Raw genomic sequence first — 56,689 nt, 5'->3', positions numbered from 1 at the left:
GCGTGACAGGGCTGCTCAGCCAGGCCGCGAACGCCGCCGCGGACAATGATCCGACGACCGTGCACCGCGTGGCCTGCGAGGCGCTCGATCTCGCCCGCGCCTACCGGATGCCGGAGGCGATCGGCGCCGCGGAAATCGCGCTGGCCACGCTGGTGCTCATCGAGGGACGGTTCGCCGAGGCCGAGCGCCGCTACGCCGAGGCCACCGAACGCATGGGACACGCGGGATCGGTGCACGCCGCGGGCTTTCTCCGCCTCGCGCTGGCGGCGACCTGGGTCAACGCCGGTACGCTCGGCGACCACCTGGACGACGTGCGCGCCCTCCACGCGACCCTCGGCCCTATGGTCGCCGACCTGCTCGCGCTCGCCCTCCACGCCGCCGGACGCAGCGACGAGGCCCGCCGGGCCCGCACCGCACCGAGCCCGATCCGGCCCGACTTCTTCTTCACCTTCCTGACGAGCCTGCGCGCGATGGTGGTCGTCGCCTCGAGCGACCGCGAGGCGGCCGAGGAGATCTACACCGACCTGCTCCCGCACCGCGACGGCCCCCCGGCGGGCGCGGAGAGCCTGTCGCTGGCCCTGCGCCCGGTCGCGCACACGCTCGGCGAACTCTCCCACCTCCTGGGCCGCACCGAGGCGGCGGCCGCGCACTTCGCCCGGGCCGCCGACATTGCCGATCGGTGGAACGCCCCCGTCTGGTCCGCGGAGGCCCGAGAACGCGCCGATCGTGTTCTGGGCGGCCGTATTTCGCCACCACGGCAACTGTGAATGCCGGATCGGGTCATCGCGCATCGCACGTGCTCCAAGTCGGCTCCAAGCGCCTTCCAAACACCGGGGAACAGTCTCGAGCTCATCAGAACCGACCTGATACAGGAGCCGAACATGAGCACCCCCACGTTCCGGGCGGCCGTCGTCCGCACACCGGGCGGACCCGACTCGATCGAGATCGTCGACATCCCCCACACCGAGCCCGGCCCCGGCGAGGTCTGCGTCGCGGTCGCGGCCGCGCCGGTCAACCCCACCGATCTCGGTGTGGTGAGCGGCTTCTTCCATGAGCTGGGCATGATCAACCAGCCCTCGCACACGGGTCTGGGCTGGGACTTCGCCGGCACCGTGCGCGCCACCGGTCCGGGCGTGGACCTGGTCGTCGGAACGCGGGTTGCCGGTGTCGTCCTCGGCTTCGACCGCGACTTCGGCACCTACGCCGAACAACTCGTCGTGCCCGCGGCCGATATCGCCGTGGTGCCCGACGGGCTCGATCTGGTCGCGGCCTCGACCGTGCCGCTCGCCGGCTGCAGTGCGGCGCAGATCGTCGATCTGCTCGGCGACGCGCCCGCCGACGGCAACCGATTGCTGGTGACCGGTGCTGCCGGTGCGATCGGGGCCAACGTGGTCTCGCTCGCACCCGACCGCGGCTGGCGGGTGACCGGTCTGGCCCGGCCCGCGGACGAGGAGTTCGTCCGCGGTCTCGGCGCCGACTTCGTCACGGCGGCCGAGCCGAGCTGGGACGCGCTCGTCGACACCACGCCACGACAGGTGTGGGGCTTGTCCCTCGTCCGTGACGGCGGAGTCTTCGTCGGCGTCCGGCCGAATATGGTGCCCGCGGCCGAGCGCGGGATCACCGTGAACGTGTTGATGGTCCAGTCGGACGGTCCTCGATTGGGGCAGTTGCTGATCCGCGCCGCATCCGGCCGGTTGCCGACTCGAGTGCATGCCGTCATGCCGTTGGCCCAGGCCGCGGTCGCCCATCGGGCCATGTCCGAGGGTGGAACGCGCGGTCGCTACGTGCTCCAGCCTTGACCGACTCGGTCACCTCCGGCGTCAGCTGCCGCCGGAGGTGGCTACGGTGGTGGTGATTACGGCGACGGTGACGGCCTGCACCTCCTGGACCGCTTTGCGGACGGCCGCGCCGCCCCAGTTGCCTTCGCTGATCGTCTTGCCGCGGCGCTTCACGGCGCGCTTGTCGGTGTCCGGGAACAGTTTCGGGAGCAGGTCGACGGCGTGCAGGATCGACACCAATGCCGCCGTGCGGTCGTCGGGTTCGGCGCCCTCGACGACGGCCGACCGGACCCGTTCGCGGATACGCCCCTGCGCGCCCGCGGGATTCGGCTTCCACAGCGTCAGCGGGAACAGGCCCAGCACCTTCGTCGGCGACTCGCCGACCTGTCCGGCGTCGACGAGGTCGCGCAGCAGCGCCTCGCGCAGGTCCCGGGACCGGCTGCGCCAGGCGCTGAATCCGGCGACCTTGCCGACGGCGTCCTTGGGCTTGCGGCCGTCGGCCACCGCGACGAGTTCGGCCAGCCGCGGGTCCGCCGGTGTCACGCCGGTGGCGACCAGACGGCCCTTCTTCTGGTTCGGCTCGCCCGCTTCGGCCAGGCGCAGCGCCCCGTCGAGGGTCAGCTCCAGGATGGCCGCCCCCGCCAGCGCCGCCTTCAGCTTGGTGCCGTCCACGCGCGACCTGCCGGTGTCGTTGTAGGCGAGCAGGAGAAAGTCCTCGGCAACCGTCATCCCGCCGAGCCTACCGCTCAGCCGTCCTCGTACCTCCCGATGGCGGCGACCTTCGCGGCCGAGGCCGATTCGGGGTCGAAGCGGTAGCCGAGCCATTCCTTGGCGAGGCGGCGGGCCAGTTCCAGGCCGACGACACGCTGGCCGAAACACAGCACCTGGGCGTTGTTGCTGAGCACCGATCGCTCCACCGAGAAGCTGTCGTGGGCGGTGACGGCGCGAATGCCCGGGACCTTGTTCGCGCTGATGGCGACGCCGAGCCCGGTGCCGCAGACCAGCAGCGCGCGGTCGGCCCGGCCCTCGGCGACCATCCGGGCCGCGGTCACCGCCACGTGCGGATACGCGGTGTGCTCACCGTCGTCGACGCCGACGTCCAACACTTCCGCAACCCGCCCGTCGGCCTCCAGATCGGCCTTGATCGCCGTCTTGTAATCGAGACCGGCGTCGTCGCAACCGACAACGATTCGCAATCCTCCGCTCATCGGCGCACCCCTTCCGCGGCACGGGATTCGACAGCGGTTCCGGTCACGTCAACCGCCGCGGCACGAGATTCCGCGGCGGCTTCGGCTACCGCCGTTGCGGTTTCGTCCGCGCCCGCCTCGGCAGCACCCGCCCGGGCCGTACGGGGCTCGGCGTTATCGGCGTGCGTCGCACCGGGTTCGGTGGCAGACGGCCGCGCCGCGCCGCTTTCGGATGGATCGGATTCGAAGGCGTCGAGGGCCCTCCGTATGCACAGGGACAGGGAGACCGCGCCCGCGTCGGGGCTTCCGAGGCTGCGTTCGGCCAAGGGGCGGGCGCGGCCGATTCGGGGCCGCAGGGAGGCGGTGGCGTGCGCCGCCTCTTGCGCGACATTCGCTGCGGCGTGCCAGCTTTCGCCGCGTTCCAGGGCCTCGAGGAACGGCAGCAGGGCGTCGAGCATGGTCTTGTCGCCGGGTTGCGCCTTGCCGAGGCGAACGAGGGCGTCGCACGCCGCGCGCAGTGCCGCAACGATGTCCGCGGCGGTGGGGGTCCCGGTATCGCCGAGCCGGTCACCCAGCGCCACCAGGGCCGCGCCCCAGAGCACTCCGGAGGTGCCACCGGCCTGCGCGGCCCAGGCTTCCCCGGCGGCCCGCAGCACGCCCTGCGGTCCCGCGCCCCGCGCCACCGCCGCATCGGCCGCGGCACTCGCGGCCGACGTGCCACGGACCATCCCGCGCCCATGGTCACCATCGCCCGCCACCGCGTCGATGCGGCCCAGCTCCTCCTCTGCCACAACCATTTCCGCCGCGACGACACGCAGCGCCCGGGCGATGGCGGCACCACATTCCCGCGCATCCTCGGCCACGATCACCGCGCCCGCGGATCCCTCGGTACCGACGCCCCGCGTACCATGCTGTGCCGCAACCGAATTACCGGCTGCGGTCGCCTGTCGTGCACCTGCCGCGACCGCACCGCGCTCCCGCCCGGTGCCGACGATCGCTCCGGCACTCGCCCCGTCGACGCGCACCGCGTTGGTCGTTTCGGCGCCTGTATGACCGCCGGTCGACCCGGACGGCCCCGACAATTCGGCATCCGTTCGGCCGGAACCCCGTTGCCTGTCCCCCAGGCTCCCCCGCCGGAAGGCCGGGGTGTCGGCGGGGGCGGTCCACAGCCGCTCCAGCTCGTCGTCGAGCCACATGACGGTGAGCGAGCATCCGGCCATGTCGAGGCTGGTCACCAGCTCCCCCACCTCGGGGCGGACGACGGTGTAGCCCGCGGCGCGCAGCAGCGGCGCGACCGTGCCCCACACGACGAACAGCTCCTCGTACTTCGTGCGACCGAGTCCGTTGAGTATCACCGCGATTCGCGTTCCGGCGTTGGTCGGCCGTTCCCGCAGCACCCCCGATACGAGCAGTTCACCCAGCTCTGCGGCGGTCGGCAGCTCGTGCGAGGCCACCCCCGGCTCCCCGTGGATACCGAGCCCGAGGCCCATGGTGCCCGCCTCGACGGTGAACAGCGGCGCCCCCGCTCCGGGCAGCGTGCACCCGTCGAAGGCGACGCCGAGGGTGCGGGTGTGGTCGTTGGCCAGCGCCGCCACCCGTGCCACGCCGTCGAGGTCGTAGCCCTCCTCGGCCGCCGCGCTCGCGCATTTGAAAACCGTGAAATCACCGGCGATTCCGCGCCTGCGGCTCTCCTCACCGGCGGGCGCGCTGGCGATGTCGTCGGTGACCGCGAAGTATCGCGCCGCGATGCCCTCGGCCGCCAGTTGTTCGACCGCGAGGCCGAAGTTCATCACATCCCCCGCGTAGTTCCCGGTGGTGAGCAGAACGCCCGCGCCAGCGTGTGCGGCGCGGGCGACCGAGGCCGCGTCCGCCGCCGAGGGTGAGGTGAAGATGTTCCCGACCACGGCTCCGTCGGCGAATCCGGGACCCACCACCCCGCAGAACGCCGGGTAGTGCCCCGAGCCACCGCCCACGATCACCGCGACCTTCCCGGCCCGCGGCGGCGCCGAGCGCACGACACCACCGGGCACGCCCGTGACGTATCCGGCGTTGGCGTCGAGGAATCCGGTCAGCATGTCCTCGGTGAACGCCGCCGGATCGTTGTACAGCCACGTCATGAGATGTCCTCTATCGCAGTCGGTTTCCGGATTCCGGATCGAACAGGTAGACGCGCTCGGGCGGCGCGGACAACGCCACCGGCCGCGACGGCTCGTAGCGCTCGTGGGCCGGTGTCTCCACCAGCACCGGCTCCTCCACGCCGGGCACCTCCACGGCGGTCCGGCCGAACTCCATCAGATGCTCGAAATAGCGTACGGTGCAGGACAATTCGCCACTCCCGGCCGATCCGGCCCCGAGCCGCGCGTCCTGTGGCCGGATCCCGGCCCGCACCCGCTGCCCGCCGGAGACCGAAGTCGCCGCCACAGGCAGTGCGGCACTGCCGATCCGGACCGCCGCCCCGGCAGCACCCTGCTCGATCACACCGTCGACGATGTTGATCTGCGGCTCCCCGACGAATCCGGCGACGAAGAGATTGGCCGGATCGTCGAATACCTCGTCGGGCGTGCCGAACTGCTGGATGATCCCGCCGTCCATCACCGCGAGCCGGTCGGCCAGGCTCAGCGCCTCCACCTGATCGTGGGTGACGACGATGGTGGTGTAGCCGAATTCGCGCTGTAGCACCTTCAATTCGCGCCGTACTCGCTGGCGCGCCGACGCGTCCAGGTGTGACAGCGGTTCGTCCAGCAGCAGCACCGGTGGGTTGCGGACCAGCGCCCGGGCCAGCGCCACGCGCTGCTTCTGCCCGCTGGACAACCCCGCCGGGCGCAGGTCGAGCAGGCCCTCCAGTTCCAGCCGCCGCGCGATCTCGGCGACCAGGCGATCGGCCCCGGCGACCTTGCGAGCCTTCAGCCCGTAGGCGAGATTCTCCCGGATCGACAGCGGCGGATACAGCGCATAACTCTCGAATCCCACACCGACACCGCGTTTTCCGGCGGGCAGATGGGTGATGGTGCGATCGCCGATGCGGATCTCGCCGCCGGTCACCGTCTCGAGCCCGGCGATCATCCGCAGCGTGGTCGTCTTCCCGCACCCGGAGGGCCCGAGCAGGGCGACCAGTTCCCCGGGTTCGATATCGAGGTCGATGCCCTTGACGGCTCGGAAGCTCTCGCGCCCACGCGCGGAATAGGTCTTGGTGAGCCGCTGCAGTGTCAACCGCTGCGCCACCGATCGGCCTGCGCCAGAGTCGCTTTCGGGAACCGCTACCGCACTGGATGTCACTGTTCCTCCTCCGATTTCGCCGCGGACGCACCGTGCGGGCGGCCGTTGCTCGCCCCAGGTCCGCCATGGCCTGCCGAGGGTTCGGCGACCCCACCGGCAGTCGTCGCGAGCCCACCCGCGGCACCGAGCCGCAGGCTGTCCCCACCGCGCTCACCGGCCGCGAAGATATGCACATCGGCGGGCGGAATCGTCAGCGTGACCTCGGCGCCTTCGCGGATGTGCGGGCCACCCGGGGACAGCGCGATCAGCGAGACCCCACCCACGTCCACCGACACCTCGACATTGCGACCCAGCCGCTCCGCCAAGGTGATTCGTCCCTGCACCGCGACGACACCGGGGCGGCCGCCGCCCGCCGCCACGGTCACATCGCACGGCCGCACACCCACTCGCGCACGGCCGCCCGCGATCTCGACCCCGGACGGCACCGCAACGCCGAATCCGGTGCCGGGCACCACGAGTCGCCCGTTGTCCACGACCGCGTCCACGAGATTCATCTCCGGCTGCCCCAGGGCCCGCGCGACGAATGTGTCGACGGGCCGCCGCCAGATCGCCTCCGGCGTATCGACCTGCACCACCCGGCCCTCCCGCAGGATGGCGATCCGGTCACCCAGCGCCAGCGCCTCCTGATAGTCGTGCGTGACATACACCGTCGTCGTATTCGACATCCGTCCGAGCTCGCGCAGCTCCGCCCGCATCGCGGCGCGCAGCTTGGCGTCCAGGTGCGACAGCGGTTCGTCGAGCAGATAGACATCCGCGGGCCGGATCAGCACCCGGCCCAGCGCCACCCGCTGCCGCTGTCCGTTGGAGAGCTCACGCGGAAAACGCTTGTGCAGGTGGTCGATTCCGAGTGTCCGTGTCACCGTGTCGACCCGCTCGCGCCGCTCCGCCTCGGAGTACCTGCCCGTGCGGCCCGACCGCAGCGGCGACGCCAGATTCTGCGCCACCGTCTGCTGCGGATACAGCGCGTAGCTCTCGAACGCCATCGCCACATTCCGGTGATACGGCTCGACATTCGTCATATCGGTACCGCCGATGCGCACCGAACCGCCGTCGACATCGATCAGTCCGGCGATCGACTTCAGCGTGGTGGTCTTGCCCGCTCCGGACGGGCCGAGGATCACGAAGAACTCGCCGTCGGCGATATCGAGCGAAATGCCGTCGATCCCTACGGTTTTGCCATAGCGCTTGGTCAGTCCGTCGAGCGTGAGGTGTGCCATCAGGATTTCACCGCCCCGAACGACAGGCCGCGCACCAGGTAGCGCTGAATCGTCAGCGCCACGATCAGCGGCGGCAGCGCCGCGATCACCGCCGCCGCGGCGGTGAGGTTGTAGTACGCCTGGCCCCCGCCGCCGAGGAATTTCGTGATCGCCACGGTGACCGTGCTGGCGTTGCTGTCGGCCAGTATGAGCGGGAACACGTAGTTGTTCCACGCGAAGATGAACGCCAGCAGCGCCGCGGCCGCTATCCCCGGCCGCACCAGCGGCAGCGCCACCATCACGAAGGCCCGCCGCCGGGTATAGCCGTCCAGCAGGGCCGCCTGCTCCAGATCCTCGGGCAGGTCCTGGAAGTAGGACCGCAGGATCCACACCACCAGCGGCATGGTCACCAGTTGCAGCACCCAGATCATGCCGACCTTGGTGTCGAACAGCCCGATCTGGTTGTAGATGACGAACAGCGGCACGATCACCATCAGCTCCGGCGCGAACCGGAACGACAGCATGGTGAACATGAGGTCGTTGGATCCGCGATACTGCCACCGCCCGGCCGCATAGGCCGCAGGTATGCCGATGGCCAGCGAAACCAGCACGGCGCCACCGCAATTGAGCAGGCTAGTCAGCAGCGCCGCCTTGAAGTCGACACTGGTCAGGTCGGTGCCGCGCTGACTGAGCACCGTCCCGAAGTTCTCCAGCGTGGGACTGAACCGGAAGTAGGTGGTCGTCTGCTGCGCGGGAGTCTTCAACGCCAGCAACACCATCCACACGATGGGGAACAGCGAGAAGACGAACCAGCCGAGCAACACCAGATCGGCACCCACCGATGCTGGGGTGAACCGCCGTTGTCCGGGAAGAAGTTCCGATGCCATGAGCTACGACTCCGCTCCAGCGGCGCGACGCTGCGCCTTGCCGAGCACGCCCACCAGGATGCGTGCGGTGATGAATACGATCGCCCACAGCAGGAACATGTAGGTGCTGCCGCGGGAGTAGTCGAGGTTGATGATCGAGTCCTCGAAGGCGCCGATCTGCAGCGTGCGGGTGGCCACGCCCGGACCGCCCGCGGTGAGCACGTACACCGCGTCGAACACCTTGAGGTTGTCCATGAAACGGAAGATGACCGCCACCAGGATGTAGGGCCACAGCATCGGCAGCATGAGCCTGCGGAACATGTAGAACCAGCTCGCCCCGTCCACCGCCGACGCCTCGAACGGCTCCTTGGGCAGCGACCGGATCCCGGCCAGCACCAGGATCGCCACGAACGGGGTGAAGATCCACAGATCCACCAGGATCACCGACCACAGGGCGTTGCTGCCCGACAGCCAGTCGAAGGTGGAGCCGAGCCCGAAAACATGGTTGAGGACGCCGAATTGGGGATTGAACATCAGTTTCCAGATCACCCCGGCGATCACCGGCGCGATCATCAGCGGCAGGATCAGCACCTTCTCGAAGATTCGCCCGATCAGGCTGGACCGGTTGAGCAGCAACGCGAGTCCGACCCCGATGACCGTCTCGATCGCCGTGGCCACGATCGCGAAGATCCCCGTGACCCGCACGCTGGTCCAGAACTCCATGTCCCCGAGCACGCTGGCATAGTTGCGCAGCCCGACGAACACCGGATTCGGGTTCACCGCAGCGTAATTCAGCACCGAGTAGTAGGCGCCGATCACGAACGGATAGAGGATGCCGACCACGATCAGCACCGCGGGCACCGACAGCAGATACGGTCGCATCGAGCGCCGCCAGCGCGGAACCTCCGCGGCGCCGGGTGGTTTCGGCGGTATCTCGGGGGCCGCGGCCGACGGCGGACGAACCGATTGAGTGGTCATCTCGACTCCCTTTCCTCGACCCGCGGCGGGTCAGAGATTGACCTTCGACGAACAGGTCTTGGCCAGGCTGGCCAGCCGCGATCGGGCGTCCGCGCCGCCGTAGATGTCCTGCAGTGCCACGGCCCAGTCCTCGGTGGTGTCGAAGAACTTCTTCTGCGGGGTGAACTGGATCTTCGAGCTGGCGATCACGGTCTCGAAGGCCTCCAGATAGCCGGGCATCTCGCCCAGCTGCTGCTTGAACACCCCGTCGAAGACCGACTTGCGCACCGGATCGGCGAAGATACCGCCCCGCACGGCCTTGGCCAGCGCCTCCTTGCCGGTGACCCACTGGATGAACAGCCACGACGCCAGCTTGTGCTTCGACATCGAGTTCATCGCCAGCGACCACGTCCACAGGTTCGTGTCGTAGTTGCCGCCCGGTCCGGCCGGTCCCGGATACCAGGCGATATTCCCGGCCTGCGCGCTGGCGCCGCGCTTGTTCTTCGGATAGGTCGCGCTGTCGGCGTCGTAGACCATCATCGCCTTGCCGTCGCCGAGATCGCCTGTGGCATTGGGATAGTCGTAGGTGGTCCACGAGGTCGGCCCGGCGAGGCGCTGCATCTCGATCCACTTCTCGGTGAAGGCGACCGCCGCGTCGGAATCCATGGCTGCCCGTAGTTCTCCGCCGGAGAACTCGTAGTCCGCGGCGCCCTCCCGCACGAACTGCGTCATGAATCCCGGATGGATGGTCGCCCACGACTTGGACCCGCGGGTGGCGATGCCGTAGCGGTTCTGGGAGCGATCGGTGAGGTCGACGGCGAGCTGGATGAAGTTGTCGAAGGTGTCCGGCAGCGTGATCTTCCGCTGGTCGAAGTACGCCTTGTTGTAGGCGACCACGTTGTTCTCGAAGCCCCACGGAATGGCCCACTGACCGCCGGTCCCCAGCGGCGAGCCGAGGGAGAAGTCCCAGCGGGTGGAGGTGCGCAGGCCCTCGTAGATGTCCTCGAAGTCGTAGTCGTCGTGGGTGGCCGACGAATTCGCCAGCCACGGCGCCAGATCCTCCACCCAGCCCGGCGGGCCGTACTGCCAGACGAAGTACGCGCCGAGCATGAACACATCGTGTTTGCCTGTGCCCCCGGCCAATTCGGTGTTCAGTTTGGTGAAGTAGTCGGCCTCGGGCACCAGGTCGGTATTGACGGTGATGCCGGTCAGCTGCGTGAACTCGGCCAGCAGCGGCTGTAGCGACTGCTGGTAGGGGTGCGGGGTCTGCAGCACGTTCAGCGTCGTGCCCTGTGCCGCGCGCCAGTCGAAGGGCCCGCTGACCTCCGCCGCGCCGTTGGTGGCCTGGACGCCGCCGCCGACCCCGCAAGCCGAGACGACCGGCAGGGCGGCGGCCGCGGCACCGGCAATGCCCATGGCGCGCAGCATGTTCCGGCGCGACATCTGCGGGCCGCAAATCTTTCTGTCCCTCATCGAACTTCCTCGGATCGCCTATCCCCTGGTTCTCGGCGGATGTCCCCTCATCAGACCTCCGCCGTCCCTCGTCATGTCCGGAGGGACCTACGGAATCAGCGACACCTTGACCGACTCCGTCCCGCTCGCCACCAGATCCAATCCCTTCTGAAAGTCGCTGAGCGGCAACTGATGCGTGCAGATCCTGTCCATCGGCAGCACGCCGGATTCGAGCATCCGGATGGCCGCGGGCCAGCAGTGCGGACCGAGATGCGCACCGCGCACGTCGAGTTCCTTGTCGTCGCTGATGATGCTCCAGTCGACGGTCACATCGCTGCCGAAGACGCCGTACTCGACGTAGGTTCCCAACTTGCGCAACAGATTCAGGCCCTGCGGCACCGCCGAGGGATGTCCGGTGCCCTCCAGGTACACATCGGCGCCGTAGCCGCCGGTGAGATCCTTGACGATCGCCTCCGCGTCCTCGGTGCGGATGTCGATCACGATGTCGGCGCCGCATTCCCGCGCCAGCTCGAGCTTCTCCGGGGCCATGTCCAGCGCGACCACGTGGGCCGGATTCTTCGCCCGCGCCCCGGCGACCATGCCCAGACCGATCGGGCCGCAGCCCGCCACCACCACGACATCGTCGAAGGTGATCCCCGCGCGCTCCACCGCGTGCAGCGAGCACGACAGCGGCTCGGTGAACGCGGCGTGCGCGGGCGGCAGACTCTTCGACACCTTGTGCACCAGCGCCTCGACCGGATACACCATGTACTTCGCCATCGCCCCGGGGGTGCGGCGCTTGAAGCCGTAGATCGCGTGCGGCGCGCACATGTGGTACTGGCCGCGCAGGCAGTAGCGGCATTCCCAGCACGGCACGATCTGCTCGGACACCACCCGGTCGCCGACCTCGAGGCCCCGCCGCGCGGCCGCCTCCTCGTCGAGTTGCACTATCTCGCCGACGAATTCGTGCCCGGGGATGACCCCCGTCTCGGCGTAGGCGGGGCGGCTCTCGTCGCCCCAGAACTTGGTCGCGCCGTGGTAGCACTTCAGATCGCTCGCGCAGATGCCGACCGCCTCGACGCGAACCAGCGCCTCGCCCGGACCGGGAACCGGGACGGGCACCTCCTCCAGCCGGTAGTCGCCGGGTCCGTGGCAGATCACCGCCTGCATCTTCTCCGTCATCGCACTGCCCTTCATCGTGTGTCGGCAATCACACTAACTCACCTCGTTTACATTTGTCCAGAACGAATGTTCACCGCACCTATGGCGTGAACATTTGTTCAATGGAATACTGCAGGCTATGCAGAGCCCCGACACTCCGGCGCAAACGCCCGCCGAGAGCGGCACTTTCGCGCCGTCGCAGCTCTACGCGGCCGCGAAGATGTACTACGAGGAGGACGCCACCCAGGCCCAGGTCGCCGCGAAGCTGCGGGTCAGCCGGGCGACCGTGAGCCGGCTGCTGTCGCAGGCACGCCGCCAGGGCATCGTGCGCATCGAGGTCCGCGCACCGCACGAGGGCGACGAGGCCGATCTGGCGGGCACCGTCGCCGAAGCCGTTGGGCTGCAACGGGTCTACCTGTCGGCACCGCTGCCCGCACCCACCCCGGCCAAGCCGACGGTCGAGGTCATGGGCAGTTACCTGGCGCCGGCGGTGTCGCGCGCGCTGACCGAGGTCGGCCTGGTGCCGGGCGATGTGCTGCTGGTGTCGTCGGGCCGCACCGTGTACGAGGTGGCGCAGTTCGATCTCGAACGCATTCCGGGCGTGCTCGTGGTCCCCACCGTCGGTGGCAACGATCAGCCGGAGGGCTGGTATCAGACCAACGAGATCACGCGGCTGATCTCCACCAAGCTCGGCGGCCGCCCCAATTACCTGTTCGCCCCGGCGCTTCCGGGCCCCGACCTCTACGACACCCTGCACGCCGATCCGTCCATCCAGCGGGTGCTGGATCTGTGGCCCCGGGCCCGCTGCGCCCTGATGGGTGTCGGCGCTCCCCCGCTGCTGCGCGACGATATCCCGCAGTTCGTGCCCACCACCGCCGCCTCGCTGCGGGCCGCCGTGGGCGATGTCTGCTCGCGGTTCTACGACCGCGCGGGCGAGCCCGTGGATTTTCCGGGCGGCGAGCGCCTGATCGCGGTGGATCTGCCGGTGCTGCAACAGATCCCGGTGGGTATCGCGGTGGCCGTCGGCAGCGAGAAGGTCGCGCCGATCCTGGCCGGGGCCCGGGCCGGATACTTCAACCGGCTCGTCACCGATCCCGCGACCGCACGAGAACTTCTGGAGAGCAAGTGAATTCCATCCGACTCGACGGCAAGCGGGTCCTGATCACCGGCGCCTCCCGGGGAATCGGGGCCGACCTCGCGGAGACGTTCGCCGGTGCGGGCGCCAGTCTGGTGCTGTCCGGACGGGACGCGGGTGCGCTGACGCAACAGGCCCGAAAATTGGAGCGGCAGTACGGTATTCGCGCGGCCGCCGTGGCCGCGGATCTGTCCGAGCCGGAGGCGCCCGCGCGTTTGGCGGCCGACGCCGCCGCGGCCTTCGGCGGGCTGGACGCGCTGATCAACAATGCCGGGATCTCCCACCCGGAGCCGGTCTCCGGCCTGACCGCGCCCGCCTTCGACGAAGTGCTCGCGGTCAACCTGCGCGCCCCCGCGCTGCTGGCCGCCGAGGTCGGCTCCGCCATGGCCGAGGCCGGGGGCGGGTCGATCGTCACCGTCGCCTCGGCCGCCGCCCTGCGCGCCCTGCCCGAGCACTACGCCTACTGCACCTCGAAGGCGGGGCTCGTGATGGCCACGAAGGTCCTCGCGCTGGAACTGGGCCCGCGCGGCGTCCGCGCCAACTCGATCTGCCCGACCGTCGTCCTGACCGACATGGGCCGCAAGGTCTGGGGCGAGGAAGCCAAGTCGGCCCCCATGCTCGCCCGAATCCCCCTGGGCCGCTTCGCCGTCCCCGCCGAGGTCTCCGCCACCGCCCTCTTCCTCGCCTCCGACCTCTCCTCCATGATCACCGGCACCGAGATCCCGATAGACGGCGGCTACGGAGTAAGCTGACCGCGCGGAACTAGCCGAGTTCCACCAGGCGGTGGACTTGGTCGCGGGTTGCCGGGTACAGCTCGAGCCAGGTCTTGTACAGGTTGTCGTACAGTTCGCGGTTGCCGGGGTCGGGCGGGACCTCGCGGGCGATGCGGGCCCAATCCGTTTCGGGGGCAACGAGTTCCACACCGATCGCGGCCAGGAGGGCGTCGCCGTAGCTGGCGCCGATGGCCTGCTCGGGCACCAGCTGGGTCAGGCCGGTGATATCGCTGAGGGCCTGCGTCCACACGGGACTGCGGAGACCGCCGCCGACGCCGACCGCGCGGGTCACCGGCGAGTCGGCGTCGTCGAACATCTCCAGGATCTGGCGGATGCCGAACGAAATCCCCTCGTACGACGCCCGGAACAGATGTCCGCGACCGTGCCGCAGGGTCAGCCCGGCGACCACGCCGCGCGCGTCGGGATCGAAGACCGGCGTGCGCTCGCCCGCGAGGTACGGCAGCACCACCAGCCCCTCGGATCCGGGCGGCACCGCCGCGGCCTCGGCCATCAGCTCGCCGAAAGGCGCTCCGCCGGTGACCTTCTGGAGCCACTGGGTCAGGCTGCCCGCGGTCGAGGTGCCCGCCGCCAGCGCGAAGGTGCCCGCCTCGACGCCCGTCGTCGTCCACAGCGCCGGGTTGGTGTGGAACTTCTCCAGCACCTGCACCAGGAACATCGTCGAGCCGTACATGAGCATGAGATCGCCGGGCTGCCGCACGCCCACGCTGAATGCCTCGGAGTAGGCGTCGACGGTACCCGCGGCGACCGGCGTACCGGCCGGAATCCCGGTCTGCGCCGCCGCTTCCGCGTGCATTGTGCCGACCACCTCCGACGGCCACGCCAGCCGCGGCAGCGGCAGCCCGCCCAGGATGCGCTCGGCCCAGTCCGCATTCCAGTCGAACTCGCGGATCGCGTACAGCGGATCGCACTGGCTCGCCGTGTGATGGTCCTGTACGTATTCGCCGGTCAGCTTGGCCACGACGAAGGAGTTCGAGCCGTACCAGCGCCGCGCCCGCGCGAACACCTCGGGTTCGTGGTTGCGGACCCATTCGACCTTGGGCCCCACCGCCTGGCTGGACAGCGACTTGCCCGCCCGCCGCAGAATCTCGTCGGGCCCGAACAGCTCGGTGAGCGCGGCGATCTCGGCCGTGGCGCGCGAGTCGATGCCGTACAGGATGGCCGGGCGCACCGGGTCGAGGTTGTCGTCGCACAGCACCAGGCACGGGCCCACACCGCTGACGCACATGCCCGCGATCCGCGCTCCCGGCGGCGCGGCCGCGACCAGCGCCCGGCTGATCTCGCACACCTCGCTCCACCACATCCCGACCGGATCGACCTCGGCCCAGCCCGGCCGCGGCAGCGATATCTCGTGCGAGACCTGATGTTCGGCGACCACGACGCCGTCCGGCCGAACCAGAACCCCCTTGCTACTCCCCGTCCCGAGATCAATTCCAACCAGCACATCCACGTGCGTCAGCGTATGCCGTCGGCCCCGTCCCGCGGGCCGGTCCGCGACAATCCGGCCGCGACCGCCGGTCAGCCGATGGCCTCGGGCATCGGCACCGTGCGGTAGGCGCAGGCGAGGGTGTCGCCGGTGGCCGGATCGGTCATCTCGACCCGCCACGAGTCGCCGAACTGGTCGACTCCGGGCAGCATCGAGATCGTCCCCGAGATCAGGACCGTGCCCGGCTTGTCCTCGCCGCGCCGGGCCAGCACGTCCAGCCAATAGGCCGGGGCGAGCAGGTCGCCGAGGGTGCCCTCCTGGATGAGCCGGACCGAATCACCGTGTCCCACCCAGGCTTTCAGCGTGATGTCGTCGAGGCGGTCGGCGATCTCGGACAGCCGCCAGGCGCGGGTCCCGAGCACGTCGGGCGCGGCGTTCTTGCTCCAGGCGACCCCGTGCACCTCCAGCGCGCGGTCGGTGTGGTCGCACGCGACGGTGAGCAGCACCTCGTGGGCCGTGATGACCAGCGCCCACTCGGCCTCGCCCGAGGTGCGGCCGTGCTGCACGAACACCTCGTCGGTCTGCTGCGCCAGGTACGGCGAGACCGGATAGAGGGCGGGCGTGGCGCTCGGGGCGGGCACACCCAGCTCCGCCAGTTCCGCGATGTGCGCGGCGACCTCGGCCTGATCGCGACCGGCATACCCCGCGTTGAGGACGGCGGTGACGTCCACGGTCTCGGTCGTGCCGTCCGGCAGGGCGAAACTGAGCTGGGGCATCCGGAGTCCTCCTGTCGCTGGTGCGGCCCCGGAAATCAACTGTTTACGGCCGGGGGCTTGCGCATATGTCTTGTATACAGCAAGTATATGTGTCGTACAACAGTCGGCGTGATCGGGAGCACACCCCGCCCCGCGTCGGTGCTGTTCGATTTCGCAAGGAGCACCATGTCGGTTCATACTTCGGTCATCACCGAGCCGAACACCTCGCCCGTCCGCCGCAAGGCGCTGCTCAGGGCCTTCTCCGCGAGCCTCACCGGCACCGCGCTGGAGTGGTACGACTTCGCCGTCTACTCCACGGCGGCGGCGCTGGTGTTCCCGCAGGTCTTCTTCCCCGGCGAGGATCCGCTGACCGGGACGATCCTGGCGTTCTCCACCTACGCCGTCGGCTACGTCTCCCGGCCGGTGGGCGGCTTCGTCTTCGGCCGCCTCGGCGACATCCTCGGGCGCAAGCAGTTGCTGATCATGACGCTGCTGCTGATCGGCGCGACGACCTTCGCGATCGGCCTGATTCCCAGCCACGCGACGATCGGGATCGCGGCGCCGATCATCCTGGTCACGCTGCGCTTCGCCCAGGGCGTCGCGGTCGGCGGCGAATGGGGCGGGGCCGTCCTGCTGTCGAGCGAATACGGCGATCCGCGCCGCCGCGGATTCTGGGCCTCCGCCGCGCAGATCGGCCCACCGGCGGGCAACCTGCTCGCCAACGGCGCGCTCGCGCTGCTGACCGTGGCGATGAGCGAGGCGGCGTTCGAGGCCTGGGGGTGGCGGATCGCGTTCCTGGCCTCCGCGGTGCTGGTGGCATTCGGCCTCTGGATCCGGCTGCGGCTGGAGGACACGCCGATCTTCCAGGCCCTGCAGCAGTCCGGCGACCGGCCGGAGGCCCCGATCAGCGAGGTCGTGCGCACGCAGACGCGGCAGTTGGTCGCGGCCGTGCTCGCGCGGCTGGCACCCGACGTCGTGTACGCGCTGTTCACCGTCTTCACCATCACCTACGGCACCAACCGGCTCGATTTCGAGCGCAGCGATGTGCTGATCGCGGTCCTGATCGCCTCGGCGTTCCAGCTGGTCACGATCCCGCTGGCGGGAGCGATCTCCGACCGTGTCAATCGCCGCCTGGTCTACGCCGTCGCGGCGGCCGGGGCGCTGGCGTGGACGCTCGTGTTCTTCCCGATGATCGGCGCGAGCTCGCACCTGATGCTCATTCTCGGCATCACCGTCGGGCTGAGTTTCCATTCGTTCATGTACGGCCCGCAGGCCGCGTTCATCACCGAGCAGTTCCCGGTCCGGCTGCGCTCCACCGGCTGCTCACTGGCCTACACCATCGGCGGGGTGTTCGGCGGAGCGCTGGCGCCGCTGATCTTCACCACGCTGCTCAGCCGATTCGACAGCTGGGTGCCGCTGACCGGATATCTGCTCGTCGTCACCGCGCTGACGCTGGGCGGGCTGGCGCTGGGCTCCGATCCGGACAACGCAGAGGACGAGCACTACGCCGAGCTGTCCCAGAACCTCACGCGCGCAACAGAATCTGCAGTGTGATCTCGAGATGCTCGTCGATCTTCGCGTGCGCCAGGGGTTCGTCGCCGGCGGCCAGGGCGTCGACGATCTCCTGATGCTCGCAGCACACCCGCTGCTGCCGGTTCGCGGTGGCGAACAGCGCCGCCAGACCGACCCGCAGCTGCCGCGCGCGCAGGCCCGCGTAGGTGCTCGACAGCAGTTCGCTGCCCGCGGAGTCGACGAGGATCTGGTGGAATCTCGAGTCCCACGCGATGAATTCGCGCGCCGAGCCCTCGTCGTCGGCGTCGGCGAGGGACTCCTGTTCGGTCAGCGCCGCGCGCATCGCGGCGATCGGCGCGTGGCCCCCGGCCAGCGCGCGGCTGGCGGCGTGGCGCTCCAGCACACCGCGCAGGTCCATCAGCTCGGCGATCTGGCGGCCGGACATGGCCGGAACATGCGCGCCGCGCTTGGGCACCATCTCGACCAGGCCCTCGGCCTGCAGCATCAGCAGCGCCTCGCGCACCGGCGTGCGCGAGACACCGATGCTGGTGGCGAGCTCCTGCTCGTTCAGGAAGGTGCCGGTGGCGGGCAGCGACGTCAGCACCTGGTCCTTGACGTAGTTGTACGCCTTCTCCCGCCCCGACAGCACCGGCACGGAGTCGTTTTTCCGCATACAGAATGTATACACCAGGAGGGAGCGAAATCATGCTCACCAGAATCGGTCTCGCCCAGGTCACCAGCGCGGTGGACCCGGAGCACAATCTCGCCGCCATCGAATCGCAGACGGTCCGGGCCGCGGAGGCCGGGGCGCGGCTGGTCGTCTTCCCCGAGGCCATGATGCGCTGCTTCGGCGGCGGGCCGCTGACCGAGGTGGCCCAGCCCGTCGACGGGCCGTGGGCCGAGGCGGTGCGGCTGATCGCGAAGCGGGCGGGCATCACCGTGGCGGCGGGGATGTTCACCCCCAACGGCGACCGGGTGCGCAATACGCTGCTGGTCACCGGCGGCGGGGTGGATGCCCACTACGACAAGATCCATCTCTACGACGCCTTCGGTTTCACCGAATCCGACACCGTCGCACCGGGCGACCGGCGGCTGCTGCTCGACATCGACGGCACCCGAGTGGGATTCACGACCTGCTACGACCTCCGCTTCCCGGGCCTGTTCCAGGCCCTCGCCGACGACGGCGCCGAGTTGATCGTCGTGGCCGCCTCGTGGGGCGACGGTCCGGGCAAGGCCGACCAGTGGCAACTGCTCGCCCGCGCCCGCGCCCTCGACTCGACGACCTTCGTCGCCGCCTGCGACCAGGCCCGCCCCACCACCGGCGGCGACTCCCCCGCCCCCCGCGGCGTCGGCCACAGCCTCGTGGTCGCCCCGGACGGCCAGATCATCGCCGCCCTGGGCGCCGAGCCCGACCTGCTGATCACCGACATCGATCCCGGCCGAGTTCCCGAGGTCCGGCGAACTCTCCCGGTCCTCGCCAACCGGAAATTCTGAGCCGCGGTGACTACCGGCGGTAGGCGGCGCCCGGGTGGTCCGGGGCCAGGAAAGGTCCACTGCCACCGAGTCTTTCGCGGAGGGTGGACGGCTCGACACGCTCCGGGACGCGGCCGCGGCGGCGGAGTTCGGGGATCACGAGGCGGCCGAAGTCGGCGAAGGTGCCGGGCGTGGTGACGTAGGCCAGGTTGAAGCCGTCGACGTCGGCCTCGTCGACCCAGCGTTCGAGTTCGTCGGCGACCTCGGCGGGCGAGCCCGTGACCACCGGGCCCCGGCCGCCGATGCCGATCATCCGCGCGAGTTCCCGGGGCGTCCAGGTGCGCGAGGGGTCGGCGGTGGTAAAGGAGGCCAGCGCCGAACGGTTGGCGTCGGTTTCGACGTAGCGCAGCGGCGCGTCGGGATCCAGTTCCGCCAGGTCGACCCCCGTCCAGCCGCCGAACAGCGCGAACGCGCCCTCGGGACTCACCAGGCGCTCGTAGGATCGGAGCTTGCCCACGGCCTGCTCGCGGGTCTCGGCAACGATCGGCGTGAGCATCGTGAACACCTTGATGGACCGGGGATCCCGGCCGAGTTCGGCCGCCACCGCGCGCAAGGTACGAACCGGGCCGCGCACCACCTCGGGGGTCGGTCCGGAGACGAAGACGGCCTCGGCGTGCGCGGCCGCGAACCGGACCCCGCGCGGTGAGGCGCCCGCCTGGAACAGCACCGGGGTCCGCTGCGGCGAGGGCTCGCTGAGATGCGGTCCGGGCACCGTGAAATGCCGCCCCTTGTGCTCGATGTCGTGCACCTTGGCCGGATCGGTGTAGACGCCGCGCGCCGAATCCCGCACCACCGCATCGGATTCCCACGACGATTCCCACAGCTTGTAGCAGACCTCGAGGTACTCGTCGGCGATCTCGTACCGCTCGTCGTGTGGAATCTGTTGCGTCAGACCGAGATTGCGGGCCGCGCTGTCCAGGTAGGAGGTCACGATGTTCCACGCCACCCGGCCTCCGGTGAGATGGTCCAGCGTCGAGATCCGCCGGGCCAGCGCATAGGGCTGCTCGTAGGTCAGCGACAGGGTGAGGCCGAATCCGAGCGTCTCGGTCACCGCGGCCATCGCCGAGATCGCCATCGCCGGATCGTTCACGGGGAACTGGGCGGCGTCGGCGACCGCCGCATCCCGCGAGCCCCCGTACACGTCGTAGACCCCGAGCACGTCGGCCAGGAACAGCGCGTCGAAGCCGCCCGCCTCCAGGGTGCGGGCGAGTTCGGTCCAGTACCCCAGTTCCCGGTAGCGGTGCCCCTGGTCGTCGGGGTGGCGCCACAGGCCCGCGGACTGATGCCCGACACAGGCCATGTCGAAGGCGTTCACATAGATCCGGCTCATGGTGTGTCTCCGATTCGGTCTCGATAGGTGTCGCGCGCCGAGGCGGCGGCCGCGACGGTGAGCGCGGTCAGCACCGCGAAGTAGGCGACGATCAGCCAGGGGTTCCCGCCGCCCGCCGTCAGCAGCGCGGCCGCGATCAGCGGGGCGAACCCGCCGGACAGCACGGCGCCGATGTGATAGCCGAGGGAGGCGCCGCTGTAGCGCACGCGGGTGTCGAACAGTTCCGCGAACCACGCCGCCTGCGGCCCGTACATCGCGTCGTGGGCCACGTTCACCCCGAGCACGATCACGACGACCACCGCGAGGCGCGACCCGGATTCCGCGGCGAGGAAGAACAGCGCCAGCGCCACCGGCCCGCCGACGGCACCGAACAGGTACGGGCGCCGGCGACCCACCCGATCCGAGAGCAGGGCCCACACCGGGGTGCTGATCAGTCCGATCGCCGACGAGAGCAGCACCGCGAACAGCCCCACCGAACTGTCCTTGCCGAACTCGTCCTGCAGATAGCTCAGCGAGTAGGTGGTGAGCAGCACGAACAGCGAGATCTGCGACAGTCGTAATCCGATGGTGAGCAATACATTTCGCGGTTGCTCGCGCAGCACCTCGACCACCGGGAGGCGAGCGATATCGCCCCGGTCGCGCAGCCTGCCGAAGACCTCGGCGTCGGTGAGCCGCACCCGGATGAGCAATCCGACCACGACGAGCACGACGCTCAGCAGGAACGGGATCCGCCATCCCCCGGCGAGAAACGCCTCCTCGCCCAGGACCGCGCGCACCAGATAGAAGACCGCCGTCGCCAGCAGCATTCCGGCGGGCGACCCGAGCTGGGTGAAGCTGCCGTACCACCCGCGCCGCCCCGGCGGTGCGTGCTCGACCGAAAGCAGTGCCGCACCACCCCATTCCGCGCCGACGGCCAGGCCCTGCAGCACCCGCAGCGTCGCCAGCAGCGCGGGCGCGAGCAGGCCCACCTGACCGTAGGTCGGCAGCACACCGATTGCGGCCGTGGTGATTCCCATCAGCAGCAGCGCGCCGACCAGAACGGCCTTGCGGCCCAGCCGATCTCCCAGATGCCCGGAGATCACGGCCCCGATCGGCCGCGCGCCGAACCCGGCCGCGTAGGTGGCGAACGCCGCCAGCGTTCCGGCCGTCGGCGAAACATTCGGGAAGAACAGCGGTTTGAACACCAAGGCCGCGGCGGTCGCGTACAGGTAGAAGTCGTACCACTCGACGGTGGTGCCGATGACGCTGCCCCAGGCCACCGAGCGTGCCCGGATCCCGGGCGTGAACGACGTTGTCGCCGTGTCGGTCCGGCTCGCCTCGGGGGGCGGCGTCCGTTGTGCGAAGATCACGTCGGCGAACGCTAGGCAACATCGGATCTCTCCGCGAGGGTTGCCGTCCTTCTGATCGGAACTACGATACCCTGTTCACGCGAACAGTTTGTGCATTAATTATTCGCGCGGTACCGTGAGCGCGGGAGGTGATGGGATGGCCGTCGACAGGGACGACCCGCTGCGCCTGGATCGGCAGGTGTGTTTCGCGCTGGCCGTGGCCAATCGGTCGGTGCTGGCGGTGTATCGGCCGCTGCTGGAGCCGATGGGGCTGACGCATCCGCAGTACCTGGTCATGCTGGCGCTGTGGGGTGAGGCGCCGATGTCGGTGCGGGCCATCGCCGACGCGGTCCAGCTGGACTCGCCGACGCTGTCGCCGCTGCTGAAGCGGCTCGAGACCGCCGGGCTCATCACCCGCCGCCGCGACCCGCACGACGAGCGCACCCTGCTGGTCGACCTCACCGCCGCCGGGCGGGCGCTGCGCCGCGACGCGGAGCGGATCCCGCCCGCGGTCGTGGAGCGGCTCGGCGTGAGCCTGGCCGATCTGGAGGAGTTGCGCGACGTTCTCACCCGGGTCAACGAGGCCGCGCGCCGCGCCGGGCATGTGGACCGCACGGAGGCGGCGGGCAGATGAGGCAGACCCCGAATCCGGTCCAGCGCGTGCGCTACATCTGCGGCGCGACCCTGCCGCCGTCGATGCGGGAGTGGGTGCTCGAGGATCTCACCGGACCCGGTGCGGCGCGCCGGTACCTGGTGCGCTTCCTGGTCCCCGTACTGCTGCCGCTGTGCCTGTTTCTGCTGGTCCCCGGCCCGCTGTGGATGGGGCTGTCGATGATGGCGCTGCTGTACATCCCGCTGATCTACTTCACGATCGCCCTCATGTACGTCTACCGGCGGCATCGGTTGAGCAAGCACGACCTCGACCCCGAGCTCGCCGATATCGGCGAGCGCCGCCGCGCCGAGGCCGAGCGCGCCGCCTACGAACGGCGCCACGGGCGCGGATAGCGGGCGGCCCGCGGACGCCTCGCGTCAGATGACCCCGTGCAGCGGCGGCGGGACGTCGTGCAGCAGGCTGCGGCCGATGTGCTGGTATTTCCAGCGCACCGGATCGTGCAGGGTGTGGGTGCGGGCGTTGCGCCAGAAGTGGTGCAGGTTGAGATCGGCTGCGGCACTGCGGGTTCCGCCGACCTCGAACAGCGCCGAGGAGACCTCGGTGGCGGCCCGGTCGGCGAGGACCTTGGCGGTGGCGACCGACAGGGACGCCGCGGCGATACGGTCGGCCGCCGCACCGGCCCCGGCACTCGCCGACACATCGACCGCCGCGCCGGAATTCGTATGATCGTGCCCGGTGACGGCCACCGCTCGGTCGACCGCTTTCCCGGCCGCCGACAGCGTCGCTTCGGCGGCCGCCACCGCGACGGCGAGTTCCCCGAAGCGCTGGATCAGCAGCGGGTCGTCCACCGCGCGTTCCACTCCGGCCTCGAACCACGGGCGGCTCTTGGTGCGCACGAATTCCGTTGCGGCGGTGAGTGCTCCGCGGGCGATACCGGTGTCGATCGCCACGTGCAGCAGTTGCGCGAAGGCGCCGTATCCGGTCGGGGCACGCACCGCCGCTGACCGCTCGACGAGTTGGTCGCGGTCGATCAGGGCGCCGTCGAAGCGGACCGTTCCGCTGCCGGTGGTGCGCTGCCCGATACCGTTCCAGTCATCGATGATGCGCACTCCCGGCGTCTCGGCCGGAAGGTAGGCGATGTACTCCCCCGGTGTGAGACCGCTGGTGCCGTCGGGGTCCTCGAGCCGGGTGAGCACGGCCAGCACGTCCGCGAAAAGCGAACCGGTGCAATAGTATTTGACGCCGTCGACGCGGAACCGGCCCCCGTCCGGGCGCACCGTCGTCGCGATCTCGGCGACCGTGGCACCGGTCCGTTCGGATTGAGCGTTGGCGATGCGGCTGCCGCCCAGCACCCGCCCGAGATACCGTCGCCGCTGCTCCGGCGATCCGGCCAGCCGCAGCAGGTTCACGTACACGAAGTGGCTGTGCGGGATCTGGGCGATATTCGGATCGGCGGCCGCCAGGATCCGCACGACCTCGGCGACCGCACTCGGCGGCAGGTCGGGGCCGCCGAGGTCGGCGGGCACGGTGATCGCCAACAGTCCGCTCGCCGCCAGGTCGTCGATCTCGCGAAACGGCAGCTCCCGCTCGCGGTCGCGGCGCGCCGCGCCGACAGCGAATCCGTCCGCCAACCGCCGCGCGACCGCGTACGCGTTCGCCGCGGAGGCGATCCGGTCGGCGGTGACGGCGGTCATCGGCCCGCGACCGCGGCGGGGGTGCGCGCGGCCTCCAGCTCCCGCACCAGCGGCAGCACCTTCGCGCCGAAGTATTCGATCTCCTCCTGGAAATGCAGGAATCCGCCCAGGATCAGGTCGACCCCGAGGTCGCGGTAGGCGACGATGCGCTCGGCGATCTGTTCCGGGGTGCCGATGAGCTGGGTCCGGAAGCCGTCGTTGTACTGGACCAGGTCCTCGAACGTGGAGTCGGCCCACATGCCCCTGCCGTCGCGGGTCGCGGCCCCGGCCTGCTGGACCGCGTCCCGGAAGCCTTCCACCGCAGGGCGATTCGCCTTGTCGACGATCTCGCGGAGGGTGTCGCGGGCCTCCTTCTCGGTGTCGCGGGCGATGATGAATCCGTTCAGGCCGAATTTCACCTCGCGCTCGTGCGCCCTGGCGACCGCACGCAGATCGTCCAGTTGCTCGGTGACGCCGTCGAAATCCTTGCCGTTGGAGAAGTACCAGTCGGCGTAGCGGCCGCCGTTGCGCCGCGCCGCGGTCGAGTTACCGCCTTGGAACAGTTCGGGATTCGGCCGCTGCGCGGTGTTGAGCGGTTTCGGTTTCAGGGTGAAGTCGCGGATCCGGTAGAAGTCGCCGCCGAAGTTCACCTCGTCCTCGGTCCAGATCTTGCGCAGCACCTGCAGGAATTCCGCGCTGCGGCGGTAACGTTCGTCGTGTTCGAGCCACGGCTCGCCCAGCGCGGTGAATTCCCCTGCGAACCAGCCGGATACGACGTTGACCGCGAACCGCCCGCCCGACAGGTGATCGGCGGTGGCGCCGAACTTCGCCAGCACCGCCGGATGCCACAGCCCCGGATGCACCGCCGCGATGACCTTCAGCCGCTCGGTCGCGCCCAGCAGCGCGAGGCTGAACGAGGTCGACTCGTGCTGATATTCGGCCCCGTAGGACGCGGTGTAGCGCACCTGCGACAGCGCGTACTCGAACCCGTTGCGCTCGGCGGTCTGCGCCAGCCTCCTGTTGTACTCGAAATCCCAGCCGGTCCGCTGCTCGATATCGCTGGTGACCAATCCCCCGCTCACATTGGGCACCCAGTAGGCGAACCGGACCTGCTCGGCGATGTTCTCGGTAGTCATGCACTTGCTCCCGGGGTAGTCGGGCGGGACCGTCTCGGAACACCGGGCGCGGCAACCGTGCGCCCGGTGTCCGCCCACTCCACCACCGCGGGCCGTCGCGCACGAGGGTTTGAATCGGCCCGATCGCATCCCGCGAGTATCGGTCGGCTCGCGATACGAGTGCCCCGCTACTCGTGTGCCGGGCATGTCGCACCGCGACGATGGTGGCAGCCGGTCCCGCGGGGGCCGCCGGTCGCGAAGGAAACAGATGTCCGGTACCGAATTCCGCTACAGGGGCAAGACGGTCGTCATCCGGGAGCACCACCCGCACGCGACGATCAGCGTGGACGGCCGCGAGTTCACCTGCCACCACCACCCCGGTCCCGGCGAGAACGGCTTCGCCATGTGGATGTGCGACGAGGCATACTTCGGTGCCGCCGACATCCGGGAACTGGCCTGGCATTTCGCCGATTACGGGTACATGTTCGACGATCCGGACCGGGTCGTCGTCGACAGCGGCGGCGCGGTCGTGCGAACGGGCCGGACCGATCCCGGCGGCGGAAACGGCAACGGTCACCACGGCCACGCAGGAGGGCACTGATATGGGCTGCCGGAGAAATCTCACGAGCCTGACCCCCGCGCAGCGCCGGGCCTTCACCGACGCGATCAACCGGCTGCGCGCCGACGGCGGCTACGACACCTATGTCGAGCAGCATCGCGGCGCGATGGGCCACGGGCACGGTGGTCCGGCGTTCTTTCCGTGGCACCGCGAATACCTCCGGCGCTTCGAACGGGATCTGCAGGCCATCGACCCGTCGGTGACCGTGCCCTATTGGGACTGGACGCGGTCCAACCTGAACCCCGACGCGACCGAAAGCCTCATCTGGCGCGACGATTTCATGGGCGGTCCCGGTGCGCCGGGGACGGGAGCCGTCGCCGACGGCCCGTTCGCCGCGTGGGGCCTGATCCGAAACTCCTTCGATATCTTCGGTTTTCCGGGGACGGGCGGCGATATCGCCACCGCGATGGCGAATCCCGATTACACCGCGTTCCGGCGCCTCGAGAGCCCGCACGGTGCGGCGCACGTGTGGGTCGGCGGCTTCGTCGGCAATCCCGTGATCGCGCCCCGTGATCCGGTGTTCTGGCTCATACACGCGAACGTGGACCGGCTGTGGTCGCACTGGGTCCGGCGGCACGCGGCCACGGACGGCTTCCAGCCGTTCCTGCCATGCAGCGGTGGCCCGACGGGACACAACCTCTCCGACACCATGTGGCCGTGGAACGGGGCCGGGCTGCCGTTCGGCGTGGCGCCGTGGACCACGAATCCGGAGCCCGTGCGGCCCGCGGATCTACTGGTGCACCGCGCCCTCGGGCATTACGACACGATCGATCCGGAGTGCGCGGCGGCACCCGCCGAGGAACCGCCGGACCGCCGAGAGCGCGAACCGGTCGGCAACGCCCCACACCACGGCTGACGGCGATGCCGGGCTATCGGGCCGTGGCGGGGGCGGCGTAGCCGGAGCGGGAGAAGCGTCCGGCGAGGGCGAACCGTGCGAGGAGCGAGGCGGCGTCCTCGCCCGTGACGCCGGTGATGAATTCGCCTGCGGCGTCGGTGGTTTCGATGCCGTGGAATGGTTGCGGCCGGTGCAGCAGACCCACCAGCGCCGACGCGAATCGCGGATCGACCGCCGCCGCGGCGAAGAACTGATTGCCGACGTCGGCGAGCTCCGGATCGCCCAGGAACAGGCGGGTGACATGCGCGGCCGGTTCCGCCCGCGCGGCGAGAAAGCCGGTGTACTGCGCGGTGATCCAGGCATCGTCGAACGGACCGTCGTGCGTGGCGGCGGCCGCGACCAGCCGCTGCGCCTGGATGAACCCGCTCTGCGCGCCCTGGCCCGCGATCGGGTCGTAGGCGACCGCCGTATCGCCCAGCGCGGCGACCGGGTGCCCACCGGCGGTGTGCCCCAGCCCTTCCCGGAACACCGGCCGCACCGCGCCCCGCAACCAGGAATGCTCGTCCTCGGCGATCACGCGCGTGGCGAGAACCTCGGGCAGGTCCCAATCCAGGTAATCGCGGTACAGGTCCACGATGATGCGGTGCGCGGACTGCGCGGAATCGGCTGCGGTGAAACGCTTCTCCCACTCGCTGCCCGGCCGCGCCCAGCCCAGGAACGCCCAGCTCGGCCCGGCGTCCTTGTGCAGATACGGACCCCACCAGCCCTCGCCCTGATCGCCGAGGATGGAGAAGCCGCTGCGGGCACCGCCCGCCGGGCTGCGGTGGGCGAAGACGTTCTCGTCGTGGCCGAGACCGGTCACGGTGAGCGTCAACAGGGTTCGCTGCGGGGCGTCGTAGACGGTGCGCGCGTCATCGATCGGGAACAGCGCCGACAGGCCACCCCTGCCCGTGGCGACCAGCGTCAGGTCGTGTGCGGCGGCAATGGAATCGAGCTTCTCCGGCGTCACCTCGCCGACGACGAAGCGACCGCCGCGCTCCTGAAATGCGGTGAGCCGCTCGTCCGCCTTCAGCCGCGTATCGACCGCCACGCCGCTGTAACCGTCGAAGGCGCCGTCGAATTCGATGAGTTCGGCACGGTCGGGCCCGGCGATGCGGACGGTGAGCCCGCCGTGCAGCGGGGCGCGGTCGGTGTAGGTGGACAGGCCCAGCGCCTGCTCGGCGGCCTGCGCCTCGCCGAAGATCAGGGCGGTGCCGGTGGCGGGCACGTCGTCGCGCAGCGCACGCTGATCGCGGTCGCTGTACACGGTGACCTCGAATCCGGCGTCGAGCAGGCCGAGCGCCGCGGTGACGCCGGTCTGACCGGCACCGACGATCGCCGCGGAACGGGTGGAATCGGAGCGGGAATTCTGTGTCGTCATAGCGAAATCCTCCGGGCTGCAAGGCAACTGCTGGAGTATTGCGATCAGCGGGAATCGATCGGCTGCTCCGCGCCCGGCCGCGCGATGTCGTCGGGAAGGACCGTGGAACCAGGTCCACCGAGCCGATACCGCGCACCACGGTGCTCCCGCGGAAGTCGATCACCCGCACCGAACAATGCGTGGCGCAGCGTCCCCGGCGCGTACTCCCCGGGATAGGCACCGCGTTCGGTCAGCACCGGAACCACGTGTCGCACAATGTCTTCGAATGTTCCGGGCGTGATGGCGTAGGCGAGGTTGAAGCCGTCCACGTCGGTGTCGTCCACCCACTCCTGCAGCCGGTCGGCGACCGTGGCGCCGGAACCGACGAAGACCGGGCCCATCCCGCCGATCCCGGCCCACCGGCCGATATCGCGCACGGTCCATTCGCGGCCGTCGTCGTCCGCCTCCTGGAACGCGGCCACGGCCGAGCGGATGGCGTTGCTCTCCACCTGTCCGATCGGATCGTCGAGGTCGTAGCGGGACAGGTCGATGCCCATCCACCCGGACATGAACACCAGGCCGCCCTCGACGCTGGCATACGACAGGTACTCCTCGTGCTTGCGCCGTGCCGCGGCGTCGGTCTCCGCGGTGATGATGGTGGACAGCGCGTAGACCCGGGCGGCGTAGCGATCGCGGCCCGCCTCCTGCAGCGCGTCGCGGATCCGGGACACCGTCTGTGCGAGCACCCTTTTCGACGGCGCGGCGACGAATATCGCCTCGGCGTTCTCGGCCGCGAACCGCACCCCTCGCGGCGAGGCGCCCGCCTGGTAGATCACCGGCGTGCGCTGCGGCGAGGGCTCCGACAGATGCACGCCGGGGACGGTGTAGTGCCTGCCGTGATGACCGATGTGGTGCACCTTGGCCGGATCCGCGTAAATGCCCTGTGCGGCATCGCGAATCACCGCATCGTCCTCCCAGGAGCCCTCCCACAGCTTGTACAGCACCTCCAGGTACTCGTCGGCCTGGTTGTAGCGCTCGTCGTGGTCGAGCTGGTCGTCGGCGCCGAAATTGCGTGCGGCGGAAGGCAGATAGCCGGTTACCACGTTCCAGCCGATGCGACCCTTGGTGAGGTGGTCCAGGGTGGACAGGCGGCGCGCGAACGGATACGGATGTTCGAAACCGGTTCCGGTGGTGATGCCGAATCCGAGATGTCGCGTCACCGCGGCCATCGCCGACACCAGCAGCAGCGGGTCGGCCACCGGGATCTGGGCGCCCTGGCGCAGCGCGGCGATATCGTTTCCGCCGTAGACGTCGTAGGTGCCCAGCACGTCGGCGATGAACAGGCCGTCGAATCGCCCCTGCTCCAACAGGATTGCCAGATCCGTCCAGTAGTTCAGATCGGTGTACCGGTGCGACTGGTCGTCGGGATGGCGCCACAGCCCCGGTGACTGGTGCGCGACGCAGTTCATGTCGAAGGCGTTGAACCGGATTCGGCGCGTCACCGGGCACCTCCCGCGGCGGTCGCGCGCTCCCCGGCGCTCCAGGCGAAGGGCAGCTCGGTGCCGTTGAGCAGGTGGTCGCCGATGGCGCGGGCCTTGTAGATCGCGGGATTGTGCACCGAAATCGTGCGGGCATTGCGCCAGTGCCGGTCCAGCCGCAGCCGTTCCGAGGTCGCCGACGCGCCGCCGACCTCGAACAGCAGGCTGGTCGCGGGCAGCACCGTGTCGATGACACCCAACTGGGCCCGAGCCGCGGCCAATTCCGCTGCCGCCAGGGACTTTTCGTCGCGGGCGCCGTCGGCCAGCACCTGCTCGAGGATGTCGGCGACCGCCAGCACGCTCGCCCGGGCACCGAAGGCCGCCGCGGACAGCCTCCCGATCACCTGCTGCACCAGCGGATCGTGGCGCGGCAGATCGGCGGGGGCGTGGGTGTAGGTGCGGGTGCGCTGCGCGACCCAGTCGCGGGCATCGCGCTCGGCGCGCTGGGCGATGCCCGCGAGCACCGCCAGCTGCACCAGTTGCAGGTACGCGGTCGAATACGTCGGGCCCGCCACGCCGTAGCCGGGGCCCAGAATCCGGTCCTCGGGCACCACCACATCGGTGAACTCCGTCGTCCCGCTGGCCGTGAGCCGCTGACCGAAGCCGTCCCAATCATCATGCTGGCGAACGCCTTGCGCGTCCGCGTCGACGAGCACACCGACCCGCTCCCCCGCCCGGTCGGCCGCCGCGAGAATGTGATCGGCGTACAGCGAACCGGTGCTGTAGTACTTCACGCCGTTGAGCAGCCAGCGATCCCCGTCGCGGGTCAGGCGGGTGCGGTAGCGGTCGGCGGCGCCGACGCCGGGCTCGCTGATCGCATTGCCGACCAGCACGCCGTCCCCCGCCGCGCGCAGCCACCGCTCCCGCACCGGGCCGGGCTCGGCGAGCAGCTGATCCTCGACGAACGAGAAATGCACCCGCAGCGCCTGCGGAATATTGGACTCCGCCGCCGCCAGCTCGATGAGCAGCCGGAACAGCTGCCGCACCCCCACCCCGTACCCGCCGAACTCCTCGGGCACGCGCAGCGCCCCGAACCGCGCCTTGCGCAGCCGGTTCACCTCCTCGTACGGGAGTCGCCGATCGATCTCGCGGTCGACCGCACCGGCGGCGATCTGTTCGAACAGCGGCGCGAAGATCTCGTCGAGTTCACTATCGGTACGGGAGCGTGCAGCGGTGGAGGTCATGCGCCGACGATCCCCCGCCGACCCCCTTCGTTCACGCCTTACGCGCACCGGGATCAAAACCCGCCCGACCGCGGTGAGGGATGAAATCAGGTGGGGAGGGCGACGAGGTTGGCGCTGTCGGTCCAGAGGGCTTGGGCGACTTCGGGTTTGCGGGCCAGGTCGGAGGGGTCGATCCAGGTGAGGTGGCCGCGGCGGAGGGCGGCGTAGGTATGGCCGGGCGGGGGCGTGGTCCGGCCGAGGGCCAAGTCGGCGAGTGCATTTCCGGCGTCCGTGCGGCTGTTGAGGGTGGGGCTGAAGCGGCGCAGGGGCCCGCCCAGGGGCGTGCCGAACAGCGACCAGGCCATGCGCAAGGGCAGCGACAGGTCCTTGGCCAGCCCGGTGCCGAACACCTGGCCCGGGTCGTAGGCGATCACCGTGAGCCGACCGGCCTGCGCGTCGGGCCGCTCCGACAGCGACCGGACGACGAGGACGGCACACAGCTTGGAGGCGGTGTAGGCATGCTGACCCGCCCTGCGCGGCCGGGAGTCCAGGCCGGGGTCGCGTTCGGGATGCGCCAGCAGCTGCGCGTCGGCGTGGCGCGGCGGCACCAGACCGGCGCCGGTGGCCGGGTCGTGGGTGCCGCTGGTGGTCAGTACCACGGTCGCGCGCTCGGCCAGGATCGGCAGCAGCAGACGCAGTAGCAGATAGTGCGCGAGGTGATTGACGGCGAACGTGGTCTCGAATCCCTCGGCCGTCCGGCCCGCGACGTCGGGACGAATGATGCCGCCGTTGAGCACCAGGGCGTCGATCGCGGTGTCGCCCAGGCGTTCCCGGAGCACCGCGGCGCAATCGCGCACCGCATCCAGTTCGGTCAGATCGAGCGGAATCAGTTCCGGCCGCCCGGCATCCGCCGAGGACGACGCGCCGCGAGCGCCCGGCCGCCGCGTTCCCAGGATCAGCCGGACATCTCCCGCCTCCAGCATCCGCCCGGCCGCGACGGCCCCGAATCCCGAAGTACCACCGGTCATCACGATCGTCGACATGCCGCCTCCTCGGAAGCCGCCCAACCCGAGCCGGATTCAGCCTACTCCGGCCGGTCGCGCCGACCGGGGCGATTGCGCAGGCATGGCGGGGATCCCGGCCAAAAGCACGCCGGGAATACAAGAGGGGCCTTCCATGCCGGGAATACAAGAGGGCCTTCCATGCCGGGCTCAAATGGTCTTCCATGCCAGGGACTCGAGGGGTTTTCCGTGCCGGGAATTCGGGAGGGAAGGTTGTCCATCCCGGGCGCTCGAGGAAGAGGGCATCCGAGGTCGTGGCGGTTATCCGGGCTAGGACGTGACAGGCAAGTAGCCACTTGCATATACTGGGCGCGTGGACAACGGGTTCGATACCGGCGAGGTGTTCAAGGCGCTGGCCGACAGCACGCGGCGGGTGATCCTCGACGAACTCGCCGAGCGCGACGGACAGACCCTGTTCGAGCTGTGCGGCAGACTGACCATGAAGCATCACCTGTCGTCCACCCGGCAGGCCATCTCCCAGCATTTGGACGTGCTCGCCGCCGCCGGATTGGTGCGCGCCCGCCGGGAGGGCCGGTACAAGTTCCATCACCTGAATCGCGAACCGCTGCGGAATCTCACCGACCGCTGGCTGAAGGAGTAGACGAATGCTGCGCATCAACGTGACCAGCGTGCTGGTCGACGATCAGGCCAAGGCCGAACGCTTCTACACCGAGGTGCTCGGCTTCGTGAAGAAGACCGACGTCCCCGTGGGCGACGCCCGCTGGCTCACCGTGGTCTCCCCGCAGGACCCCGACGGCGTCGAGCTGCTGCTCGAACCCGACGGCCATCCCGCGGCGGGCCCGTTCAAGAAGGCCCTGGTGGAGGACGGCATCCCGTACACCTCCTTCGCCGTCGACGACATCCGGGCCGAATACGACCGGCTGACCGGGCTGGGCGTACGGTTCACCCAGCAGCCGCTCGATCACGGCGTCGTCGAAACCGCCGTCCTGGACGACACCTGCGGCAACCTCATCCAGATCGCCCAGCACAAGGGCTGAGCGGCCGCGGCCGTCGTTGTGACTTCTCACAAAATCGTCCGCATCCAGTGACCACTCACAATCGCGTGCGACCAGGTTCCCGCCCTGGTCACAGAACCTCGGCCGGTTGTCCTTGCGCCCGTGACCGAAGCGTTACCGTGAGGTGCTACGCGAATGCCGCGGCAGCGGAAGGGAATCCACGATGACGGCCATCAGCACCGACCAGCGGGACCTCACGATGTCGGGACAGCCGGTCACCTCGCCGCTCAAGGACGTGCGGGCGCTGGCGCGAAAGATGGTGGGCCACTTCGTCGATACGGTCGCCCCGTGCCGGACGCTGCCCGGCGATGCGCTGCGCGGCGACATCACCGCGGTCACGCGCGCGTGCCTGGAGCTGGCGATCAGCATGCTCGACGGCACCGACGTCCCCGACAAGACGGCACGGCTCGAGCAGGCCGCCGCCAACTGGGCCCGCGAGGGCATCCCGATCGACACCATCCAGCACGCCCTGCACGAGGGCTTCAAGCTCGGTTTCGACCTCATCCTCGACCGTGCCACCCCCGACGACTTCGACACCGTCAAGGGCGCGTCGCGGCGGCTGCTCGACGTGCTCGACACGATCAACGCCACGGTGTCGCGCGCCTACGTCCGCGAGCTGCGCGGCGTCGTCGGGGAGCACCACACCGCCGTCCACACGCTCACCTCGGCCCTGCTCGCCGGGCACCCGACCTCGGTGATGGCGCGCGAGTCCGGGATCGAGATCGCCGAGGCGTATCACGTTGTCGCCCTGGCGGTTCCGCCGCACCCCGACGAACGCAACCCGGCGATCAACCGGCAGGTGGTCGCGCGGCGCAAGCTGCGCCGGGTGCAGGCGGCGCTGGCCGACCGCTGCGCCGACACCGCGCTGTCGCTGCTCAGCATCGACGGCGGCACGGTACTGGTTCCCGCCGAGACCCTCGCCGACGACGATCTCGACGAGTTCGTGGCGTTCGTATCCCGCAACGCGCAGGTGCCGGTCACCGCCGCGGTGGTGGACGCCGACGCCACCGACATTCCCGGTGCCGCCCGCCGCGCCCACGAACTGCTCGACATGGTGCAGCGCCTGCGGTGCAGCCCCGGGCTGTACCGCTTCGACGAGCTCGCCCTCGAATACCAGCTGACCCGCCCGGGCCCGGGCCGCGAACATCTCGGCGCGCTGCTGGACGCCCTCGACACGCATCCCGAACTGCTCGACACGCTCCGCCGGCACATCGGCACCAACCTCAATCGCCAGCAGACCGCGCGGGCCCTGCACGTGCACACCAACACCGTCGACTACCGGCTCAAGCGCGTCGCCCAGCTGACCGGTCTCGACCCCACCCAACCGGCCGGGCTGTGGTACCTGCGCTCGGCCCTCGTCGCGAGCAGTTACCGCACCAATAGGTAACGGGCGCAGGAGTTTTCAGGACTCCTCCGCGACGGCGGCGAGCCGGTCGAGCGACGCCCGCAGCTTGTCGGCGGTGGTGGCGCGGGCGCGGACGAGACGCTTCTCGTCGGTCAGCTGCGACCAGTCGTAGGTGTGGGTGACCCGGGTGCGCGTATCGTCCACCGGCTCGAGCTCCCAGCGCCACAGGTGGCCGGGTGGCTGCGCGCCCGGCTCCGAAGGCCGCCAGGCGATCCGGCGCCCCTCCTCGAATTCGACGATGTGGTTCTCGCGGACCTGGCCGTTGGTCAGCGTCATGTCGAATACGTCCCCCACGGCCTTGGGACGTTGTCCCGCAGCGGCTTCCGCCAGGTTGTCGTTGCCGTCCCAGCGCGGCTGCTGGGCCGGGTCGGCGATCAGTTCGAAGATCCGGTCCGCCCCGGCGGCGATCTCCCGGCCGGTCGATACGATGCGTGATTCCGCGGTCATGCCCATGATCGAAACATCCGGGCCCGGGTCGCGCCACCCCCGCCCGGCTATGCCCCCGGTAGCGCCCTGGTGAGGACCGCGCGAATATGGTCCGGGTCGGCCTCGCGGTCGCCGAGCAGCAGCGCGGTGCACAAACCGTCGGTGAGGGCGACGAAGGCTTCGATCGCGTCGGGGTCGTCGGTTCGCGTCCGGGCCAGCTCGGCGACGTTGTCGCGCCAGCCGCGCGCCGCGGTGCGCAGGGCGGGACGGCGAGCCGCCAGCGTCGACAGCTCCCGTTCGGCGAGGGCGCGCTCGCGGCCCGGACCGCCGGACTCGGCGATGAGCCGGGCCAGCCCGCCGAGCGGGTCCTCATCGTCATCGATGAGTCGGCGGATGCGGTGGGTGTAGCCGTCGGTGACGCTGGTGAGGGCGGCCACCAGCAGGTCGTCGAGGGTGGCGAAGTAGTAGAGGGTCAGGCTGGTGGTGATCCCGGCCTCTTTGGCCACGGTCCGATGGGTGACGCCCGCGGCACCGTCGCGGCAGACGACGGCGAGTGTCGCCTCGATGATCTGGGCCCGGCGGCGATGACCGCGCAGCGTGCGCCCGTCGACGCCGCTGTGCTCGTCCGCCGTCGCCTCACCGATCATCGCCGCTCCACGAGGTCGAGGGTATCGGCTCCGCCTCGGTCTCGGCACCACCGAGGGGCCGGATGTGCCGCAGCATCACGAAGCAGACCGTCGCGGCCGCCGCGACCGCGACACCCGCTGCGACCGCGGCGCCGCCGAGTCCGCTCGTGAACGCGGAGCGCGCCTGCTCGAGGGCCCCATTCGGCAGCTGGTCCACGACCGACGACGCTCCGGAGAGACTGTCGCCGTAGATCTCCGCCGTGGCGGGCGGCAGACCCGGCGGAACCTCGATCCTCGCCCGATAGATCGCCGTCGTGAGGCTTCCCAGCAGCGCGACCCCGGCCGCGATCCCGAGTTCCTGCACGGTCTCCGACAGCGCGGCCGCCGATCCCGACCTCGCCGCGGGCGCCGCGCCCACGACGATGTCGGTCCCCAGCGCGGCGATGACGCCGAGCCCGAGATACACGAACGCGAATCCGGTGACCACCGTCGGCGTGCTGTCGATCCCGGCCCCGGCGAGCAGACCGTATCCGATCAGCGACAGCGCCAGGGTGGCCGCCATGACGATGCCGGGCGAGACGCGGCGGGCCACCAGCGGCGCGCCGAGCGCACCGACGAGCATGGCCAGCGCGGGCGGCCCCATCCACAGCCCGGCCGCGGCGGGTGTCATGCCCTCGACGAGCTGCAGGTACTGGGTGACCAGGAACATCACCCCGCCGAAGCCGACCAGGCCGACCAGCAGGACGGCCAGCGCGGCCGAAAAGGCCCGTCCGGTAAAGAGTTTCATGTCCAGCAGCGGTTCCGGGAGCCGGAGCTGGCGGCGGACGAAGGCGACCGCGGCGCCACCGCCGAGAACGACGGCGATCGACGCCCGGGGGTCGATGCCGTGCGCGGCCGCGTGTTTGATGGCGTAGGTGATCGGCAGCATCGCCGCCAGCGACAACCCGACGCTGGGCAGGTCGATCCGCCCGGCGCGGGTCCGGAACTCCGGCAGCAGCCACGGCGCGCCCGCCAGCACCACCGCGGCGACCGGCACCGCCACGAGAAAGACCGCGCCCCACCAGAATTCGGCAACCAGCACACCGCCCACGACGGGGCCCGCCGCCATGCCGAGCGCGAACATCGTCGCCCACACCCCGATCGCCAACGCCCGCTGCCGGGGGGCGGTGAATATCGTGCTGATCAGCGAGAGCGTCGAGGGCATGAGGGTGGCGCCCGCGACCCCGAGCAGCGCCCGCGCCGCGATCAGCCACTCGACGCCCGGGGCGAACGCCGCGCAGACCGAGGCGGCGGCGAACGCGGCCGTTCCGGCCATCAGCAACCGGCGCCGCCCGATCCGGTCGCCGAGCGTGCCCATCGTGATGAGGAATCCCGCGATGAAGAAGCCGTAGGCATCCATGATCCACAGCGTCTCCGTCGCGGTCGGTTGCAGGTCCGCGGCCAGGTTCGGGACGACGAGGTAGAGCGCGGTCACGTCCAGGCCCAGCAGCAGGGTCGGCAATGCCAGCAGCGCCAGGCCGCTCCACGCGCGCCACTTCGTCGTGCCCATCTCGCCTCCCAATAGTTGAACTATCGTACTATTTGTACCATAGTTCAATTAATGGGCGGCCTCTATGCCCGGCCGGTCCTCGGCGGCCAGACGTAGAACCGCTCGGGGTGGACGCGGACGATCAGGCGTACCGCCTCGGGTTCGGGCGGCGGGGTCGTGCCGCCCATGTAGCGGTCGTACATCTCGCGCAGCAGCGCCTTCTCCGGGTCGGGGGCGATGTCGGCGCGGCCGCGGACCTCGACGTAATTCCCGGCGGCGCTCAGCAACAGCAGGCTCACCCGCGGGTCGCGCCGCATGTTGCGGGTCTTCAACCGGTCCTCGATCGTGCTGAAGACGATCGCGTCGTCCTCGTACTTCACGAAGATCACCGACGACTGCGGGCGGCCGTCGGCATTGCTGGTGGCGAGGATCGCGGTATGCGCACCGTCGATCACCGCACGGGCCGCCCGGTCGAGTTGTGTGGTCATGAGGATTCCTTCCGAGGTGGGTACGGGGATATGGACCATGGGGATCCGGGAAAGGAATCGGGTCGGCGGGAATTGCCTCGCCGCAGGTATGCGGAAATGGCTCGCGGCTCGGGGCAGGGAAAATCGGCGCCGCGCATGGCCGCGATACAGTCCCCGGGACTGTCGCGAACCCGAGGAAGGCCATGGCTCAGACCGAGGACGGCTCACCCGATGCCGAGTTCACCGGGCTCGCCGGGCCGTACCGGCGTGAACTGCTGGCCTACTGCTATCGCATGCTCGGATCGCACGACGACGCCGAGGATCTGGTACAGGAGACGTATCTGCGGGCGTGGCGCGCCTATGCGGGATTCGAGGGGCGCTCGTCGATACGCACGTGGCTCTACCGCATCGCGACCAACCTCTGCCTGACCGCCCTGCGGCATCGCACCCGGCGCGTGCTGCCGTCCGGGCTCGACGCGGCCAGCGGAAACCCTTACGCCACACCGAATCCCGACACCGGCACCGAGTGGCTGGGCCCGCTCCCGGACGCGCTGGTAACACCCGAGGCCGAGGATCCGGCGGCGGTGGCCGTCACCCGCGACAGCCTCCGGCTCGCGCTGATCGCCACCCTGCAGCACCTGTCGGGCCGCCAGCGCGCGGTGCTGCTGTTGCGCGACGTCCTGGATTTCCCGGCCGCCGAGGTCGCCGAACTGCTCGGCACCAGCACCGCCGCGGTCAAGAGCACCCTGCAGCGGGCCCGCGCCCACCTCGATCACATGGCCGCCGTCGCGGAGCAGCCCGGCGCGCCGACCGATCCACGCGGCCGCGCCCTGCTCGACGAGTACATCGCCGCGTTCGAGACCGCCGACGCCGCCCGGCTCGAACGCCTCCTGCACCGCGATGCCGTGATCGAGATGCCGCCGTCGCGAACCTGGTTCTCCGGCAAGCACACCTGCGTCACCTACCTGTCCACCCAGGTGCTGGGCGCCCCCGGAACATGGCGCATGCTGCCCACCTCGGTCAACGGCCAGCCCGCCGCCGCGGCCTACCTCCGCGGCGACGCGCACACCTACGAGTCCTTCGGAATCGCAGTCCTCACAACGACATCCGACACAATCACCACCATCACGGTCTTCAGCAACCCAGACCTGGTGCGCCGGTGCGGACTACCCCACCCCCACCTTCCCGCACGCCTTGCATGATCCCGCACCCCTTGCAGGACCTTGTAAACGGTGCGGGAACACGCAGGGCGTGCGAGAGGGAAGCGAAGACGCCCGCACCGGGGCGGGTGGGGTCAATACTGCGTTGGGGTGGGGGTGGGTCGTTCCACGGGTGTAGTTGGGACCGCGGGGATTCGGTACGGCGGGCGATGCGGATCACCCATCGCGCGGCATAGCGTGGGCGCATGTCCGGTCCGATCGAGTCGACGCGCACCGCGGCGGGACGGCGGATCGCCGAGGTCGACATCCTGCGCGGGTTCGCGCTGTTCGGCATCCTGGTCACCAATGTCGTGGTGGTGACGTCGCTGGTGAATCTCACCGGGCCGCGCGATCATCCGAGTCCGCGCTTCGACGGGGGCCTGGACACCTTCACCACGGGACTGGTGGACGGGCTGTTCCTCGGGCGGTTCTATCTGCTGTTCGCGTTCCTGTTCGGCTACTCGTTCACGCTGCAGATCGCGGCCGCGGAACGGGCGGGCGCATCGCCGCGCGCCCGGCTGCTGCGGCGCTGCGGCGCGCTGTTCGCGATCGGGTCGGCGCACGTCCTGCTGTTGTGGATCGGCGACATTCTCACGCTGTACGCGGTGCTGTGCCTGATCCTCATCCTGCTGCGCAGGCTCCGCCCGCGCACCGCGGTCGTCACCGGGACCGTTCTCTACATCCTGTTCGCGCTCCCGGCACTGCTGCTGCCGGGGTCCGAGACCAGCGGACAGGTCGCGGACCTCGCCCAGATCTTCGACCTGCGGCGCCTGGCCGAGGGATTCACCGGCGGCTTCACCGACACCCTGCAGACCCAGCTGCACTTCGGACCGCTGTTCCTGCTGTTCACCTGGATCGGACAGGGCGTTCCGAGCCTGGCGATGTTCCTGCTCGGTATGGCGGCGGGCAAGCGGCGAATCGTCGAGGACGGGGAGCTGATCCGCCGCTGGACCCCGCGCGTGCTGTGGGCGGGATTCGGTGCGGGACTGCCGATTTCGGCCGTCACCTGGGCCGACGGCGCGGGCTGGCTGCACGCGCCCGCGTACTGGTTCGGCGTGCAGGAACTGGTGAATCCACTGATGACCTTCGCGTACATGGCGCTGGTGCTCCGGCTCGCCCGCTCGCGGTGGGCCACCGCGGTCGCGCGGCTGGCCCCGGCCGGGCGCATGGCCGCGACCAACTACATCGGCCAGTCCGTGGTGTTCATGCTCGTCTACACCGGCTACGGGCTCGCGCTCGCCGACGACGTGCCGCCGCCCGCGGTGATCGGCATCGCGCTGCTCACCTTCGCGGCCCAACTGTGGTTCAGCGCATGGTGGCTGCGTGGGCACGCCTACGGACCGGTGGAGTGGGTGCTGCGCGCGGCCACCTACCTGACCCGGCCACGATGGCGCTCAACCACTGCGCACCCGCAGCCGTAGCGGCCCGGAAGGCGCACTCGCAGCAGCGGCCCGGCTTCACAGCGAACTCTCGGCAAGGTAGCGGCCACCCGCGTTCGACGCCTGTTCGAGCACCGTGGTAAGAGAGTTGGCGTGCCGCATCCACTTCCCGTTCACCTGTCGCCGGTCCGCAGAGCCGTGAGGCGAGTCCGGCCGAGATCCGCGCGGTGACGGGGCGGCCGGCGGGAGTGCCGACCGATATCCACGCCCGGCGGATTCGCCGTCCGGCACAGCGGCCCGGCACCGCGGCGTACCGCCTCGACCTGGACGGGTTGCGTGGCGTCGCCATCGCCCTGGTGGTGGTGTTCCACGTCTGGTTCGGACGGGTGTCCGGCGGTGTGGACGTCTTCCTCGTGCTCTCCGGATACTTCTTCATCGGGCTGCTGTTGCGCCGGGCCGAATCCGGCCCGGTGGGGATCGCGGCCACGCTGCGCCGCACGGCGCGCCGGTTGCTGCCCGCGCTGGTCACCGTGCTGGCGGCGGTCGTGGTCGCCGCCGTCGTGCTGCGCCCGTACACCCAGTGGCCGGATCTGGCGTCGCAGGTGCTGGCGTCGCTGTTCTACTACGAGAACTGGCACTTGGCGCTGTCGTGGTCGAACTACACGGCCGCCGACCCCTCGGTCAGCCCGCTGCAGCATCTGTGGTCGATGTCGGTGCAGGGGCAGTTCTACCTGGCCGCGGTGCTGCTCGTCGCCGGTCTGGCGTGGTTGTGCTCGACCGTGGCCGATCCGGCGATGCTGCGGCGGGTGTCGCTGCCGGTCTTCGCGGTGCTCGGGTTCCTGTCGTTCGTCTACGCCGCGCACGGCAGCACCGGCAGTCCGGGCTGGAACTACTACGACACCTTCGCGCGGACCTGGGAACTGCTGGCCGGTGCCGTGCTGGCGCTGGTGGTGCCCTACCTCGCGCCGCCGCGGTGGATGCGATTCGCCTTGGCGGCCTTCGGGATCACGGCGGTCGTCGCGTGCGGCTGGATCCTCGACGGCGCCGCGTCCTTCCCGGGACCGGCCGCGCTGCTGCCGGTGGGCGCGGCGGCGGCACTGATCGTCGCGGGCAATACCGCCGACCCGCGGGGGCTTCCGCTGCCCAATCGCCTGCTCACCTGGCGTCCGATGCTGCGCCTCGGCGACATCGCCTACGCCCTGTACCTGTGGCACTGGCCCATCCTCATCTTCTATCTCACCGAACGCGGAAGGCCCGCGGCCGATTTCGGCGACGGGCTCGTCGTGATCGGGCTGTCACTGGCGGCGGCGTGGGCGACGCATCGGTTCGTCGAGCAGCCGCTGCGCACCGGGAAGACCCTGGTATCGGACGCCTATCGCCGCCGGGCGGGCGTCGCGGTCTCGGTCACCGGTTCGGCCGTCGCGACGCTGGCGGCGGTGTGGATCGTGGTCGTCGGCTCCCATCCGCCCCGCCCGGTCGGCATTCTCGACCCCGACACGTATCCGGGCGCGGAGCTGCTCGCCGCCGGCGCGGGCGCCCCCGAGGCCCCGATGCGGCCGTCGATCAACGACGCTCCCGGCGACGCCGCCTATCCGGCGCGCGACGGATGCATCGCCGACTTCGACACCCGCGAGGTGGTCACCTGCACCTACGGCAGCCCCGCGGCGCGCCGCACCCTGGCCGTGGTGGGCAGTTCGCATGCCGAGCACTGGATTCCGGCGCTGCAGGATCTGGCCGAGCAGTACATGTTCCGCATCGTCGTGTATCTCAAGATGGGCTGCCCGCTGACCGTCGCCGAGGAACCGAGCTACAAGGGCGAGCGCATCCCCGACTGCCGCGACTGGTCCCGCGACGTGATCGACCGGCTGGGCAGCGAACGCCCGGACTGGGTCTTCACGACCGGCACCCGCCCGCGCGACACCACCGGCGACGAGACCCCCGCCGACTATGTGGACGTATGGACGGAGCTGGCCGATCGCGGCCTCAATGTGGTCGCGGTCCGGGACACACCGTGGCTGCGCCACAACGGGATTCGCTACCGCGCCATCGACTGCCTGGCCCAGGGCGGCGACCGGCTCAGCTGCGGTATGCCGCGCGCCGAGGCGCTCGACCCCGTCAACCCGGCCGCGGTCTCGGCCGCCGCCTACCCCAACGTCTTCCCCATCGACCTCACCGACGCCGTCTGCGAACCCCAGATCTGCCCGGTCGAGGTCGGCAACATCCTGCTCTACCACGACGAACACCACCTGACCGCCACCTACTCCCGCTCCCTGGCCCCCGAACTCGGCAGGCAGCTGCAGCCCATCCTCGGGTGGTGGTGAGCGGTTACCGCCGATCGCCGTGTATACGGGTCTGCGCCACCAAGGCTCGGTGGTCGGTGTCTGCCGGGCTGTCGGGGCGTAACGCTGGGGCCTGGGGGACGACGGATCAGGTGAGGATTGATCACGACCGATCGGAGGCGCACGTATGCGGAAGCCTATTCGACCCCTGCTCATCGTGTCCGGCGTGGTGCTGGCCGGTGCCGCCCTTGCCGCGCCCGGCGGGGCCGAGCCCGTGGTGGCGGCGCAGGTCACGCTGAGTGTGGCGCGCGGTGAGGCGGGTGCCCCGGCCGAGCGGGAGGTGACGCTGAGCTGTGAGCCGCGGGGTGGGACGCATCCGAATGTCGATGCCGCGTGTGATGCGCTGGCGGCGGTCGACGGCGACTTCGATGCGCTGCCGCAGGACCCGCATCGGATGTGCACCAAGATCTGGGATCCCGTCACGATCACCGCGACCGGGACCTGGAACGGCCGCGCCGTCGACTACACGCACACCTTCGGAAACAACTGCGAGCGCGAGGGTGCCGGGGTCGTGCTCCAGTTCTAGCGATTCACCCCGCCTCGGCCGCCCGCCGGTCCAGCACGCCGGTGATGAAGTTCGCGATCTCATCAAGGGCCGCACGGCTTTCCGGTAACAGATGGCCGAGGACGGGGAAGGCGTGCACCTGCCCCTGCCAGATCTGCAAGGTGTACGGCACACCGGTGCCGTCGAGGCGATCGGCCAGCAGTTCGGCGTCGGCGCGCAGCACCTCGTCCTCGGCGCAGATCAGCAGCACGGGCGGCAGCGTGGCGACCGCGCCGTTCACCGGTGACCGGCGCGGATCCACCCCACCCGAGTCGTCACCGGCGATCACCGCCGCGACCTCGGCGAAGCGGCGGGCCGGGAGGAAGACGTCGGACTCGGCGTTCGCGTGCGCGAGTTTCGCCGCGGGATCCAGGTTCAGCAGCGGCGCCAGCCCGACCACCCCGGCGGGACGGTCGAGACCACGCCGCGCCGCCTCCAGCGCCAGCTGGAAGGTCAGATAGCCACCGGCCGAATCACCCACGAACACAGTCGATCCCGTGCCGATGCCCGCATCGTGCAACCAGCGTACGGCCGCCGCCGCGTCGTCCATCGACGCGTCCAACCGGCCGACCGGGTGCTGCCGGTAGCCGACCGACAGCACCGGCAGCCCGGTGCGCAGCGCCAGCCGCTCGACGATCCTGCGATGCGTGGCCAGGCCGCAGAACACGAACGCGCCACCGTGGAAGTACACGATCGCCCCGTCCCGCGTCACCCCGTCGCGCGGCCGCACCAGCTCGGCACACCAGTCACCGCCGTCCACCCGTTCGTGCACCGTGCCGCGCAACCGCGGCACCGGCCGGTGCACCAGATCGACCAGCGCCATACACGGCGCCAGCACGCCCCGCAGCGGCCACCGGGCCAGCGTCGGGCGCACGAAGATCCGGCACAGTCCACGGATCAGGGCCGCGCGCCAACCCTGACCACCCGTCCGGTACTCCCGCATACTCACCCCTGAAATGCCGGTAACCCTGGATGTCTCCTCGAACATACTGAGACAGCGCGACCTCGGAGCCGCCGCTGTGGTGGTTCACAACGGCGGCCGCCTCAGGAGTCCGGCCAGGCCAGGTCCACGAACTCCGCCGACTGCCCCGGGCGCAGCCGCAGGATCGGCACCGGTTTGTTCACCGGATTGCCGCGCTCGTCGAACGAGATCGTCCCGCTGGCGCCGCGCACATACACCTCGCCGTGCATCCGGTTCAGCACCTGCAGGATCTCGGGTGCCGTGACCGGGCTTCCCGGTGGCAGGTTGCCCGGGCGTCCTTCGGAGGTCGCCATCTTGCGGGCCCCCCAGACCGCCGTCGCCACCGCATCGTAGGAGATGACCGCGAATCCGTCGTCGAGCGGTTCGCCCGGGAACAGGTCCCGATAGCACAGCTCACACCGCCGGTCGGAGGTCCGGCGGGTGAAATGATCCACCGACTGTCCGTTGAACGATTCCGGATGCCGCTGCCACGCCTCCGGATGCGCCAGACCCGTATAGATCACCGACACATTGTTCTCCAGCGCCACCTGCACGGCCTCGCTCGGCGTCCCGTACATCGCCAGATCGTCCCCGGTGACGACCGTGATCGGGTCGCGCGGACAGGGCCGCTCCGCCAGGGCGGTGATCAGCGTGGCGATATGCCGCGAGCGCCCCGCGAAATACACCACCTCCGGTCTGGCCTGGCAGACGTTCGGCATCATCTGATGCAGGGTGCTCTCGACTCCGTCGGCATCGGAGATGTAGGGCTCGGGGCGCCCCACCAGCCGATGGTCGTCGTCGACGAAACTGCGCCGGAACTCGTCGGCCAGCGTGCGCGGGTAGAGATCGTTCGGATTGCTGTCGTGCACCAGCAATGCCGTGTGCGCCCGCTGCTTCAGATAGGTGGCCGCCGCCCGTGCCTGCGCCGCGCTGGTGGGCGAGACGCGCGCGAAACCGCGGATCTCGGACAGATTGTCCGCGGTGAGCGTCGAACCGATCACCGGCATCTGCCTGCCCGAGAAGGCGCGCATCGCCTCCTCCGCGGTGCCGAAGCTGAGCCCGATCCCGGTGACCGCCACGATGTGCTCGCTGTCGCGGCGGCGCTGCACCTCGTCCACGACGGTCTGCCAATGCTCGAGACCGCTGCCCGGATTGGCAAGCAGCAGACGGATTCTCGGCGACCTGCCGAACCACATGTCGTCGCGGTTGGCCTCCCGCTGCGCCAGATGCGCACCCTGCAGCTGGTGGCGCACCCATTCGACGGTAACGACGTCGGGGTCGTGCAGGGTCATCGGCAGCATCACCACCACCGACACGTACGGCTCGGCCCCGATGGCATCGTTCTCCGCGCGGATCAGCCGCTCCACCGGCGCCAGGTCGTCATCGAAAACATAGGCGCCATCGGTGATTCCGACACATTCCCCCTGCTCGCCGGTGTGCCACACGCCCGCACCGCAGCGGTCGGCCCGCTCGGCGAGCACCGGCACCAGGATCAGCGCCACCGCCAGGACGACCACCACCGCGACCACGCCCGCGCCCACCCAGATCCAGCGGCGCCACCTCGGCTGCGGCGGGATGATCGGCTCGTCGTCTCGCAGGCTCATCGGTACCTCTCCCCGCGTTCGTACAGCAGCATGGCCCCGCGGCCGCGGCCGATGGCCAGGTGCCGGAACTGGTTCTCGATCGTCGTGTCCAGCTTTCGCTGCGGATCCCCGAGCGGATCGTGCGCGATCCACAGCGCCGCGATCAGCCAGCCCAGCGATTCGCCGAGTTCGTCGCGGTCGCGCCCGACCAGTTCGGCCACCAGGTCGCCCGGGGCGAGCTCCCGGCCGAGGGCGTTCGGGGCGGAGGTGATGAGATCCAGGTCCGTCAGCCAGGATTCGGCGGCGGGCACGTCGAATTCGATATCGTGCGAGTCCAGCGGCGCCCGCAGGTAGGCGATCACCGCATCGAGGTTCCCCAGCGCCAGATCGTGATAGCGCGCCGCACCGGGGCGCCCGCTGTGCTCGTAGATGTCGCGGCACATCGCATGGGTGCGTTTCCAGTTCAGCGGATCCGACGCGTCCCGCGCCGCCAGCGCGTGCAGCAGCAACCGGCGCAGCCAGGGATCGATCTCGAAATCCGGTTCGGCACCGCCGCGTTCGCGGACCCACAGGTTGTTGCGCAGATGCTCGAGCAGCTCCTCACCGTGTGGCGCAGGGGAATCGAGCACCTCCGGGTGATACAGCAGGTCCACATTGCGCGCCGCGGACGCCGTGACCAGATCGCGCTGCGCGCCGGAGTCGAAGTCCTGCAGCAGTTCTCGCAGTATGGCCGCGCCCAGTGTGCACGGGCCCGCGGCCCCGTCCTCGCCCTCGGGCAGGCTCCGGCGCGTGGGCAGGTCGAGCGCCCCGCGCAGATCCGTGGTCTCGGCCCCCGGCACCACACCGGCGGTCGCGGTCAGAACGTCGACCACGCCACCGGGATGCCCGGCGGTGAGGTGCTGAACGAACTCGGTCACCCGCGAGCGCGGATGGTGGCCGAATTCGGCTGCCACGGAGACGACATCGGCCGCGGCGAGCCTGCTGATATCGAGCAGGTACCAGGGATTCCAGGGCAGTTCCCCGGGCTCGGCACGGCGCCAGTCGTCATCGATATCCGCCGAGCGGCGCGGGGTGGGCAGGGTGTGCCCGCCGGTCCGGTAGGTCGGCGGCAGCGGCACCTCACCGCGCCCGAGGTGGTGCCCGCCGGGATGATGCCAGCCCTCGTCCCAGTAGGGAATCCAGGTACGGCTGGTGGCGAAGACCACCATCGGATCGCCGTCGTCGTCGCCCCGCTGCCGCGCCCGCTGCAGATCGAACAGGAACCGCCGACCGCTGTCGGTGTGCACATTGTCCAGCAGCACAACGCAATTCATCGTCCGGCGCATCCGGTTGACGCCGCTGTAGGCGCGCTGCAGATCGGTGAGGAAGGCCTCGTAGAAGATGGCGTCGGCCTCGGCGCGCTCGTCCTCCCCGTCGCCGTCGTCGGCCCATCCGGCGATGTCGATCAGCACGTCCTCGGCGTTTCCCTGCGCGCTGGACAGCTTCTGGATCCGGCGCAGCATGCGCCAGCGTTCGACCCGGCCCAGCCCGCTCAGCAGCAGGTCGGTCACCGGCGCCGCCCATCCGGGCAGCTGCTGGCCGCTGGCGACCTCGCCCGCGAACTCCACCAGCCGCATGACGTCTTCGCGATTCTGCTCGACCGGCTGGTTGTCCTGCAGCACGCCCCGCAGCTCGGCCAGGGCCTGACGGCGGTCCCCGGCGTTGATGTGCACGGAGCTGCCCACCACCATCAGGCACAGCCACAGGCGCGGAAAGGCCAGCCGCCCGAACTGTTTGACGTCCTTGCTCAGTCCGAAGGCCAGCTTGCCCAGCACCTCGCGCGGCGGCAGGTGATCGCGCCCGTCGATATCGAGGTACCGGTGGAAGTCGAGATAGGCGTGCGGCACCATCGCGGCGCGGCGCTCGACCGTCCGCAGCAGTGCCGTCTTGCCGCTGCCCCGCGGCCCCAGCGCGACCACTATGGGAAGCTTGCGCGATCGCCCGTCGGGCCGGTCGAGCATGTGTTCGAGCAGCCACCCGGTCACCGAACGCAGCCCGGCCAGCGGCGGTTGGTTGCTAGGCATATCCCCCTCGCGTCTCACCACCTGTTTGGTTCCCCATTTGCCGAGCGCGCGAAACGCCTTGTCCCGCCGAGCGAACGGGCCATGGGTACACGGGCGACCGACCGACCACGGTAGCGAGCCCGCCCCGGACCGGTCCCGCGGCAGCGTGCGAGGCGGCCCGGATCAGGCCGATCTGCCGCCGGTCCGATCCGACGACGAGTCGCGCACGACGTGCAGCGGCAGGCGCAGCGCGGCGGGTGCGCCCGCCGGGACGACGGCGTGCCGCGGCACGACCGCCCGCAGCCGCCGGTAGCCCTCCCCCTGCTCCGGCCGGACGTCCGCCTCGCCCTGGTTCGGCCACAGCGAGGCCGCCCGCTCGGCCTGCGCCGCGATGGTCAGCGACGGATTCACCCCGAGATTGGCCGAGATCGCGGACCCGTCCACCACACTCAGCGTCGGATACCCCCAGACCCGGTGGTACGGGTCGATGACGCCGCGCTCGGCATCGGCGCCGACGACGCAGCCGCCGATGAAATGCGCCGTCATCGGCACGCCGAAGATGTCCGGCCAGGTGCTGCCGGGGGTGGCGCCGAGCTTGTCGGAGACCCGCCGGGTCACCTCGTGCCCGGCCGGGATCCACGCCGGATTCGGTTCGCCGTAGCCCTGTTTGCTGGTGAACCGCCGCCCGAAGAGTCCGCGCCGGGTGTAGGTGGTGATCGAATTGTCCAGGCTCTGCATGACCAGCAGGATCAACGTCCGCTCGCTCCACCGGTGCGTGCGCAGCAGCCGCACCGTCCGCGCCGGATGGGCCAGTGCCGTCGCCAATACCCGCGCCCAGCGCGGGGTCCGGTGGCCGCCGTCCACGAGATAGGTCTGCAACAGCGCCATCGCATTCGAGCCCTTGCCGTAGCGGACCGGTTCGATGTGGGTGTCGCCGGTGGGATGGAACGACGAGGTGATCGCCACCCCCGCGGTGAGATCCAGCTCCGGGTCGACCTCGACGCGGCCGGAGCCGAGAATGGCCTCGGAATTGGTGCGGGTCAGCACGCCCAGGCGCGCCGAAAGATCCGGCAGCACACCGGTATCGCGCATCCGGAACAGCAGCTGCTGGGTGCCCCACGTCCCCGCGGCCAGCACCACGTACCGGGCCGAGACGGTGCCGCGGCGCCGCCGCACCCAGGGGCCCGTCCTGCGCGTGTCGACCAGCCAGCTGCCGTCGGGCTGCGGCCGGATCGCGGTCACGGTGGTCATCGGATGCACCCGGGCACCGGCCCGCTCGGCGAGCCCGAGATAGTTCTTGACCAAAGTGTTCTTCGCGCCGTGGCGGCAGCCGGACATGCATTCGCCGCATTCGATGCAGCCGGTGCGGTCCGGGCCGACGCCGCCGAAATACGGGTCCGGCACGGTCTTTCCGGGCTCGCCGAAATATACGCCGACGGGCGTGGGGACGAAGGTGTCGCCGACGCCCATATCCTCGGCCACCGAGCGCATGATCTCGTCGGCGGGCGTCGGGTGCGGGTTCTCGACCACGCCGAGCATCGCCCGCGCCTGCTCGTAGTGCGGGCTCAGTTCGGCGTCCCAGTCGGTGATATCGGCCCACTGCCGGTCGCCGAAGAACGCCGGGCCCGGCTTGTACAGCGTGTTGGCGTAGTTCAGCGAACCGCCGCCGACGCCCGCCCCGGCGAGAATGAAGCAGTCCCGCAGCCGGTGAATGCGCTGAATTCCGTAGCAGCCCAGCCGCGGCGCCCACAGATAGCGGCGCAGATCCCAGTTGGTCTCGGCGAAATCCGCGTCGTCGAAACGGCGCCCCGCCTCCATGACGGCGACGCTGTATCCCTTTTCCGCCAGCCGCAGCGCCGTGACGCTGCCCCCGAATCCGGACCCGACGATCAGCACGTCGGCATCGAACCGCCGCTCTGCGGTCATGACCACCTCCTGCCGCCGACGCTAACAGCACCCGCGCCGGCTGTTCCGCATTCTGTGGTACCTACCAGTGGTCATACCCCCGATATCGGAGAATTCACAGTGCGGGATCGGGGGAACGCGGATCGACAATGCGCGCAATGTAACTCGCGCGCAGATACCATTGGTCCGCGGGTGCGTCGGGCCGCAGTCCGGTCAGGGTCGCGATGCGGTCGAGCCGGCGGCGGAGGGCGCCCACCGAAATGCCGAGCCGGCGGGCCGCGGATTCGCGTTTGCACTGGGCGGCGAAATAGGCCTCGACGGTGTCCAGCAATTCCGGCTCGTCGCGGAGCGGGTCGAGCAGCGCGCGCAATTGCCGATTTCCCGGGCCCGGCTGGACGAGCTGATATTCGCAGGCGAGCTCCCGGAACCGGTGCAGCCCGGTGCCGCGGCCCAGGCGCAGCGCCAGATCCAGCAGTTCGTGCGCACGTTCGGCGGCGCGCGGAACGTCGTCGCGGGCGGCCGACACGACCGCCGCCGTCATCGGTGCCGCGGCGGCGCGGCCGATCCGGTCGATCAGGTCGTCGAGCGCGGCGTCGGCCTCGTCGCCCGCCGCCCGCACCGGAATCAGCAGCGTGCCGCCGTCGACGCTCAGCATCGACAGCACCCGCGCGCCGCCCTCGCACGCCAGCTCCGCCTGCACGCGGCGCAGTTTGCGGCGCGCGACCACGCCCGCGTCGAGCCGGGGATCGTGCTCGTCCGGATGCGGGCCCAACGCGACGGCCACGACCAGGTACGTGGCGGCGAGCTCGATTCCGTTGCGGCGCACCATGACCGAATCGGCGCGGCCCGCCAGCAGCGCCGAGACCAGGGTGTGGGATTCGACCCGGTCGGCCCGGGTCATGGCCCGCACCTCACCGGTGTAGCCGCGCGCGATCGCGGTCGACAGCGTGCGGAGCGATTCGATCAGCACCAGCCCCGCGGCGGGCAAACCGGCCACGGTCCGGCGGCCCGCGGCGACGACCGGCTCGACCACGGCCTCGGCGCCCGCGTGCACCGCGTGCTGCAGCATCGCGATCGGCAGTTGCCGCTCGGCCCAGCGGGCCGCGATGCCCGCCATCCGGGCCGCCGCGCGCTCGGGGACCGGCGCGCCCGTCCGGGCCGCCGCCACCACGCTCTCCATGCAGCAGGCGACCACCGCGAGCAGATCGCTGCGCACGGCCGGGTCCTTGCCGGGATGGTCCGTGAGCGGGCCGAGATCGAGACCGTCGACGATTTTCCGGGACAGCGCTTGATAATTCACCGCGGCCGGTGCGATATCGATCCGCGCAATTCCGCCGTCGGTAATGCCGTTCGCCACCGTCACGCCACGCCCCCCGATTGGTAATGTTCACCATGCCGGAACGAATTATGTTGTGACACTTCCCTGATCGGGTGGGCGGCCATGCTATTCCCCGTTCGACGATGCGAGGGCACACTGGTGCGCGGCGATATTCACCGCTGCGACACTCTATCCCGAAGTCCCACACCGAGGACTGGCGAAAGTGCACAACGCTACGAAGCACGGTTGTGCAGTATCGCCCTCCTTCGTCGGGCATAAGCAGGGGAGCTGGCTCGGGCATAAGTAGGGGAGCCTGGCCCGGGCATAAGTAGGGGAGCCTGGCTCGGGCATAAGTAGGAGAGCAGCCTGGCTCGGACATAAGCAAGGGAGCCTGGCTCAGGCATAAGCAAGAGAGACTGGCTCAGGCATAAGCAAGAGAGCCTGGCTCAGGCATCTGGCCAGCGAGACTGGCGCAGGCAAAGTAGGAGAGACTGGCTCAGACATCTAGCCAGCGAGATGGCTCAGGCAAAAGTAGGCGATACTGGCTCGGGCATCCAGCCAGCGAGACTGGCACAAGGTCAACGGAGCTGGCCCGGGGCATCGTCAGCAGGACTGGTTCGCGGCACAGTGGACGAGACCGGCTCGCGGCACAGTCACCAGGACCGGCTCGCGGCACAGTCACCAGGACTGGCTCGCGGCACGGCCAACCAGACCGGCTCCGGCACAGCCAACCAGACCGGCTCCCGGCACAGTCGACGAGAGCGGCTCGCGGCACGGTCGTCGGGACGGGCTCGGGGTATGGCAGCGAGGCTGGCTCGGGGCATGGTCGGTGAGGCTCGATTCGGCGTCGGGGCGGTGGGTCAGTCGTTGCTTGTGACGCCGACTACGCGGATTATTTCCAGTGCCAGGGCTACCTGTAGGGGGCGTTGGTCCAGGGGGCGCGGGAGTAGGCCGCGGGCGCGGTCGAGCCGGTGCACGATCGTGTTGCGGTGGGTGAACATCGAGCGCGCGGTCCGGGTGGTGTTGGAGCCCTCGTGCAGGTAGATCCGCAGCGTCTCGCGCAGGTCGGCATCCGCGGAGACGAGGTTCCCGAGGGTGCGCGTGACGAACTCCCGCGCCCGCTCCTCGTCGCCGTCGGTGGCCAGCGCGACGACCTCCACCTCGTCGTAGGTGGCCAGCCGCTCCCCCGACGGTAATCGGCGCATCAGCCGTTGCGCCGCAACGGCATCCAGGTGGGCCCGCCGGAAACCGGACATCCCGTCACCCACCGACCCGATCGCCATCCGCACCCCCGTCGTCTCGGCCAGCGCCCGCCGCACCTCGGCCAGCGGCGGCAGCTGCTCGATCGGCAGCCACACCCACAGCGTGGACGGGCTGGGCACGATCGTCAGCGGCTGCATCGATCCCGCGGCCCGCACCAGCGCGTTCACCGCGAGCTCGAGCGGCTCCGGATCGGTGGGATACGAGTCGTTCCAGGCCACGGCCGCCAGGTGCCGACGGTCGAGCTCGTAGCGCAGCCGCGCACCGGCCCGGCCCGCGCTGATCGGCGCGCCGCCGAGCAGCAGGTTGAGCGTCTCCATCCGCTCGGTGTGGTCGACGTCGGCCAGGTTGCGGCGCTCGCGCTGGATCAGCTCGAAGACACCGGCCAGCGTGTCGTCGATGAACGCGAACACCGAACCCATGATGACGTCGAGCAATTCGCGCACCTCGTAGGGATCCGGGCTCAGCAGGAACGCCAGCTGCGCCCACTTGCGGACCGCCGCGTTCTGCCCGGCATGGAAATTGGTGACCAGCATTTCGTCGAACCCGTGCCGCACCACGTCGCGGGCGATGTTCACGTTCTCCGCCGACAGGTTCGGCGCCACCGGCACACCGGGTGCGGCGAGGTTGGCCGTGCACCAGTGCGTCAGGTTCGCGCGCACGCAGGCCCGCACGGCCTCGGCCAGCCGCGGTTCGGCGGCGATGGCCGGGCTCGCGGCGGCCAGCGACGCATCGTCCATCGCCTCGTACATCAGCTCCGGATGGTCGAGCACCATCTCCACGCCGGCGCGGATCAGCTCGGCGATCCGCTCGGACGGCGGCTCCCAGTACCGCGAGGTGAATCCGAAGGACTCGCCGCCCATCCTGCTCCTTCCGTCGCCGTCGGTCGGCCAGGCTACGACACAACCGCGGTGCCGGAAATGTCCAGAAGCGTGAGCGGTGAACCTGCACAACGGATTTGGCGGACCGGCGGTGACCTCTCGGAACGGCCGGGCGGCGTCCGGCCGGTGCGACCTGCGGCCGATCGCCGTCCGACCCGAGGATGACCCGAGAATGACCCGGACGCCGACCGCCGGGCGATGTGGGCACGGGCGGCGCCGGGCGAAGATCGAAAGGAATCGCCCCCCGGACGAACGGACACACCGAATGAGCAAGGGAACCTATGTGGGCCTGCAGGTCGCCGGAATGATCCTCATGGTCTTCTTCGCCCAGGCCGCGCTGCGCCAGCTGTTCGATCACGAGAAGTCGCAGCTGTGGGGCATGTTCGACTGGCTTCCCGGCGGCTGGTCGGTGCGGTTCATCGCCATGCTCCTGCTGACCGCGGTCGGGGTCCTGCTGGCGGGCTGGGCCGACGACAAGGCCAAGCGGCACGAGTGACTCGCCGGAAAACACTCGCGCGGCGGTCGGCGACGCCGGTTCACTGGGGGCATGATCCCACTCGACACCCGGCCGCTGTTTCCACGGGAACGACAGGCGCTGCTCGACCTGCTCGGATCGCTCACCCCCGCGGAGTGGGCGAGGCCGACGGTCTGCCCGGGCTGGGCGGTGCGAGACGTGACCGCGCACATCCTCAACGACTATCTGCGCCGGATCTCCGGCGCGCGCGACGGCCACGGCGGCGCCGTCTTCGCCGACGACGAGACACTGCCGGGCTACCTCGCCCGGACCAACGACGAATTCGTCCGGGCCATGCGGCAGTGCAGCCCGCGCACCATGGTCGACCTGGTGGGCCACCTCGGCCCGCAGCTCGACGCGGTCTGGGCCGCGACGGATCTCGCGTCCCCCGCGCCGTTGAACGTGTCGTGGGCGGGCCCCGGCCCCAGCCCGGCGTGGCTCGACATCGCCCGCGACTACACCGAGTACTGGGTGCACCAGCAGCAGATCCGCGACGCGGTATCCCGGCCCGGCGCCGACGACGTGTCGCTGCTGCGGCCGGTCCTCGCGACGTTCCTGCACGCACTGCCCGTCGCGCTCCATGATCGGGCTCGCCCGGCCGGGACCTCGGTGCTGTTCGAGATCACCGGCCCGGCCGGTGGCCGGTGGGCGGCGGTGAGCAACGGCAGCTCCTGGGAACTCACGGCGACACCCGCCGACGACCCTGCCGCCTCGGTACGCATGGATCCCGAGACGGTCTGGCGGCTGGCCAGCCGAGGCATCGGCGTCGACGAGGCGCGACAGCGCGCCGACCTGCACGGCGAGCAGGAACTGACCAGCGCCGCAACAACATTGCTGGCCGTGGTCGCCTGAACTTTTCTTTGACTGACTGTTCAGTTAATTGATAATATGCCGTCATGGCCCGCACCCGAGACCCCGAGCGCGTCGGCGAACGCCGCCGCACGATCACCCGCGCGGCCACCGCGCTGTTCGCCGAGCACGGGTACGAGCGGACCACCGCGGCGCAGATCGCCGGGGCCGCGGGCCTCAGCCCGGGCAGCGTTTTCTATTACTTCCCGGACAAGGCCGCCGTGTTCCGGTCGATCTTCGAGCAGTCGATTCCCGAACACTCCGAGCTGATCGCCCGGCATCTCGACCGCACCGACTGCCTCGCGGCGATCCTGGACATCGTCGACGGCCTCGCCGCCGAGGCCACCGATCCCGCCGCGCCCGGGTTGCTGGTCGAGCTGCTGCGCCGCCTGGGCCACGACGAGGAGCTGGCGACGGTGGTCGGCGCCGACGCGACCCAGAGCGCGCAGGCGCTGACCGACCTGCTCGAGCGCGGTATCGCGGCGGGACAGATCGATCCCGGACTGCCCCCGAAGGACACGGCCCGCTGGATCCTGTCGATCATCGACGCCGCGTTCCTGAATATCGACCCCGAGAACCCGCACGATCCGCGCGCCCTCGTGCACACCACGGTGGCGCGCCTGCTTCGTCCCCCGGTCGAGGAGGAATCGTGACCGACACATCCCCGGCAACGGTCCTGAAGTTCCCCGCCTTCTGGCTCTGGGTGTTCACGATCGGCGGCCTGGCACTGGGTTGCGGCGTCGGCTTCGCGCTGCCCGCCGTGGGTCAATGGCTGCTCGACACCGTGGAGTCGGCGCCCGGGCCGGTTCGGGTGGCGATGAAGTTGCCGCCCGCCCTGCTGGTGCCGATCGCGGCGATCCTCGGAATCGTCGGCGGCGCGGTGCTGTTCGAGATCGCCCGCAAGGAATGCCCCACCCTGACCATCGCCGACGATCATCTCGAGCTGTCCCGCGACGGCCGCGCCCGGTACATCGAGCGGGGCCGGGTCGAGGCCGTCTTCCGCGAGGGCGCCGACCTGGTCCTCACCGACCGCCGCGGCCTGCGGCTGGCCCGCTGCAAGGCGAGCGACCTGCCCGCCGCCGCGCTCGCCCGCGCCTTCCGCGACCACGGTTACCCCTGGCAGGACCGCGACGACCCGCTCGCCAGCGACTACATCACCTGGGTCGACGGCAGACCCGAGACCGGCGCGACGGTCGATGCGCTGCTGCGCAATCGCCGCCGCGCGCTGGACGACGACAAGCCCGGCACGGTCGAGGAGGTCGAGGAGCAGCTGACCGCCCTCGGCGTAGATGTGCGAGATCGCAAGGGCCGACAGGAGATTCGGCTCGTTCCGGTGTCGTGAGCCGGTCGATCACGCCCGGCGCGGCGACAACTCGACGATGGGGATGCGGCGGTCGGTCTGCTGCTGGTAGCGCGTGTAGCGGCCCTTGTTGACGCGATCGACGATGCCCCAGCGCCGGGCGTAGTCGGGGTCGCCGGGCAGCGTGGGACGCGCCGTGACCGGGTACCGGTGGCGGCCGACCTGCACCTCGCAGTCCGGGTGTGCCCGCAGATTCGCCAGCCACGCAGGCGGTTTCGCGGCACCGCCGTTCGACGCCACCACCAGGTACGCCTCCCCGTCGCGCCCGTAGGTGAGCGCCGTGGTCCGCGGGAGCCCGGTGCGCCGCCCGGTGGTGCGCAGCAGCAGCGTGGGGTTGCCGAACAACAGCCGATGGCCGATCACCCCGTGACTGCGTTCGTAGACCCACTGATGTGCGCGCAGAACATTCCCGAAGAGGTTGGACATGCCCATAATGTAGCCAACGACTACATTGTGGTCAATGCCTACACCGGTCCGGCGGTTCGATATCCTGCAGCCACCATGAACTCCGCCGCCCCGCGCTATCACCACGGCGACCTGCGCGCCGCCGTGCTCCGCCGCGCCGAGGCCACCCTGCGCGAATCGGGTGTCGACGGCCTGTCGCTGCGGCAGCTCGCACGCGATCTGGGTGTCAGCCATGCCGCGCCGAGCCGGCACTTCCGCGACAGGCAGGCCCTCCTGGACGCCCTCGCCCTGGCCGGATTCGAGCGCCTGGCAACGGCTTTCGCGGAGGCGGCGACGGCAGGCCCGTTCCCCGAGCGGATGCACGCGGTGGCCCGCGCGTATCTGCGGTTCGCCGTGGACAATCCGGCGCTGCTGGCGCTCATGTTCGCCCGCAAGCACAGCCCCACGGCCAGTTCCGCGATGGCCGAGGCGGTCGGCCGGGCCTTCGCGGTGCCGATCGCGCTGATCACCGAGGCGCAGGCGCGCGGGGAGGTCGTGCCGGGCGACCCCGTGCGGATCGGCCTGTCGTGCACGGCGTCGCTGCAGGGGCTCGCCGCCTTCGTCGGTACCGGGTTCGTCGGAACGGATACGGCGGACGAATTGTTGTCGGAGATGATCACTCATCTCATGAACGGCCTGCGGCCCCGCACGTGACGCCCGGCCGCACCCGAAGAGGAGGAACGTCGCAGTGACGTCGACCAGAATCCACGAGTTCGATCTCGCGACCGGGCTGACCGCACTGGGCGACGGCCGGGTAACCCGCCCGGCCCCCGCCCCCAACGCGCACCTGGGCGGGCCCGTCGGGGGGCGGCCGACGGCGAGCGGGTCGTGGTGAAACGGATGCCGATCGCGCTGCGTGACGCGGCGGCGCTGGCCGAGGAGCACGCGTTCATGGCGCACCTGCGGTCGCGTGGCATCCCGATTCCCGCCGTGCGGTCCCGCAC

General features: G+C 70.2%; 55 protein-coding genes (1 of these 55 cut by a window edge). 24 read left to right on the top strand and 31 right to left on the bottom strand.

Annotated features, from left to right (window positions below):
- On the top strand, window positions 1–767 hold the final stretch of the coding sequence (locus QH290_RS29390) for an ATP-binding protein (protein ID WP_280386413.1). It extends 2,563 nt beyond the left edge of the window; the window shows 767 of its 3,330 coding nt (coding positions 2,564–3,330); its start codon lies off the left edge, out of view; the stop codon is at window positions 765–767.
- Window positions 768–881: 114 nt separating this feature from the next.
- Window positions 882–1,799 (top strand): NADP-dependent oxidoreductase, encoded by a 918-nt coding sequence (locus QH290_RS29385; protein WP_280267138.1) that lies wholly within the window; start codon window positions 882–884, stop codon window positions 1,797–1,799.
- A 21-nt stretch (window positions 1,800–1,820) separates the two neighbouring features.
- Here QH290_RS29385 and QH290_RS29380 read toward each other — a convergent pair whose 3' ends face one another.
- From QH290_RS29380 to eltD, 9 genes are all read right to left on the bottom strand, one after another.
- Window positions 1,821–2,507 (bottom strand): GOLPH3/VPS74 family protein, encoded by a 687-nt coding sequence (locus tag QH290_RS29380; protein WP_280267137.1) that lies wholly within the window; start codon window positions 2,505–2,507, stop codon window positions 1,821–1,823.
- Window positions 2,508–2,524: 17 nt separating this feature from the next.
- A complete protein-coding gene (locus QH290_RS29375; protein WP_280267136.1) occupies window positions 2,525–2,986 on the bottom strand; it encodes a ribose-5-phosphate isomerase in 462 nt (153 codons plus the stop codon).
- Window positions 2,983–5,082, bottom strand: a complete 2,100-nt coding sequence (locus QH290_RS29370) for a dihydroxyacetone kinase family protein (protein WP_280267135.1) — start codon at window positions 5,080–5,082, stop codon at window positions 2,983–2,985. The genes QH290_RS29375 and QH290_RS29370 overlap by 4 nt, the downstream gene beginning before the upstream one ends.
- 10 nt (window positions 5,083–5,092) lie before the next feature.
- On the bottom strand, window positions 5,093–6,241 hold the full coding sequence (locus tag QH290_RS29365; protein ID WP_280267134.1) for an ABC transporter ATP-binding protein: 1,149 nt from the start codon (window positions 6,239–6,241) through the stop codon (window positions 5,093–5,095).
- Window positions 6,238–7,458 carry an ABC transporter ATP-binding protein gene (locus QH290_RS29360; protein ID WP_280267133.1) on the bottom strand — a complete coding sequence of 407 codons (1,221 nt, stop codon included), beginning with the start codon at window positions 7,456–7,458 and terminating at the stop codon, window positions 6,238–6,240. Before QH290_RS29360 ends, QH290_RS29365 begins: the two co-directional genes overlap by 4 nt.
- Window positions 7,458–8,324, bottom strand: coding sequence for a carbohydrate ABC transporter permease (locus tag QH290_RS29355; protein WP_068018930.1), 867 nt, complete (start codon window positions 8,322–8,324; stop codon window positions 7,458–7,460). Before QH290_RS29355 ends, QH290_RS29360 begins: the two co-directional genes overlap by 1 nt.
- Before the next feature lie 3 nt (window positions 8,325–8,327).
- Window positions 8,328–9,281 (bottom strand): carbohydrate ABC transporter permease, encoded by a 954-nt coding sequence (locus QH290_RS29350; RefSeq protein ID WP_280267132.1) that lies wholly within the window; start codon window positions 9,279–9,281, stop codon window positions 8,328–8,330.
- A 30-nt stretch (window positions 9,282–9,311) separates the two neighbouring features.
- Window positions 9,312–10,733, bottom strand: a complete 1,422-nt coding sequence (locus tag QH290_RS29345; protein WP_280267131.1) for an ABC transporter substrate-binding protein — start codon at window positions 10,731–10,733, stop codon at window positions 9,312–9,314.
- Window positions 10,734–10,820: 87 nt separating this feature from the next.
- Window positions 10,821–11,894, bottom strand: a complete 1,074-nt coding sequence (eltD, locus tag QH290_RS29340) for an erythritol/L-threitol dehyrogenase (RefSeq protein WP_425303663.1) — start codon at window positions 11,892–11,894, stop codon at window positions 10,821–10,823.
- 118 nt (window positions 11,895–12,012) lie between these two features.
- On the opposite strand from eltD, the gene QH290_RS29335 reads away from it, so the two are divergent.
- Together QH290_RS29335 and QH290_RS29330 are read left to right on the top strand one after the other, a co-directional pair.
- Entirely contained in the window at window positions 12,013–13,002 is a 990-nt protein-coding gene (locus QH290_RS29335) for a sugar-binding transcriptional regulator (RefSeq protein WP_280267129.1), read from the top strand.
- On the top strand, window positions 12,999–13,760 hold the full coding sequence (locus tag QH290_RS29330; protein ID WP_280386409.1) for an SDR family NAD(P)-dependent oxidoreductase: 762 nt from the start codon (window positions 12,999–13,001) through the stop codon (window positions 13,758–13,760). The genes QH290_RS29335 and QH290_RS29330 overlap by 4 nt, the downstream gene beginning before the upstream one ends.
- Before the next feature lie 10 nt (window positions 13,761–13,770).
- On the opposite strand, the gene QH290_RS29325 is transcribed toward QH290_RS29330, so the two are convergent.
- Entirely contained in the window at window positions 13,771–15,249 is a 1,479-nt protein-coding gene (locus QH290_RS29325) for an FGGY-family carbohydrate kinase (protein WP_280386406.1), read from the bottom strand.
- 68 nt (window positions 15,250–15,317) lie between these two features.
- Complete coding sequence (locus QH290_RS29320; protein ID WP_280267126.1) at window positions 15,318–16,001, bottom strand: DUF2848 domain-containing protein; 684 nt, start codon at window positions 15,999–16,001, stop codon at window positions 15,318–15,320.
- A gap of 165 nt (window positions 16,002–16,166) precedes the next feature.
- On the opposite strand from QH290_RS29320, the gene QH290_RS29315 reads away from it, so the two are divergent.
- A complete protein-coding gene (locus QH290_RS29315; protein WP_280386405.1) occupies window positions 16,167–17,534 on the top strand; it encodes an MFS transporter in 1,368 nt (455 codons plus the stop codon).
- Here the strand turns inward: QH290_RS29315 and QH290_RS29310 are convergent.
- Window positions 17,506–18,165 carry a GntR family transcriptional regulator gene (locus tag QH290_RS29310; RefSeq protein WP_280267124.1) on the bottom strand — a complete coding sequence of 220 codons (660 nt, stop codon included), beginning with the start codon at window positions 18,163–18,165 and terminating at the stop codon, window positions 17,506–17,508. The genes QH290_RS29315 and QH290_RS29310 overlap by 29 nt on opposite strands.
- 32 nt (window positions 18,166–18,197) lie before the next feature.
- Between QH290_RS29310 and QH290_RS29305 the strand changes: the two genes are divergently transcribed.
- A complete protein-coding gene (locus tag QH290_RS29305) occupies window positions 18,198–18,986 on the top strand; it encodes a carbon-nitrogen hydrolase family protein (protein WP_280386403.1) in 789 nt (262 codons plus the stop codon).
- A 10-nt stretch (window positions 18,987–18,996) separates the two neighbouring features.
- Here QH290_RS29305 and QH290_RS29300 read toward each other — a convergent pair whose 3' ends face one another.
- On the bottom strand, window positions 18,997–20,355 hold the full coding sequence (locus QH290_RS29300; RefSeq protein ID WP_280386401.1) for an LLM class flavin-dependent oxidoreductase: 1,359 nt from the start codon (window positions 20,353–20,355) through the stop codon (window positions 18,997–18,999).
- On the bottom strand, window positions 20,352–21,629 hold the full coding sequence (locus QH290_RS29295) for an MFS transporter (protein ID WP_280386440.1): 1,278 nt from the start codon (window positions 21,627–21,629) through the stop codon (window positions 20,352–20,354). Before QH290_RS29295 ends, QH290_RS29300 begins: the two co-directional genes overlap by 4 nt.
- Window positions 21,630–21,840: 211 nt before the next feature.
- On the opposite strand from QH290_RS29295, the gene QH290_RS29290 reads away from it, so the two are divergent.
- Window positions 21,841–22,317, top strand: a complete 477-nt coding sequence (locus tag QH290_RS29290) for a MarR family winged helix-turn-helix transcriptional regulator (RefSeq protein WP_280386399.1) — start codon at window positions 21,841–21,843, stop codon at window positions 22,315–22,317.
- A complete protein-coding gene (locus tag QH290_RS29285; protein ID WP_280267120.1) occupies window positions 22,314–22,688 on the top strand; it encodes a DUF5313 family protein in 375 nt (124 codons plus the stop codon). The genes QH290_RS29290 and QH290_RS29285 overlap by 4 nt, the downstream gene beginning before the upstream one ends.
- Before the next feature lie 24 nt (window positions 22,689–22,712).
- Here QH290_RS29285 and QH290_RS29280 read toward each other — a convergent pair whose 3' ends face one another.
- Together QH290_RS29280 and sfnG are read right to left on the bottom strand one after the other, a co-directional pair.
- Complete coding sequence (locus tag QH290_RS29280; protein WP_280386397.1) at window positions 22,713–23,990, bottom strand: acyl-CoA dehydrogenase family protein; 1,278 nt, start codon at window positions 23,988–23,990, stop codon at window positions 22,713–22,715.
- Window positions 23,987–25,105 (bottom strand): dimethylsulfone monooxygenase SfnG, encoded by a 1,119-nt coding sequence (gene sfnG / locus QH290_RS29275; protein WP_280267118.1) that lies wholly within the window; start codon window positions 25,103–25,105, stop codon window positions 23,987–23,989. The genes QH290_RS29280 and sfnG overlap by 4 nt, the downstream gene beginning before the upstream one ends.
- Before the next feature lie 247 nt (window positions 25,106–25,352).
- Here sfnG and QH290_RS29270 point away from each other — a divergent pair, with 247 nt between their 5' ends.
- A complete protein-coding gene (locus QH290_RS29270) occupies window positions 25,353–25,685 on the top strand; it encodes a hypothetical protein (protein ID WP_280267117.1) in 333 nt (110 codons plus the stop codon).
- Between the two features lies 1 nt (window position 25,686).
- Entirely contained in the window at window positions 25,687–26,559 is an 873-nt protein-coding gene (locus QH290_RS29265; protein ID WP_280386395.1) for a tyrosinase family protein, read from the top strand.
- A 13-nt stretch (window positions 26,560–26,572) separates the two neighbouring features.
- Here the strand turns inward: QH290_RS29265 and QH290_RS29260 are convergent, their stop codons facing one another.
- The 4 genes from QH290_RS29260 to QH290_RS29245 form a co-directional block, all read right to left on the bottom strand.
- A complete protein-coding gene (locus QH290_RS29260; protein WP_280386393.1) occupies window positions 26,573–27,958 on the bottom strand; it encodes a styrene monooxygenase/indole monooxygenase family protein in 1,386 nt (461 codons plus the stop codon).
- Between the two features lie 44 nt (window positions 27,959–28,002).
- Window positions 28,003–29,439: an LLM class flavin-dependent oxidoreductase gene (locus QH290_RS29255; protein WP_280386391.1), complete on the bottom strand. Its 1,437-nt coding sequence runs from the start codon at window positions 29,437–29,439 to the stop codon at window positions 28,003–28,005.
- Window positions 29,436–30,659, bottom strand: a complete 1,224-nt coding sequence (locus QH290_RS29250; RefSeq protein ID WP_280267113.1) for an acyl-CoA dehydrogenase family protein — start codon at window positions 30,657–30,659, stop codon at window positions 29,436–29,438. The genes QH290_RS29255 and QH290_RS29250 overlap by 4 nt, the downstream gene beginning before the upstream one ends.
- Window positions 30,660–30,745: 86 nt before the next feature.
- Window positions 30,746–31,681, bottom strand: coding sequence for an SDR family NAD(P)-dependent oxidoreductase (locus QH290_RS29245; RefSeq protein WP_280386389.1), 936 nt, complete (start codon window positions 31,679–31,681; stop codon window positions 30,746–30,748).
- Window positions 31,682–32,012: 331 nt separating this feature from the next.
- Here QH290_RS29245 and QH290_RS29240 point away from each other — a divergent pair, with 331 nt between their 5' ends.
- The 3 genes from QH290_RS29240 to QH290_RS29230 all read left to right on the top strand — a co-directional run bounded on the left by QH290_RS29240 (window position 32,013) and on the right by QH290_RS29230 (window position 34,102).
- Window positions 32,013–32,300, top strand: coding sequence for an ArsR/SmtB family transcription factor (locus tag QH290_RS29240; RefSeq protein ID WP_280267111.1), 288 nt, complete (start codon window positions 32,013–32,015; stop codon window positions 32,298–32,300).
- A 7-nt stretch (window positions 32,301–32,307) separates the two neighbouring features.
- Window positions 32,308–32,697 carry a VOC family protein gene (locus QH290_RS29235; RefSeq protein ID WP_280267169.1) on the top strand — a complete coding sequence of 130 codons (390 nt, stop codon included), beginning with the start codon at window positions 32,308–32,310 and terminating at the stop codon, window positions 32,695–32,697.
- 181 nt (window positions 32,698–32,878) lie between these two features.
- A complete protein-coding gene (locus QH290_RS29230) occupies window positions 32,879–34,102 on the top strand; it encodes a PucR family transcriptional regulator (protein WP_280267110.1) in 1,224 nt (407 codons plus the stop codon).
- A 15-nt stretch (window positions 34,103–34,117) separates the two neighbouring features.
- Here the strand turns inward: QH290_RS29230 and QH290_RS29225 are convergent, their stop codons facing one another.
- The 4 genes from QH290_RS29225 to QH290_RS29210 all read right to left on the bottom strand — a co-directional run bounded on the left by QH290_RS29225 (window position 34,118) and on the right by QH290_RS29210 (window position 37,188).
- Entirely contained in the window at window positions 34,118–34,567 is a 450-nt protein-coding gene (locus tag QH290_RS29225; RefSeq protein WP_280267109.1) for an SRPBCC family protein, read from the bottom strand.
- A 47-nt stretch (window positions 34,568–34,614) separates the two neighbouring features.
- The gene (locus QH290_RS29220) at window positions 34,615–35,193 is read right to left on the bottom strand and encodes a TetR/AcrR family transcriptional regulator (protein WP_280267108.1); all 579 of its coding nucleotides are present in this window, start codon (window positions 35,191–35,193) and stop codon (window positions 34,615–34,617) included.
- Entirely contained in the window at window positions 35,183–36,721 is a 1,539-nt protein-coding gene (locus tag QH290_RS29215) for an MFS transporter (protein ID WP_280267107.1), read from the bottom strand. Before QH290_RS29215 ends, QH290_RS29220 begins: the two co-directional genes overlap by 11 nt.
- 62 nt (window positions 36,722–36,783) lie before the next feature.
- On the bottom strand, window positions 36,784–37,188 hold the full coding sequence (locus QH290_RS29210) for a PPOX class F420-dependent oxidoreductase (protein WP_280386387.1): 405 nt from the start codon (window positions 37,186–37,188) through the stop codon (window positions 36,784–36,786).
- Window positions 37,189–37,370: 182 nt separating this feature from the next.
- Between QH290_RS29210 and QH290_RS29205 the strand changes: the two genes are divergently transcribed.
- From QH290_RS29205 to QH290_RS29190, 4 genes are all read left to right on the top strand, one after another.
- Window positions 37,371–38,369, top strand: a complete 999-nt coding sequence (locus tag QH290_RS29205; protein ID WP_280386385.1) for a sigma-70 family RNA polymerase sigma factor — start codon at window positions 37,371–37,373, stop codon at window positions 38,367–38,369.
- A gap of 203 nt (window positions 38,370–38,572) precedes the next feature.
- The gene (locus QH290_RS29200; protein WP_280386383.1) at window positions 38,573–39,787 is read left to right on the top strand and encodes a DUF418 domain-containing protein; all 1,215 of its coding nucleotides are present in this window, start codon (window positions 38,573–38,575) and stop codon (window positions 39,785–39,787) included.
- Between the two features lie 185 nt (window positions 39,788–39,972).
- Window positions 39,973–42,066 (top strand): acyltransferase family protein, encoded by a 2,094-nt coding sequence (locus tag QH290_RS29195; protein WP_425303662.1) that lies wholly within the window; start codon window positions 39,973–39,975, stop codon window positions 42,064–42,066.
- A gap of 145 nt (window positions 42,067–42,211) precedes the next feature.
- Window positions 42,212–42,610 carry a subtilase-type protease inhibitor gene (locus QH290_RS29190; RefSeq protein WP_280386381.1) on the top strand — a complete coding sequence of 133 codons (399 nt, stop codon included), beginning with the start codon at window positions 42,212–42,214 and terminating at the stop codon, window positions 42,608–42,610.
- A 4-nt stretch (window positions 42,611–42,614) separates the two neighbouring features.
- Here QH290_RS29190 and QH290_RS29185 read toward each other — a convergent pair whose 3' ends face one another.
- The 6 genes from QH290_RS29185 to QH290_RS29160 form a co-directional block, all read right to left on the bottom strand.
- Window positions 42,615–43,571 carry an alpha/beta hydrolase gene (locus QH290_RS29185; RefSeq protein ID WP_280267167.1) on the bottom strand — a complete coding sequence of 319 codons (957 nt, stop codon included), beginning with the start codon at window positions 43,569–43,571 and terminating at the stop codon, window positions 42,615–42,617.
- A gap of 101 nt (window positions 43,572–43,672) precedes the next feature.
- The gene (locus tag QH290_RS29180; RefSeq protein ID WP_280386379.1) at window positions 43,673–45,193 is read right to left on the bottom strand and encodes an ABC transporter substrate-binding protein; all 1,521 of its coding nucleotides are present in this window, start codon (window positions 45,191–45,193) and stop codon (window positions 43,673–43,675) included.
- Complete coding sequence (locus QH290_RS29175) at window positions 45,190–47,235, bottom strand: hypothetical protein (RefSeq protein WP_280386377.1); 2,046 nt, start codon at window positions 47,233–47,235, stop codon at window positions 45,190–45,192. Before QH290_RS29175 ends, QH290_RS29180 begins: the two co-directional genes overlap by 4 nt.
- A 162-nt stretch (window positions 47,236–47,397) precedes the next feature.
- On the bottom strand, window positions 47,398–49,140 hold the full coding sequence (locus QH290_RS29170; protein ID WP_280386376.1) for a GMC family oxidoreductase: 1,743 nt from the start codon (window positions 49,138–49,140) through the stop codon (window positions 47,398–47,400).
- A gap of 94 nt (window positions 49,141–49,234) precedes the next feature.
- The gene (locus QH290_RS29165; protein WP_280267099.1) at window positions 49,235–50,482 is read right to left on the bottom strand and encodes a PucR family transcriptional regulator; all 1,248 of its coding nucleotides are present in this window, start codon (window positions 50,480–50,482) and stop codon (window positions 49,235–49,237) included.
- Window positions 50,483–51,297: 815 nt separating this feature from the next.
- Window positions 51,298–52,560, bottom strand: coding sequence for a PucR family transcriptional regulator (locus QH290_RS29160; protein ID WP_280386374.1), 1,263 nt, complete (start codon window positions 52,558–52,560; stop codon window positions 51,298–51,300).
- A gap of 283 nt (window positions 52,561–52,843) precedes the next feature.
- Here QH290_RS29160 and QH290_RS29155 point away from each other — a divergent pair, with 283 nt between their 5' ends.
- Genes QH290_RS29155 through QH290_RS29140 form a run of 4 tightly spaced genes read left to right on the top strand, consistent with a single transcriptional unit; the run spans window position 52,844 to window position 55,283 of the window.
- Window positions 52,844–53,074, top strand: coding sequence for a hypothetical protein (locus QH290_RS29155; RefSeq protein ID WP_280262563.1), 231 nt, complete (start codon window positions 52,844–52,846; stop codon window positions 53,072–53,074).
- A 51-nt stretch (window positions 53,075–53,125) separates the two neighbouring features.
- Window positions 53,126–53,944, top strand: a complete 819-nt coding sequence (locus tag QH290_RS29150) for a maleylpyruvate isomerase family mycothiol-dependent enzyme (protein ID WP_280262565.1) — start codon at window positions 53,126–53,128, stop codon at window positions 53,942–53,944.
- Between the two features lie 44 nt (window positions 53,945–53,988).
- Window positions 53,989–54,594, top strand: coding sequence for a TetR/AcrR family transcriptional regulator (locus tag QH290_RS29145; protein ID WP_280262567.1), 606 nt, complete (start codon window positions 53,989–53,991; stop codon window positions 54,592–54,594).
- Window positions 54,591–55,283, top strand: a complete 693-nt coding sequence (locus QH290_RS29140) for a YqeB family protein (RefSeq protein WP_280262569.1) — start codon at window positions 54,591–54,593, stop codon at window positions 55,281–55,283. The genes QH290_RS29145 and QH290_RS29140 overlap by 4 nt, the downstream gene beginning before the upstream one ends.
- A 9-nt stretch (window positions 55,284–55,292) precedes the next feature.
- Here the strand turns inward: QH290_RS29140 and QH290_RS29135 are convergent, their stop codons facing one another.
- Window positions 55,293–55,727 carry a nitroreductase family deazaflavin-dependent oxidoreductase gene (locus QH290_RS29135; protein WP_280262571.1) on the bottom strand — a complete coding sequence of 145 codons (435 nt, stop codon included), beginning with the start codon at window positions 55,725–55,727 and terminating at the stop codon, window positions 55,293–55,295.
- 75 nt (window positions 55,728–55,802) lie between these two features.
- Here QH290_RS29135 and QH290_RS29130 point away from each other — a divergent pair, with 75 nt between their 5' ends.
- The 3 genes from QH290_RS29130 to QH290_RS38250 all read left to right on the top strand — a co-directional run.
- Window positions 55,803–56,399, top strand: a complete 597-nt coding sequence (locus tag QH290_RS29130) for a TetR/AcrR family transcriptional regulator (protein ID WP_280262574.1) — start codon at window positions 55,803–55,805, stop codon at window positions 56,397–56,399.
- 34 nt (window positions 56,400–56,433) lie between these two features.
- Window positions 56,434–56,580: a hypothetical protein gene (locus QH290_RS29125; RefSeq protein ID WP_280386372.1), complete on the top strand. Its 147-nt coding sequence runs from the start codon at window positions 56,434–56,436 to the stop codon at window positions 56,578–56,580.
- A 5-nt stretch (window positions 56,581–56,585) separates the two neighbouring features.
- A partial coding sequence (locus tag QH290_RS38250; RefSeq protein ID WP_425303664.1) for a hypothetical protein occupies window positions 56,586–56,689 on the top strand: 104 nt, incomplete at its 3' end.

The sequence above is a fragment of the Nocardia wallacei genome (assembly GCF_029869545.1).
Lineage (GTDB): Bacteria > Actinomycetota > Actinomycetes > Mycobacteriales > Mycobacteriaceae > Nocardia > Nocardia wallacei_A.
Note: the sequence above shows the minus strand (reverse complement) of the source record. Positions and strands in the feature narration are given on the sequence as shown.

Coding starts and splice junctions, on each gene's coding strand:
- QH290_RS29175 (WP_280386377.1), bottom strand. CDS start 47,235: ATGCCTAGCAACCAACCGCCGCTGGCCGGGCTGCGTTCGGTGACCGGG.
- QH290_RS29145 (WP_280262567.1), top strand. CDS start 53,989: ATGGCCCGCACCCGAGACCCCGAGCGCGTCGGCGAACGCCGCCGCACG.
- QH290_RS29135 (WP_280262571.1), bottom strand. CDS start 55,727: ATGTCCAACCTCTTCGGGAATGTTCTGCGCGCACATCAGTGGGTCTAC.
- QH290_RS29310 (WP_280267124.1), bottom strand. CDS start 18,165: ATGCGGAAAAACGACTCCGTGCCGGTGCTGTCGGGGCGGGAGAAGGCG.
- QH290_RS29345 (WP_280267131.1), bottom strand. CDS start 10,733: ATGAGGGACAGAAAGATTTGCGGCCCGCAGATGTCGCGCCGGAACATG.
- QH290_RS29370 (WP_280267135.1), bottom strand. CDS start 5,082: ATGACGTGGCTGTACAACGATCCGGCGGCGTTCACCGAGGACATGCTG.
- QH290_RS29210 (WP_280386387.1), bottom strand. CDS start 37,188: ATGACCACACAACTCGACCGGGCGGCCCGTGCGGTGATCGACGGTGCG.
- QH290_RS29270 (WP_280267117.1), top strand. CDS start 25,353: ATGTCCGGTACCGAATTCCGCTACAGGGGCAAGACGGTCGTCATCCGG.
- QH290_RS29130 (WP_280262574.1), top strand. CDS start 55,803: ATGAACTCCGCCGCCCCGCGCTATCACCACGGCGACCTGCGCGCCGCC.
- QH290_RS29265 (WP_280386395.1), top strand. CDS start 25,687: ATGGGCTGCCGGAGAAATCTCACGAGCCTGACCCCCGCGCAGCGCCGG.
- eltD (WP_425303663.1), bottom strand. CDS start 11,894: ATGACGGAGAAGATGCAGGCGGTGATCTGCCACGGACCCGGCGACTAC.
- QH290_RS29375 (WP_280267136.1), bottom strand. CDS start 2,986: ATGAGCGGAGGATTGCGAATCGTTGTCGGTTGCGACGACGCCGGTCTC.
- QH290_RS29215 (WP_280267107.1), bottom strand. CDS start 36,721: ATGGGCACGACGAAGTGGCGCGCGTGGAGCGGCCTGGCGCTGCTGGCA.
- QH290_RS29180 (WP_280386379.1), bottom strand. CDS start 45,193: ATGAGCCTGCGAGACGACGAGCCGATCATCCCGCCGCAGCCGAGGTGG.
- QH290_RS29300 (WP_280386401.1), bottom strand. CDS start 20,355: ATGAGCCGGATCTATGTGAACGCCTTCGACATGGCCTGTGTCGGGCAT.
- QH290_RS29380 (WP_280267137.1), bottom strand. CDS start 2,507: ATGACGGTTGCCGAGGACTTTCTCCTGCTCGCCTACAACGACACCGGC.
- QH290_RS29225 (WP_280267109.1), bottom strand. CDS start 34,567: ATGACCGCGGAATCACGCATCGTATCGACCGGCCGGGAGATCGCCGCC.
- QH290_RS29160 (WP_280386374.1), bottom strand. CDS start 52,560: ATGGGCGGCGAGTCCTTCGGATTCACCTCGCGGTACTGGGAGCCGCCG.
- QH290_RS29190 (WP_280386381.1), top strand. CDS start 42,212: ATGCGGAAGCCTATTCGACCCCTGCTCATCGTGTCCGGCGTGGTGCTG.
- QH290_RS29205 (WP_280386385.1), top strand. CDS start 37,371: ATGGCTCAGACCGAGGACGGCTCACCCGATGCCGAGTTCACCGGGCTC.
- QH290_RS29355 (WP_068018930.1), bottom strand. CDS start 8,324: ATGGCATCGGAACTTCTTCCCGGACAACGGCGGTTCACCCCAGCATCG.
- QH290_RS29260 (WP_280386393.1), bottom strand. CDS start 27,958: ATGACGACACAGAATTCCCGCTCCGATTCCACCCGTTCCGCGGCGATC.
- QH290_RS29290 (WP_280386399.1), top strand. CDS start 21,841: ATGGCCGTCGACAGGGACGACCCGCTGCGCCTGGATCGGCAGGTGTGT.
- QH290_RS29245 (WP_280386389.1), bottom strand. CDS start 31,681: ATGTCGACGATCGTGATGACCGGTGGTACTTCGGGATTCGGGGCCGTC.
- QH290_RS29320 (WP_280267126.1), bottom strand. CDS start 16,001: ATGCCCCAGCTCAGTTTCGCCCTGCCGGACGGCACGACCGAGACCGTG.
- QH290_RS29360 (WP_280267133.1), bottom strand. CDS start 7,458: ATGGCACACCTCACGCTCGACGGACTGACCAAGCGCTATGGCAAAACC.
- QH290_RS29185 (WP_280267167.1), bottom strand. CDS start 43,571: ATGCGGGAGTACCGGACGGGTGGTCAGGGTTGGCGCGCGGCCCTGATC.
- QH290_RS29220 (WP_280267108.1), bottom strand. CDS start 35,193: ATGATCGGTGAGGCGACGGCGGACGAGCACAGCGGCGTCGACGGGCGC.
- QH290_RS29285 (WP_280267120.1), top strand. CDS start 22,314: ATGAGGCAGACCCCGAATCCGGTCCAGCGCGTGCGCTACATCTGCGGC.
- QH290_RS29335 (WP_280267129.1), top strand. CDS start 12,013: ATGCAGAGCCCCGACACTCCGGCGCAAACGCCCGCCGAGAGCGGCACT.
- QH290_RS29170 (WP_280386376.1), bottom strand. CDS start 49,140: ATGACCGCAGAGCGGCGGTTCGATGCCGACGTGCTGATCGTCGGGTCC.
- QH290_RS29230 (WP_280267110.1), top strand. CDS start 32,879: ATGACGGCCATCAGCACCGACCAGCGGGACCTCACGATGTCGGGACAG.
- QH290_RS29315 (WP_280386405.1), top strand. CDS start 16,167: ATGTCGGTTCATACTTCGGTCATCACCGAGCCGAACACCTCGCCCGTC.
- QH290_RS29305 (WP_280386403.1), top strand. CDS start 18,198: ATGCTCACCAGAATCGGTCTCGCCCAGGTCACCAGCGCGGTGGACCCG.
- sfnG (WP_280267118.1), bottom strand. CDS start 25,105: ATGACTACCGAGAACATCGCCGAGCAGGTCCGGTTCGCCTACTGGGTG.
- QH290_RS29250 (WP_280267113.1), bottom strand. CDS start 30,659: ATGACCTCCACCGCTGCACGCTCCCGTACCGATAGTGAACTCGACGAG.
- QH290_RS29150 (WP_280262565.1), top strand. CDS start 53,126: ATGATCCCACTCGACACCCGGCCGCTGTTTCCACGGGAACGACAGGCG.
- QH290_RS29200 (WP_280386383.1), top strand. CDS start 38,573: ATGTCCGGTCCGATCGAGTCGACGCGCACCGCGGCGGGACGGCGGATC.
- QH290_RS29155 (WP_280262563.1), top strand. CDS start 52,844: ATGAGCAAGGGAACCTATGTGGGCCTGCAGGTCGCCGGAATGATCCTC.
- QH290_RS29350 (WP_280267132.1), bottom strand. CDS start 9,281: ATGACCACTCAATCGGTTCGTCCGCCGTCGGCCGCGGCCCCCGAGATA.
- QH290_RS29280 (WP_280386397.1), bottom strand. CDS start 23,990: ATGACCGCCGTCACCGCCGACCGGATCGCCTCCGCGGCGAACGCGTAC.
- QH290_RS29385 (WP_280267138.1), top strand. CDS start 882: ATGAGCACCCCCACGTTCCGGGCGGCCGTCGTCCGCACACCGGGCGGA.